Origin of the sequence: Streptomyces sp. NPDC093544 (assembly GCF_040683495.1) — a bacterium.
Lineage (GTDB): Bacteria > Actinomycetota > Actinomycetes > Streptomycetales > Streptomycetaceae > Streptomyces.
In genome coordinates, this window is record NZ_JBFBEA010000016.1 from 159448 (window position 1) to 215259 (window position 55812).

The 55812-nt window shown below is 68.8% G+C and carries 54 protein-coding genes and 1 pseudogene (1 of these 55 only partly in view); 24 read left to right on the forward strand and 31 right to left on the reverse strand.

Annotation, left to right across the window (positions count from 1 at the left end; all coding sequences use genetic code 11):
- Positions 1–654 precede the first annotated feature (654 nt).
- Both nirB and nirD read left to right on the forward strand, forming a co-directional pair.
- Positions 655–3198, forward strand: a complete 2544-nt coding sequence (gene nirB, locus AB0N66_RS24845) for a nitrite reductase large subunit NirB (protein WP_365439062.1) — start codon at positions 655–657, stop codon at positions 3196–3198.
- Positions 3195–3551, forward strand: coding sequence for a nitrite reductase small subunit NirD (nirD, locus tag AB0N66_RS24850; protein ID WP_365438897.1), 357 nt, complete (start codon positions 3195–3197; stop codon positions 3549–3551). The genes nirB and nirD overlap by 4 nt, the downstream gene beginning before the upstream one ends.
- A 24-nt stretch (positions 3552–3575) precedes the next feature.
- Here nirD and AB0N66_RS24855 read toward each other — a convergent pair whose 3' ends face one another.
- A complete protein-coding gene (locus tag AB0N66_RS24855) occupies positions 3576–4508 on the reverse strand; it encodes an oxidoreductase (RefSeq protein WP_365438899.1) in 933 nt (310 codons plus the stop codon).
- Positions 4509–4761: 253 nt separating this feature from the next.
- On the opposite strand from AB0N66_RS24855, the gene AB0N66_RS24860 reads away from it, so the two are divergent.
- The 3 genes from AB0N66_RS24860 to AB0N66_RS24870 all read left to right on the forward strand — a co-directional run bounded on the left by AB0N66_RS24860 (position 4762) and on the right by AB0N66_RS24870 (position 7701).
- On the forward strand, positions 4762–5922 hold the full coding sequence (locus AB0N66_RS24860) for an alkaline phosphatase PhoX (protein ID WP_365438901.1): 1161 nt from the start codon (positions 4762–4764) through the stop codon (positions 5920–5922).
- Between the two features lie 125 nt (positions 5923–6047).
- The gene (locus tag AB0N66_RS24865) at positions 6048–7001 is read left to right on the forward strand and encodes a twin-arginine translocation signal domain-containing protein (RefSeq protein ID WP_365438903.1); all 954 of its coding nucleotides are present in this window, start codon (positions 6048–6050) and stop codon (positions 6999–7001) included.
- A 121-nt stretch (positions 7002–7122) separates the two neighbouring features.
- On the forward strand, positions 7123–7701 hold the full coding sequence (locus tag AB0N66_RS24870) for a 1,4-alpha-glucan branching protein (protein ID WP_365438905.1): 579 nt from the start codon (positions 7123–7125) through the stop codon (positions 7699–7701).
- 60 nt (positions 7702–7761) lie between these two features.
- Here AB0N66_RS24870 and AB0N66_RS24875 read toward each other — a convergent pair whose 3' ends face one another.
- Genes AB0N66_RS24875 through AB0N66_RS24885 form a run of 3 tightly spaced genes read right to left on the reverse strand, consistent with a single transcriptional unit; the run spans position 7762 to position 10573 of the window.
- The gene (locus AB0N66_RS24875) at positions 7762–8436 is read right to left on the reverse strand and encodes a response regulator (protein WP_365438907.1); all 675 of its coding nucleotides are present in this window, start codon (positions 8434–8436) and stop codon (positions 7762–7764) included.
- A complete protein-coding gene (locus AB0N66_RS24880; RefSeq protein ID WP_365438909.1) occupies positions 8412–9533 on the reverse strand; it encodes a hypothetical protein in 1122 nt (373 codons plus the stop codon). The genes AB0N66_RS24875 and AB0N66_RS24880 overlap by 25 nt, the downstream gene beginning before the upstream one ends.
- Complete coding sequence (locus tag AB0N66_RS24885) at positions 9530–10573, reverse strand: ATP-binding protein (protein WP_365438911.1); 1044 nt, start codon at positions 10571–10573, stop codon at positions 9530–9532. The genes AB0N66_RS24880 and AB0N66_RS24885 overlap by 4 nt, the downstream gene beginning before the upstream one ends.
- A gap of 440 nt (positions 10574–11013) precedes the next feature.
- Between AB0N66_RS24885 and AB0N66_RS24890 the strand changes: the two genes are divergently transcribed.
- Positions 11014–11319, forward strand: a complete 306-nt coding sequence (locus AB0N66_RS24890) for a beta-Ig-H3/fasciclin (RefSeq protein WP_365438913.1) — start codon at positions 11014–11016, stop codon at positions 11317–11319.
- Here the strand turns inward: AB0N66_RS24890 and AB0N66_RS24895 are convergent.
- Positions 11295–11435 carry a hypothetical protein gene (locus AB0N66_RS24895; protein ID WP_365439071.1) on the reverse strand — a complete coding sequence of 47 codons (141 nt, stop codon included), beginning with the start codon at positions 11433–11435 and terminating at the stop codon, positions 11295–11297. The genes AB0N66_RS24890 and AB0N66_RS24895 overlap by 25 nt on opposite strands.
- 266 nt (positions 11436–11701) lie before the next feature.
- Here AB0N66_RS24895 and AB0N66_RS24900 point away from each other — a divergent pair, with 266 nt between their 5' ends.
- From AB0N66_RS24900 to AB0N66_RS24915, 4 genes and pseudogenes are all read left to right on the forward strand, one after another.
- Complete coding sequence (locus AB0N66_RS24900; protein ID WP_365438915.1) at positions 11702–12151, forward strand: peptidoglycan-binding domain-containing protein; 450 nt, start codon at positions 11702–11704, stop codon at positions 12149–12151.
- Positions 12152–12375: 224 nt separating this feature from the next.
- Complete coding sequence (locus AB0N66_RS24905; RefSeq protein ID WP_365438917.1) at positions 12376–12819, forward strand: peptidoglycan-binding domain-containing protein; 444 nt, start codon at positions 12376–12378, stop codon at positions 12817–12819.
- Positions 12820–12951: 132 nt separating this feature from the next.
- A protein-coding gene (locus AB0N66_RS24910; RefSeq protein ID WP_365438919.1) for an IS5 family transposase occupies positions 12952–13763 on the forward strand; the annotation gives its coding sequence in 2 pieces (ribosomal slippage) (positions 12952–13284 and positions 13287–13763; 810 coding nt in all).
- 891 nt (positions 13764–14654) lie between these two features.
- Positions 14655–15031: pseudogene (locus AB0N66_RS24915) on the forward strand (transposase family protein); the annotation flags it as partial.
- A 417-nt stretch (positions 15032–15448) separates the two neighbouring features.
- On the opposite strand, the gene AB0N66_RS24920 reads toward AB0N66_RS24915, so the two are convergent.
- Genes AB0N66_RS24920 through AB0N66_RS24930 form a run of 3 tightly spaced genes read right to left on the reverse strand, consistent with a single transcriptional unit; the run spans position 15449 to position 16404 of the window.
- Positions 15449–15883 carry an NUDIX hydrolase gene (locus AB0N66_RS24920; protein ID WP_365438921.1) on the reverse strand — a complete coding sequence of 145 codons (435 nt, stop codon included), beginning with the start codon at positions 15881–15883 and terminating at the stop codon, positions 15449–15451.
- Between the two features lie 27 nt (positions 15884–15910).
- Positions 15911–16060, reverse strand: a complete 150-nt coding sequence (locus tag AB0N66_RS24925) for a hypothetical protein (protein WP_365438923.1) — start codon at positions 16058–16060, stop codon at positions 15911–15913.
- Entirely contained in the window at positions 16057–16404 is a 348-nt protein-coding gene (locus AB0N66_RS24930; protein WP_365438925.1) for a hypothetical protein, read from the reverse strand. Before AB0N66_RS24930 ends, AB0N66_RS24925 begins: the two co-directional genes overlap by 4 nt.
- Before the next feature lie 142 nt (positions 16405–16546).
- Here AB0N66_RS24930 and AB0N66_RS24935 point away from each other — a divergent pair, with 142 nt between their 5' ends.
- Complete coding sequence (locus tag AB0N66_RS24935) at positions 16547–17818, forward strand: hypothetical protein (RefSeq protein WP_365438927.1); 1272 nt, start codon at positions 16547–16549, stop codon at positions 17816–17818.
- A 3-nt stretch (positions 17819–17821) separates the two neighbouring features.
- The gene (locus tag AB0N66_RS24940; protein WP_365438929.1) at positions 17822–18358 is read left to right on the forward strand and encodes an N-acetyltransferase; all 537 of its coding nucleotides are present in this window, start codon (positions 17822–17824) and stop codon (positions 18356–18358) included.
- Between the two features lie 167 nt (positions 18359–18525).
- Here the strand turns inward: AB0N66_RS24940 and AB0N66_RS24945 are convergent, their stop codons facing one another.
- From AB0N66_RS24945 to AB0N66_RS25005, 13 genes are all read right to left on the reverse strand, one after another.
- Positions 18526–19761: a tyrosine-type recombinase/integrase gene (locus tag AB0N66_RS24945; protein WP_365438931.1), complete on the reverse strand. Its 1236-nt coding sequence runs from the start codon at positions 19759–19761 to the stop codon at positions 18526–18528.
- A 79-nt stretch (positions 19762–19840) separates the two neighbouring features.
- The gene (locus AB0N66_RS24950) at positions 19841–20026 is read right to left on the reverse strand and encodes a helix-turn-helix domain-containing protein (RefSeq protein ID WP_365438933.1); all 186 of its coding nucleotides are present in this window, start codon (positions 20024–20026) and stop codon (positions 19841–19843) included.
- Positions 20027–20521: 495 nt separating this feature from the next.
- Positions 20522–21994, reverse strand: a complete 1473-nt coding sequence (locus tag AB0N66_RS24955) for an ATP-binding protein (RefSeq protein ID WP_365438935.1) — start codon at positions 21992–21994, stop codon at positions 20522–20524.
- Positions 21995–21996: 2 nt separating this feature from the next.
- Positions 21997–22845: a DNA primase gene (locus AB0N66_RS24960; protein ID WP_365438937.1), complete on the reverse strand. Its 849-nt coding sequence runs from the start codon at positions 22843–22845 to the stop codon at positions 21997–21999.
- A complete protein-coding gene (locus tag AB0N66_RS24965; RefSeq protein WP_365438939.1) occupies positions 22842–23726 on the reverse strand; it encodes a hypothetical protein in 885 nt (294 codons plus the stop codon). The genes AB0N66_RS24960 and AB0N66_RS24965 overlap by 4 nt, the downstream gene beginning before the upstream one ends.
- Positions 23727–23816: 90 nt before the next feature.
- On the reverse strand, positions 23817–24128 hold the full coding sequence (locus AB0N66_RS24970) for a hypothetical protein (protein ID WP_365438941.1): 312 nt from the start codon (positions 24126–24128) through the stop codon (positions 23817–23819).
- 202 nt (positions 24129–24330) lie between these two features.
- Positions 24331–26445, reverse strand: coding sequence for an FtsK/SpoIIIE domain-containing protein (locus tag AB0N66_RS24975; RefSeq protein ID WP_365438943.1), 2115 nt, complete (start codon positions 26443–26445; stop codon positions 24331–24333).
- An 86-nt stretch (positions 26446–26531) separates the two neighbouring features.
- Positions 26532–26849 carry a hypothetical protein gene (locus AB0N66_RS24980; RefSeq protein ID WP_365438945.1) on the reverse strand — a complete coding sequence of 106 codons (318 nt, stop codon included), beginning with the start codon at positions 26847–26849 and terminating at the stop codon, positions 26532–26534.
- A gap of 12 nt (positions 26850–26861) precedes the next feature.
- Positions 26862–27233, reverse strand: coding sequence for an RRQRL motif-containing zinc-binding protein (locus AB0N66_RS24985; protein ID WP_365438946.1), 372 nt, complete (start codon positions 27231–27233; stop codon positions 26862–26864).
- A complete protein-coding gene (locus AB0N66_RS24990) occupies positions 27233–28126 on the reverse strand; it encodes a DUF2637 domain-containing protein (RefSeq protein ID WP_365438947.1) in 894 nt (297 codons plus the stop codon). The genes AB0N66_RS24985 and AB0N66_RS24990 overlap by 1 nt, the downstream gene beginning before the upstream one ends.
- Complete coding sequence (locus AB0N66_RS24995) at positions 28123–28317, reverse strand: hypothetical protein (RefSeq protein ID WP_365438949.1); 195 nt, start codon at positions 28315–28317, stop codon at positions 28123–28125. The genes AB0N66_RS24990 and AB0N66_RS24995 overlap by 4 nt, the downstream gene beginning before the upstream one ends.
- Positions 28314–28580: a DUF6284 family protein gene (locus tag AB0N66_RS25000; RefSeq protein ID WP_365438951.1), complete on the reverse strand. Its 267-nt coding sequence runs from the start codon at positions 28578–28580 to the stop codon at positions 28314–28316. The genes AB0N66_RS24995 and AB0N66_RS25000 overlap by 4 nt, the downstream gene beginning before the upstream one ends.
- A gap of 600 nt (positions 28581–29180) precedes the next feature.
- Positions 29181–29897, reverse strand: a complete 717-nt coding sequence (locus AB0N66_RS25005) for a GntR family transcriptional regulator (protein ID WP_365438953.1) — start codon at positions 29895–29897, stop codon at positions 29181–29183.
- Between the two features lie 56 nt (positions 29898–29953).
- On the opposite strand from AB0N66_RS25005, the gene AB0N66_RS25010 reads away from it, so the two are divergent.
- Positions 29954–30775 (forward strand): methyltransferase domain-containing protein, encoded by an 822-nt coding sequence (locus AB0N66_RS25010; RefSeq protein ID WP_365438955.1) that lies wholly within the window; start codon positions 29954–29956, stop codon positions 30773–30775.
- A 306-nt stretch (positions 30776–31081) separates the two neighbouring features.
- Here AB0N66_RS25010 and ppdK read toward each other — a convergent pair whose 3' ends face one another.
- On the reverse strand, positions 31082–33823 hold the full coding sequence (gene ppdK / locus AB0N66_RS25015) for a pyruvate, phosphate dikinase (protein WP_365438957.1): 2742 nt from the start codon (positions 33821–33823) through the stop codon (positions 31082–31084).
- A gap of 447 nt (positions 33824–34270) precedes the next feature.
- A complete protein-coding gene (locus tag AB0N66_RS25020) occupies positions 34271–35494 on the reverse strand; it encodes an ROK family protein (RefSeq protein WP_365438959.1) in 1224 nt (407 codons plus the stop codon).
- Positions 35495–35613: 119 nt separating this feature from the next.
- Between AB0N66_RS25020 and AB0N66_RS25025 the strand changes: the two genes are divergently transcribed.
- Together AB0N66_RS25025 and AB0N66_RS25030 are read left to right on the forward strand one after the other, a co-directional pair.
- Positions 35614–37227, forward strand: a complete 1614-nt coding sequence (locus AB0N66_RS25025; RefSeq protein WP_365438961.1) for a hypothetical protein — start codon at positions 35614–35616, stop codon at positions 37225–37227.
- Positions 37224–39161 carry a glycogen debranching N-terminal domain-containing protein gene (locus tag AB0N66_RS25030; RefSeq protein ID WP_365438962.1) on the forward strand — a complete coding sequence of 646 codons (1938 nt, stop codon included), beginning with the start codon at positions 37224–37226 and terminating at the stop codon, positions 39159–39161. The genes AB0N66_RS25025 and AB0N66_RS25030 overlap by 4 nt, the downstream gene beginning before the upstream one ends.
- Before the next feature lie 77 nt (positions 39162–39238).
- On the opposite strand, the gene AB0N66_RS25035 is transcribed toward AB0N66_RS25030, so the two are convergent.
- Together AB0N66_RS25035 and dusB are read right to left on the reverse strand one after the other, a co-directional pair.
- On the reverse strand, positions 39239–39769 hold the full coding sequence (locus tag AB0N66_RS25035; protein ID WP_365438964.1) for a hypothetical protein: 531 nt from the start codon (positions 39767–39769) through the stop codon (positions 39239–39241).
- 85 nt (positions 39770–39854) lie between these two features.
- The gene (dusB, locus tag AB0N66_RS25040) at positions 39855–41030 is read right to left on the reverse strand and encodes a tRNA dihydrouridine synthase DusB (RefSeq protein ID WP_365438966.1); all 1176 of its coding nucleotides are present in this window, start codon (positions 41028–41030) and stop codon (positions 39855–39857) included.
- A gap of 81 nt (positions 41031–41111) precedes the next feature.
- Between dusB and AB0N66_RS25045 the strand changes: the two genes are divergently transcribed.
- Entirely contained in the window at positions 41112–42563 is a 1452-nt protein-coding gene (locus tag AB0N66_RS25045) for an MFS transporter (RefSeq protein ID WP_365438968.1), read from the forward strand.
- Positions 42564–42696: 133 nt separating this feature from the next.
- Here the strand turns inward: AB0N66_RS25045 and AB0N66_RS25050 are convergent, their stop codons facing one another.
- Positions 42697–43614 carry a helix-turn-helix transcriptional regulator gene (locus AB0N66_RS25050; RefSeq protein ID WP_365439064.1) on the reverse strand — a complete coding sequence of 306 codons (918 nt, stop codon included), beginning with the start codon at positions 43612–43614 and terminating at the stop codon, positions 42697–42699.
- A gap of 110 nt (positions 43615–43724) precedes the next feature.
- Between AB0N66_RS25050 and AB0N66_RS25055 the strand changes: the two genes are divergently transcribed.
- Positions 43725–45155, forward strand: coding sequence for an MFS transporter (locus tag AB0N66_RS25055; protein WP_365438970.1), 1431 nt, complete (start codon positions 43725–43727; stop codon positions 45153–45155).
- Here the strand turns inward: AB0N66_RS25055 and AB0N66_RS25060 are convergent.
- Positions 45148–46047: an LLM class flavin-dependent oxidoreductase gene (locus AB0N66_RS25060; RefSeq protein ID WP_365438972.1), complete on the reverse strand. Its 900-nt coding sequence runs from the start codon at positions 46045–46047 to the stop codon at positions 45148–45150. The genes AB0N66_RS25055 and AB0N66_RS25060 overlap by 8 nt on opposite strands.
- 144 nt (positions 46048–46191) lie before the next feature.
- On the opposite strand from AB0N66_RS25060, the gene AB0N66_RS25065 reads away from it, so the two are divergent.
- Positions 46192–46725 (forward strand): MarR family transcriptional regulator, encoded by a 534-nt coding sequence (locus AB0N66_RS25065; RefSeq protein ID WP_365438973.1) that lies wholly within the window; start codon positions 46192–46194, stop codon positions 46723–46725.
- Positions 46726–46804: 79 nt separating this feature from the next.
- Complete coding sequence (locus AB0N66_RS25070) at positions 46805–47011, forward strand: hypothetical protein (RefSeq protein WP_365438975.1); 207 nt, start codon at positions 46805–46807, stop codon at positions 47009–47011.
- Positions 47012–47218: 207 nt separating this feature from the next.
- On the opposite strand, the gene AB0N66_RS25075 is transcribed toward AB0N66_RS25070, so the two are convergent.
- From AB0N66_RS25075 to AB0N66_RS25085, 3 genes are all read right to left on the reverse strand, one after another.
- Entirely contained in the window at positions 47219–47818 is a 600-nt protein-coding gene (locus AB0N66_RS25075) for a TetR/AcrR family transcriptional regulator (protein WP_365438976.1), read from the reverse strand.
- 412 nt (positions 47819–48230) lie between these two features.
- The gene (locus AB0N66_RS25080; RefSeq protein ID WP_365438978.1) at positions 48231–48821 is read right to left on the reverse strand and encodes a TetR family transcriptional regulator; all 591 of its coding nucleotides are present in this window, start codon (positions 48819–48821) and stop codon (positions 48231–48233) included.
- 26 nt (positions 48822–48847) lie between these two features.
- Entirely contained in the window at positions 48848–49852 is a 1005-nt protein-coding gene (locus tag AB0N66_RS25085) for an aldo/keto reductase (RefSeq protein WP_365438979.1), read from the reverse strand.
- Positions 49853–50109: 257 nt separating this feature from the next.
- Here AB0N66_RS25085 and AB0N66_RS25090 point away from each other — a divergent pair, with 257 nt between their 5' ends.
- Positions 50110–51162 (forward strand): chitinase, encoded by a 1053-nt coding sequence (locus AB0N66_RS25090; RefSeq protein WP_365438981.1) that lies wholly within the window; start codon positions 50110–50112, stop codon positions 51160–51162.
- Positions 51163–51247: 85 nt separating this feature from the next.
- On the opposite strand, the gene AB0N66_RS25095 is transcribed toward AB0N66_RS25090, so the two are convergent.
- Entirely contained in the window at positions 51248–52630 is a 1383-nt protein-coding gene (locus tag AB0N66_RS25095) for a glycine--tRNA ligase (RefSeq protein ID WP_365438983.1), read from the reverse strand.
- A 131-nt stretch (positions 52631–52761) separates the two neighbouring features.
- Between AB0N66_RS25095 and AB0N66_RS25100 the strand changes: the two genes are divergently transcribed.
- The 4 genes from AB0N66_RS25100 to AB0N66_RS25115 all read left to right on the forward strand — a co-directional run.
- Positions 52762–53724 carry a zinc ABC transporter substrate-binding protein gene (locus tag AB0N66_RS25100; RefSeq protein WP_365438985.1) on the forward strand — a complete coding sequence of 321 codons (963 nt, stop codon included), beginning with the start codon at positions 52762–52764 and terminating at the stop codon, positions 53722–53724.
- Between the two features lie 46 nt (positions 53725–53770).
- Positions 53771–54541 carry a metal ABC transporter ATP-binding protein gene (locus AB0N66_RS25105; RefSeq protein WP_365438987.1) on the forward strand — a complete coding sequence of 257 codons (771 nt, stop codon included), beginning with the start codon at positions 53771–53773 and terminating at the stop codon, positions 54539–54541.
- Positions 54542–54578: 37 nt separating this feature from the next.
- A complete protein-coding gene (locus AB0N66_RS25110) occupies positions 54579–55481 on the forward strand; it encodes a metal ABC transporter permease (protein ID WP_365438989.1) in 903 nt (300 codons plus the stop codon).
- 246 nt (positions 55482–55727) lie between these two features.
- A protein-coding gene (locus tag AB0N66_RS25115) for a Fur family transcriptional regulator (protein ID WP_365438991.1) crosses the window boundary here: on the forward strand, positions 55728–55812 show its start. Its footprint extends 332 nt past the window's final position; only the first 85 of its 417 coding nucleotides appear in the window; the start codon lies at positions 55728–55730; its stop codon lies beyond the right edge, outside the window.

The following is a 55812-nucleotide window of genomic DNA, read 5'->3' on the forward strand; positions in this document are numbered from 1 at the left end:
ACCCGCCGCACGGCCCGGTCGTCCGAGGTCCGGCAGGCTGACCCCGCCATGCGACCGGATCATCCGAGGTCCGGCAGATTGAACCCGCCATGCGGCGGGACCTGCTGAGGTCCGGCGGGCTGAGCCACCCGCGCGGCCTGGTGATCCGACGGCCGGCAGGCCGAGCCACCCGCACGACCCCGTGACCTGACACTCGGCAGGTTGAACCACCCGCACGACCTGGTGATCCGAGGTCCGGCAGGCCGAGCCACCCGCACGACCCCGTGACCTGACACTCGGCAGGTTGAACCACCCGCACGGCCCGGTCATCCGAGGTCCGGCCCGCGGGTCCCCCGAATCCTCACATCCGGTCCCGGCCGCCGCTGAGCGCAGCGTTCCCCCCGGGAAACAGCCGAGATGCGGCCGGGTAACACCGGCCCCGCACGCTGCGGTCATGACCTCGAATACGCGTGTGGTGGTGATCGGCGGCGCCGTGCTCGCGAGCGCACGGCTCGCCCGGCAGCTCGTCGAGTTCGGCACCAACGACGGAGGTTCCTGATGCGCACGGACACGACGAAGGCGGCGAACACGACCGACGGGAACGGGGCCGACGGGAACGGGCCCGGCGGGAGCGGGTCCGCGTCCGCGCACACCATCGTGCTCGTCGGTCACGGCATGGTCGGTCAGCGCTTCCTCGAAGCGCTGGGCGAGCGCGGCCTGACCGCCACGCACCGGGTGGTCGTGCTGTGCGAGGAGCCCCGCCCGGCGTACGACCGGGTCCAGCTCACGTCGTACTTCTCGGGCCGGACGCCGGACGAACTCTCGCTCACAGACGGGGAGTTCATCGCTGAGCACGGCATCGAGCTGCACCTGGGCGACGCGGCCGAGACGATCGACCGGGAGGCTCGGACGGTAACAGCCCGCTCCGGCCTGGTGGTTGCGTACGACACCCTCGTACTCGCCACCGGCTCCTACCCCTTCGTCCCTCCCGTCCCGGGCAAGGACGCCGAGGGCTGCTTCGTCTACCGCACGATCGAGGACCTGCTCGCCATCGAGAAGTACGCGAAGGCGCGCGCCACCACGGGCGCCGTCGTGGGCGGCGGGCTGCTGGGACTCGAGGCCGCCGGCGCGCTCAAGGGTCTCGGACTGACCACGCACATCGTGGAGTTCGCACCGCGACTGATGCCGGTGCAGGTCGACGACGGTGGTGGCGCGGCACTGCTGCGCACCATCGAGAACATGGGCCTGGCCGTGCACACGGGCACGGGTACGCAGGAGATCGTCGTCGGCGACGACGGCGCCGTGTCCGGCATGAAGCTGTCCGACGGCTCCCAACTCGCCACGGATCTGGTGGTCTTCTCGGCTGGTGTGCGCCCACGCGACCAGCTGGCCCGCGACAACGGACTCACGGTCGGTGAGCGCGGCGGCGTCACGGTCGACGAGCAGTGCCGTACCTCGGACCCGCGCGTGTTCGCGATCGGCGAGTGCGCGCTGGCGTCGGACGGCCGGGTGTACGGGCTGGTCGCACCGGGCTACGAGATGGCCGAGACGGCCGCGGCCACCATCGCCGCGGACGAATCGAGCTTCACCGGCGCCGACCTCTCCACCAAGCTCAAGCTCCTCGGCGTCGACGTCGCATCCTTCGGCGACGCGCACGGCACCACCGCGGACTGCCTCGACGTCGTCTACTCCGACGCACGCTCCGGCACGTACAAGAAGCTGGTCATCGGGCGCGGCGGCGAGCTGCTCGGCGGGATCCTGGTCGGCGACGCCGACGCGTACGGCACCCTGCGCGCCTTCACGGGATCGGTCCCGCCGATCTCCCCCGAGCAGTTGGTCCTCCCGGCGGCCGCGGGCACCCCGGTCACGCTCGGCCCTTCCGCACTCCCCGACTCCGCGGTCATCTGCTCCTGCCACAACGTCACCAAGGGCACGATCCGCGGCGCGGTCACCGAGCACTCCTGCGTCACCGTGCCCGAGGTCAAGAAGTGCACCAAGGCCGGTACGGGCTGCGGGAGTTGCGCGACAGTCCTCAGGCAGCTCGTCGACGACGAACTCGAAGCGAACGGCGTCGAGATCGACCACGGCCTGTGCGGCTGCTTCGGGCAGACCCGCGAGCAGTTGTACGAGATCGTCCTCTCGCTCCATATCACCTCGCACCAGGTCCTGCTCGACCGCTACGGCCGCGACGGCGCCCGGGGCGGCGACGGCTGCGAGATCTGCAAGCCCGCCGTCGGCTCCATCATCGCCTCCCTCGCCCCGACGATCGGGGCCGACGGCCATGTCCTGGCGGGCGAACAGGCCGCGCTCCAGGACACCAACGACCACTTCCTCGCCAACCTCCAGAAGAACGGCTCCTATTCGATCGTGCCGCGCATCCCCGGTGGCGAGATCACCCCGGAGAAACTGATCGTGATCGGTGAAGTGGCACGGGACTTCGGCCTTTACACGAAGATCACGGGCGGTCAACGCATAGACCTGTTCGGGGCGAGGGTCGAGCAACTCCCCCTCATCTGGTCCCGGTTGGTGGACGCGGGCTTCGAGTCGGGGCACGCGTACGGGAAGTCGCTGCGCACGGTGAAGTCCTGTGTGGGCCAGACCTGGTGCCGCTACGGCGTCCAGGACTCCGTCCGCATGGCCATCGACCTGGAACTTCGCTACCGGGGGCTGCGCTCCCCGCACAAGCTCAAGTCGGCCGTCTCCGGGTGCGCCCGTGAGTGCGCCGAGGCCCAGTCCAAGGACTTCGGCATCATCGCCACCGCCGGCGGCTGGAACCTGTACGTCGGCGGCAACGGCGGCGCGACCCCGCGCCACGCGGACCTCCTCGCGCAGGACCTGTCCGACGCCGAACTCGTCCGTCTCATCGACCGGTTCCTGATGTTCTACATCCGCACCGCCGACCGGCTTGAGCGCACCTCCACCTGGCTGGAGCGGATCGCGGGCGGCCTGGAGCATGTGCGCGAGGTGGTGGTCGACGACTCGCTGGGCATCTGCGAGGAGCTGGAGTCGCTGATGGCCGCGCATGTGGCGGGCTACCGCGACGAGTGGGCCGAGACCATCAACGACCCCGAGAAACTGGCCCGGTTCGTGTCCTTCGTGAACGCCCCGGACACCCCCGACCCGGTCGTCGGCTTCGTCCCCGAGCGCGACCAGATCAAGCCCGACCTGCCGCTGCTGACCATCGGCACGCGTCCCCTGGAAGGAAGCGCCCAGCGATGACCCCGGCACCGGCCCCCGAGGCTACGGCTCTCAAGGTTCAACTCCTCCTGGACAACGGCTGGTTCACGGTCTGCGACCTGACCCTGCTGACCCCGGGCCGCGGAGTCGCCGCGCTCCTCCCCGACGGCCGCCAGGTGGCGGTGTTCCGCGACCGCGCGGGCCGCACATACGCCATCGACAACCGCGACCCGTTCACCGGCGCGGCCGTCCTCTCCCGCGGCCTCACCGGCACCCACCAGGGCCGGGCCTTCGTCGCCTCGCCTCTCCTGAAGCAGCGGTTCGACCTGGAGTCGGGGCGATGCCTGGACGATCCGGAGGTGTGGGTGGCGGCGTACGAGGTGCGCGCCGCGTGAAACCGCCGCCCCGGGGATGCCGGTTCAGACCTTCAGCGCTTCGTACGTCACCCCGGTCAGCTCCTCCGAAGCCGCCCAAAGCCGCTCCGCCGCAAGGTCGTTGAGCGTCCACCCGGCCCGCCAGGACTTCGCGGGCGAACCGCGCCACATCGCGAACGAGGGCCCGGTGAAGGAGTCGGGCAGCACGCCGGGCGCGGTGGCGGCGTACAGCGTGGGCAGCGCCCCGGCATCGGCGCTCTGCCCGAAGACCCGGTTGCCGATCTCGATGAGCCGTTCGGCGCGCTTGCGGCCCTCCAGCTTCGGCCCGGCGGTCTGAAGGTTGGTGGTGGCGTACCCGGGGTGCGCCGCGGCCGCGACGACCTCGGAGCCGATAGTGGCGAGGCGGCGGGCAAGCTCGTGCGTGAAGAGCAGGTTGGCGGTCTTGGAGCGGCCGTAGGCGATCCAACGCCGGTACTGGCGCTCGCTGTTGAGGTCCTTGATGTCGATGTTGGCGAGCGCGTGGAAACCGCTGGAGAGCGTCACGACGCGGGCACCGGGCGTGCCGAGCAGGGTGGGCAGGAGCAGTCCGGTGAGCGCGAAGTGCCCGAGGTGGTTGACGCCGAACTGCGTCTCGAACCCGTCCGCCGTACGGCCGTAAGGCAGCGCCATCACACCGGCGTTGTTGATGAGCAGGTCGAGCCGGTCGTACTCGCGCTCGTACGTGGCCGCGAACTCCCGTACGGATTGCAGGTCTCCGAGGTCCAGCCGCACGAACTCGATGTCTGCCCCCGGCACTTCGGACACGAGCCGGTCCCCCGCCTCGGCCCCCCGCGTCTCACTGCGGCAGGCCAGGACGACCCGGGCGCCCTTGCGGGCCAGTTCCCGCGCCGTGACGTATCCGATGCCGCTGTTGGCGCCGGTGACGACAGCGGTACGGCCGCTCTGGTCGGGGATGTCGCTCGCGTTCCAGCCCGTCATGACTGAGTTCCCTCCGGGTGGGTCGGCGCTTCGGACACTTCAGCGTATGCCCGCGGACGGTCCTGGCAGCCGGACCGGGAGCACCTGACGGCATCCGTTCCCGACCGACCCCGGCCGCCATCTGGCGTCCGCCATCCGCCGCCAACCCGTCACGAATTGTCCATGACACGTCAACTCTGCGCGTCTAGGATCCGTCAGCGCGCGACCCCGCCATCGACCGGCGGCGGGGCGGTCACGGCCCTCTGGAGCGAGAGTGGAACGTCGTACCCTTCTGCGTGCAGCCGTCCTCGGTGGTTCGTCCGCCGTCCTGGGCGGAACCCTGTGGCGCGGCGCCGCCTACGCCGCACCCGCCCAGCCCGGCACCGGCCCCTACGGGGCGCTCGGCGCGGCCGATGCCAACGGCATCCAGCTGCCGGCCGGATTCACCAGCCGGGTGATCGCCCGTTCCGGGCAGACGGTCCCCGGAACCTCGTACAACTGGCACAGCGCCCCGGACGGCGGTGCCTGCTACGCCGACGGCACGGGCTGGATCTACGTCTCCAACTCGGAGATCAACCCGTCGGGCGGGGTGAGCGCGGTGAAGTTCTCGTCCACCGGCGCGATCACCGCGGCGTACCGCATCCTGTCCAACACCCAGCAGAACTGCGCGGGCGGCAAGACCCCGTGGAACACCTGGCTGTCCTGCGAGGAGGTGTCCCTCGGCTCTGTCCACGAGACCGACCCGTGGGGCGTGAACGCGGCGGTGCAGCGGCCCGCGCTCGGCCGCTTCAAGCACGAGGCTGCCGCCGCCGACCCGGTGCGCCAGGTGATCTACCTGACCGAGGACGAGACCAACGGCTGCCTCTACCGCTTCGTCCCGACGACGTGGGGCAACCTGTCCTCCGGCACCCTCCAGGTCCTCGTCGCCGGCACCGCCACCTCCGGCTCCTTCACCTGGACCAACGTCCCCGACCCGGACGGCTCCCCGACGACCACCCGCACCCAGGTCTCCGCCGCCAAGAAGTTCAACGGCGGCGAGGGCTGCCACTACGCCGACAACACGGTCTGGTTCACCACCAAGGGCGACAACCGCGTCTGGCAGCTCAACCTGGCAAGCAGCACCTACGAGTTGGCGTACGACGACTCCCTCGTGACGTCCGGCACGGCCCCGCTGACCGGCGTCGACAACATCACCGGCACCGCCTCCGGCGACCTCTTCGTCGCGGAGGACGGCGGCAACATGGAGATCTGCGTGATCACGCCCAACGACGTGATCGCCCCGTTCCTGCGCATCGGCGGCCAGTCGCTCTCGGAGATCACGGGCCCGGCCTTCTCACCCGACGGCAGGCGGCTGTACTTCTCCAGCCAGCGCGGCACCAGCGGCAGTTCTTCGGGCGGGATCACCTACGAGGTGACGGGGCCGTTCCGGTCGTAACCACCCCGAGGGAGGTGCGGGTGGGACATATGACGACCTCGACCGGAATTCACGAGGCTCTCAGAGTTCACTGCTTTCCTGTGCTCGCCATGTCCCACCCGCTCTCTCCCCGGAGGCCTCGAGCCATGCCTCGGAACCACCCTGCCCCCACCCGCCGCTCGTTCCTCGGCGGTACCGCCCTCGCCACACTCGCGCTCGCGGCCGGCGCCGGAACGGCGAACGCCTCGTCCGCGAACCGGACTTCCTCGTGGCCCACCGAGATCCCGCTCCCGAACGGCTTCCTCCCCGAGGGAATCACCATCGGCGCCCAGCCGTACGCCTACTTCGGCTCCCGCGCCAACGGCGCCGTCTACCGCGCCGACCTGCGCACCGGCGAGGGCGCGATCCTCTACTCGGGCGCGACCGGCACGATCGCCAACGGACTGAAGCTGGACGACCGCGACGGCCTGCTGTACGTCTCGTCCGGATCGGCCGGGGGCGCCGCGCGGGTCGTCGATTCCCGCACCGGCAACCTGGTCGCCACCTACCAACTGACCGACCCGACGGGCCACTTCATCAACGACGTCGTCCTGCTCGGCGACCGCGCCTGGTTCACCGACTCCTACGGCGCCGTCCTCTACGGCGTGCCGCGCGGCGGAACGGGAGACGTCCGTGAGCTGTCGATCGGCGGCGCCTGGGTGCAGTCGGCCACGGGAATCAGTGCCAACGGCATCGTCGACACCGCCGACGGCAAGGCACTGATCGTCGTCAACGGCGGCAAGCTCTACAACGTGCCGCTCGCGACCGGCACAGCCACCGAGATCACGCTGAGCGGCACCACCGCCCTCACCAACGGCGACGGCCTCCTACGCCTCAACCACACCCTGTACGTCGTCCAGAACCGCCTCAACCAGGTCAGCGTCCTCACCCTCGACGCCAAGGCCACCACCGCCACCCTGACCCGCACGATCACCGACCCCCGCTTCAACATCCCCACCACCGCCGCCGCTTTCGGCAACCTCCTGTACGTCGCCAACGCCCAACTGGGCCTTCCGACGACGCCGGACACACCGTTCAACGCGGTGGCCGTGGCGATCTGACGCACACCCAGAATGCTGTACGCGGACGTACGGAGCGAGGAGGAGACGGGGTCTGATGTGCCCCGCACGGGTCCCGTACCTTCTGGAGGACGGGACCGGACCTACGCGTGAGGAAGTTCGCATGGCCTCCATCCACCGCACCACCATGAAGCCTACGAAGCTGGAACTGCTCACCGGCTGGCTGCCGAAGCAGAGTTGGTACGTGGGCGACGCGGCAACGCCGGAGCTGGTCAAGGCCGGTGGATTCCGTCTGGACGATCCGGCGGGTGCGGTCGGGATCGAGTTCATGGTCGTGGTGGACTCCAGCCCGCAGGAGCCGGTGGCGTATCTGGTGCCGATGAGCTACCGCGATGCGGCGCTCGACGGCGCCCCCGGCGAGGCGTTGATCGGCACCTCCGAGCACGGGGTGCTCGGCACCCGGTGGATCTACGACGGCGTCCACGACCCGGTGGTGATGGCGCAGTTGCGCGCCCTTCTGCGCGGTGAGGCGATTCCGCAGCAGCAGAGCGAGAGCGACACCCCTGACCCGACCGTCACCGTGCACGGAACCGGCCCCGGCGACGGGCTCGACGTTCGGATCAACCGCGTCCTGCGGCCGGCGGAGGCCGCGCAGAGGTCGTCCAGACACCTCGTCGCCGGGTGGACCTGGCCAGACGGAACGGCCGCACGGGGAGTACTCGCGGCCGTCGCGCCGCGGTAAGGGGTCACGCGGAAGCGACCTGGGGAACCAGAACCGACAGGACCTGCTGTCCTTTCATGGTCAACCCACGCCGACCGCCGCCGACTCGTAGCCCGTGATGTCGTCGGGCTTCACCAGGCCGTCCTCGATCGCCCGGGCCAGCATGTCCGCCTTCGTCGGTGCGGTCCTGCCGACCTGCGCGTATTTGACTCTCGCCCGACGGATGTACACGTCCACAGTGTGAACGGACACAGCCATGCGCAGGGCGACCGAAGCCTTCGACATGGACTGGAACCACCACAGCAGCGCGGTACGTTCCTGCGAGGACAGCTTGGGTCTGTTCGCGCCGCGATCACCTACAAGGACCCCCGCGGCCGTCGGCGTGACGTAGGGCCGGTCCCCCGCCGCCGCCAGCACCGCGTTCACCAGGTGCGCCCGTCCTTCGTTCTTCGCGACGAACTCGCATGCTCCGGCCTCCAGCGATTCGAGCACCACCCGCTGCTCGGTGAACTGCGAGAAGGCGATGACCCGTTGACCCGCCGCGGCCAGCGTGGCGATATCGCCGATGACGAGTCTGCCGTGCAGATTCAGATCGAGAATGAGGACATCCGCGACGCCGGGCTCCACATCCGCCGTTTCGCCGGTGTGCCCCACCGTGATCCGCGGCTCCTCGGACAGCCAGGTCTGGATGCCTTCGATGACGACGGGGTGATCGTCGATGATGGCAACGGTCAGGGGGCCGGTCGTACGGGCCATCGGGTCTCCCACCACAGCTGATCCTCCTCCTGGTCGTATATGGCGGATACGGTGAGGTGGCCCGGCGATTCCACAAGCGTCTCCGGCGGGGCGTCGGCCACCACGCTCACCACAACGTCCTCGGGCGTCGTCACCACGGTCACCCGCGCTCGGGTGGTGGCGGCGGCCAGGACCAGCAGGGTCCCTTCCGCCAGTTCTCGGCGGACGGATGACGGCAGGTCGGGCAGGTCGCCGTAGCTCAGCAGGGTCACGCGTACGCCACGCCGCTCAGCGACATCGGCACAGGCCCGCAGTTCGTGCAGGAGCGGGTGCGGGGTGTCGTCCGTCTCCACGAACAGCCTCCGCAGGCGTGCCGCCTCCACGGCGGCGCGCTGGCGTACGACGGTGTCCCCCGGGTCCAGTTGACGTTCCGCCAGACCACGCAGCAACGGTTCCACTCTAATGCGCAGGTACTCGTAGCGGCGCTGGCGCTCGGCGTGCACGGTCTCGTCGGCGGTGGCACGAGCGAGGTGCTCCGCCTGTCCCGCAGCGATCTCGGTGGCTTCCCTGGCACCGTCGTTGAGCTGCCGCGCCAGGTACGCGAAGGTCAACTGGATACCGGCGGTGGTGTAGACCGCAGCCAGCACACGGGAGACGGTGACGTGGTCGAGTGCGCCGTCGGCGGCCAGGAAACCCACCGAGACAGCCGTGTTGGCGACGAGCAGGGTGATCAGCTCCCACAACGGACGCTGCATCAGAAGCAGCACGCCGAACCAGCCCACGGTGTTCCACGCCCAGCTCACATCGCCGATCGCCCCGCCCGCCGGGTACGTGGCGGTGGCGACGATGCCGGTGACCAGCGCCGCCCCCGCAAGCATCCGCGCGGTGTGCGCGCTGAGCGCGGAACGCAGCAGCAGGATGGACCCGGCCGTCTGGATGACCGCGAGTGCCAGCCAGGAGCCCGCGGCCGCGGCCCGCGGCTCGTACACCGGCCAGCCCCTGAGCACCAGCATGGTGTCCAGACCCAGGTGCCAGACGCCCACTATCGCCACCAGCCCGATATTGACGGCCTTGGCAAAGCGGGTGGCGACCACGCCCTGGACGACGTCGGCGGTCATGGCTCCCACCTCAGCACGACCCGAGTGCCGGCGCCGGGGGACGATGCCGCTCGGGCGCTGCCGCCCACGGCACTCATCCGGCCGTAGACCGATTCCCGCAGGCCGCGCCGGTGAGAGGGAACAGCAGAAGGGTCGAACCCGCCTCCGCTGTCGCAGACTTCGACGGTGACGCCCTCCCCGAGGCGTCTGACCGTGATCCGGGCAGCGCCGGTGTTCGCGTGCTGGGCCACGTTGGCCAGTGCCTCGGCGGTCCCTTGCGAGAGGGCTTCCACGACCTCGTGGGGCAGGGTCAGCGGCGGCACGTCGAACTCAACGTCCAGTGGTGGGAGGCCGACGCGGTGCGTCAGTACGACGGTGCGCAGCGCGACATCCAGCCGTGCCGCGTCTTGCGCCACAGCGCGTGCCGTGTGGGGGTGTGCCCGCAGGTCTTCGATGACGGCGAGGTCGGCCGCGGCCCGTTCCGGCAGCGCGGCGGAGTCACGGGTGATGCTGCCGGTGCCCACCATGGTGAGCGTGGCGAGCACGGTGTCGTGCAACAGCCGCTGCTGGTCCAGTTCGTCGGTGCGGGCGGCGGACCGGGCCCGCGTCGACGCGCGCGCCGACGCCTCCTCGGACAGCGCGAGGTCCGCACTGCGCGCTCCATGTCGCAGAAGGATCATGACAGCGGCGGCGAGCATCCCCTGGAGCACCAGGACGACTGAGGCCTCTCGTATGCCGCCGCCCACCGCGTGGGCCGCCGCGATGGCGATCGCCGCGGCCATCGCCAGGGGCTGCCGCAGCATGAACTGGGCGATGAAGACGCCGGTGCCGGCGACCATGTCGATCCACCCGGAGCCCGCACTCGCTTCCAGGACCTCGGCCGGGACAAGGTTGCCCTGGGCCAGGCAGAGCACCACAACGACGGCGATGTCACCGGCGTAGAGCCAGGCACTGGGTTCTGGCCTGAGCGTCAGAGCGGTGAACAGGCCGCTCCACAGAAGCAGTCCGACGACCGCGACGGCCACCCAGACCGAGTGGGCGGGTGGTGCGAAGCCGACCACGGCGACCAGGGTTGCTCCGACGGCACTGATCGCCCTCAGGACAGCGGACAGGCGTGCGGACTTGCGCCGAAGCTGGAGTTGGGCGGGGCCCCGCGTCAGCGCGCCGCCTCCACTAAAGGAATTCCTGCCTCCGCCAAGAAAGGCAAGGGATTCGACCGCATTCCTCACAGTGTTTCCCCCGCACGCGATAAGGCCCGCTTCCCAACTTAGGCGAACGCAAGCGCGACCGACAGGGGGATGTGCGACATCTCGCCGCTGATGTCACGCGGCCGTGGAGCCTACCTCCGGGCAAAGACGCACACGAGCACGGGTCCGGCGGCGCTGTCACGCGTTCGCGTGACATGCCCTTCCCAAGTCCGCCACGTAAATTCGCACCAGTACTACAGCCTGTTGCGAACGACCCTCTCTGTTGCGAACAACCTCTCTGCAAGGAGTCCTTGATGCGTATGTCCCGGAGGGCGGCACAGGCCGCGGTAACCGCGGCGGCTCTCGGCGGTTCCATGCTCGCCTCGGCGACGCCGGCGGCCGCGGCGACGACGGCCCCGACCTGCATCGGCCGCATGGTCACGCAGACGACCACCGGTTTCGACGTCCTTCTCACCAACAGGTGCGGCTACACCCGTTCAGTGAAGGTCGAGGTCTCGCTCGCCCCGGACAGTTCGTGTTATGTGATGTCGGCCGGCACCAACGCCCTATACATATACAAGGGGATCTTCGGGAACTACAAGCGCACGGTCAACTGCTGACGGACCGTCCGCAAGCCCGCCGCGTACGGATCCCCACGCGCGGTGGTGCGGTAGCCCGCCGGGCGGGTCACGGTGCCGCGCTGGGCGGCGTACGCCACCGGCCACCCGTCCCGCATCCCCATCCCCTACCCCGCAGAGCATCCCGGGGTCGGTGCCCCTCCGCCACGTAATTTCGGACCAGGCCGCCCGAGGCGGGGAATCTCGGGGGCTACTCGGAGTCCGGCCTGGCGGCGTGTGAGGGCACCTGTACTGACCGGCGTTGCGGCCACCTCCTCGGAAGTTGCCACCATTTCCTATGAGTTGACGCTGCATGAGTCGCACCCGCAGTCCCGTCCTGCAGAAACTCGGGCAATCTGCCCGGCAATCGGAAGGTGGAGCAGAAATGATCAAAATCCGAAGTGGGCGCGCCAAGTCTGCTGCGGCCACGGGGGCCCTTCTGGCCGGCCTCCTCGGCGGCGCTCTCGCCGGCGCGCCGTCCGCGACCGCGGCTGACTACGCACCTTGCAGCTATGGGGCGACCATTTACAACAAGGTCACAAACCCCACCTCTTACAAGTACATTCCCTACGCCACCGGCGCTACGCCCAATTGCTGGCTGGACCGAGGGATGAGCAACACGGCAGTCCGCGCCCTTCAGAAGAACCTGAATTCCTGCTACGGATACAAGCTGGCAACGGACGGGATCTTCGGCGAACTCACGGAGTCGGCGCTCGTCTCCGTTCAGAAGAAGGTCGGTGTCGTGGCGGACGGCGACTACGGCCCCAATACGAAGAATGCGATGGTGTGGGCGAACTACAGCGTGGAAACCGGGGCGCGGATCAGCTGTAACTGACGACCCGCACTCGCCTTTCCCGGTGCACTCACCGACAAAGTTCCCTGCACGGATGACAAAATGCACCTGCATCAGACCAGCTCGGACCGAGGATGGATAAGGCTCACCGTCACACCCGGATCCAGCCGGAACTCTCCAATCCGCTCATCCGTCGTCAGGCGCAGAACCACCGATTCATGACCCGCTCGTTCGATCCGCCCACCCGGCCCCGAGGAGAGAAACTGATGAAGGCTCTGGTTAAAAAGCGTTCCGCGAGCATCCTTTCGGTCGGCGCCTTACTCACCGGACTGCTGGGCGGCGCGATTGCTGCCGCACCGTCTGCCGTAGCTGCTGCAACCTACGAATGCAACACCTCCAAGAAGCTCCCCACGGGGAGCTATTACATCCTGTTGCCGCACCAGAACTACGCCCCCGCCGACCCTTACTGGTGCTACCTCAAATACGGTAGTTCGAACAGCGGAGTGAGTGCACTTCAGTTCACGCTGAACAAGTGTTACGGGGCGGGACTGGTCGTAGACGGTGACTATGGCCCCGCAACCAGGTCTGCAGTGGTTACAGTTCAGATTCGCCTTGGCGTCTCCGCGGACGGCGAATACGGACCGGAGACCCGCAACGCAATGAAATGGTCGCACCGGACCAGCAGCGGCGCACACCATCACTGTGCATAAAGTTGGCTGAGCTGATGCGCATCGAGGCAGCTCAAGCAGCCATGACGCTTACCCCTTAGAGCTCGTAACAGGATCTTGTTGAGGTGTGCCGGTGGGGCGTAACTGGTGTGACGATTCGGCCGTTCGTGGGGTGTGGGTACTCGACCGTGGATCGTGGACGATGAGTTGTGGGCGCTGATTGAGCCGTTACTGCCTCCGTGGCCGGAGCGGTCCCCGGGGCCACGACCGGTGGCGGACCGGCTCTGCCTCCAGGGTGTCCTGTTCGTCCTCTACAACGACATAGCTTGGCAACTCCTGCCCGCAGAGCTGGGGTTCGGCTCGGGGCAGACCTGCTGGCGCCGCCTGGACCGGTGGCAGAAGGCAGGAGTCTTCGACCGGCTGCACCGGGTTCTGCTCGCGGAGCTGAACACGGCCGGCGAACTCGACTGGTCACGTGCGTGCGTGGATGGCTCTCACATCCGCTCGAAAAAGGGGGCGCCGACACCGGTCCGTCGCCGGTCGACCGGCGGAAAACGGGCAGCAAACACCACCTGATCTGCGACGGCCGCGGCACACCACTCAAGGTCATCACGACTGCGGCTAACGTCAACGACGTCACCCAGACCCTCGCCCTGGTCGACGGCATCCCACCCGTCGCAGGCCGCCCCGGTCGGCCCCGCCGCAGGCCCGAAGCTCTGCTCGGTGACAAGGGTTACGACTCCAACGCCCACCGCGACGAGTTGCGTCGCCGACGGATCCTGCCCGTCATCTCCCGCAAGAGATCGCCGAACATCAAGGGCATGGGCAAGTTCCGCTACGTCGTCGAGCAGACTTTCGCCCTGCTCCACCACTTCAAACGCCTTGCCGTGCGATGGGAACGCCGCACCGAACTTCACGACGCCTTCGTCTCCCTCGCCTGCAGCCTCATCTGCTGGCGACGGCTTCGGAAGCCCAGGAACGACTGACCGGTGTCAGGGCAGGCCAGGACACCAGCAGGCTGCTTCAGCACGTTGGTACTCTCCGCATCTACGGCGAGGAGGGGAGATGATCGTGGGAACAGAGCCGTCGAGTCCTCCGAGCCGCTGGTTCAGAGGAACCGGCTTTGGGGTCCTCTTCGGTGGACTGACCGCAGTGGTGTCCACTGCTGCCATTGGGAATGCATGGGCTGCTTGTGACATCGGCAACGGCGTAACCAATGGCATGACTTTGCTGCTTCTTGTGCCTCTCATATGGATCGCCGCTGCGGTTTCGTGGGTGATCCTTCACAGCACCCTCGGAAGACGTCATCGCAGGACAGCCCTTACTGCAGGGCTCATCTTCACCCTGTGGTTCACCTGGTTCCTTGTCACATGGCTCGGCATGCCGAACTCCTACCCCGCACCGTTGTGCCCGGGCAACGTCCCACCTTGGTGGCCGAGCTTCATCCCTGCATGACTCCGGCGAAGCCTCTGAACCTTGGCACTGGCAGCGGCACGCTACTCAACAGCGCCCCCGACCAGCCGCTGCACGCCAGCAAGATCGTGTTACGAGTTCTTAAGCTGTAGTTCAGTGATCAGGTTCGTCGGATAGTTCCCGGTCACGGACGATTGGTTCGGCGACGTTACACAAGTCGCCCGGTGGGACGCTCAGTTGGAGAACGCTTCCTCGCGCACGCTGCACACCGCAAGGCTGACCTGCAACTACCCCGCCATGACAGAGGACCTCGGCGATGCCGCCGGGGTCCTCTCACTGTTCAAGATCAATCTCAACGATACTGAGCCCTTCCCAACCTCCCACGTCAGTTGGCCTGACGGACGGATGAAGCCCCTGGTAGATGGGTTTTCGACCAAGAGAACCGTCTCCATCAGAGGCTTCGCATGCTTGTCCATTCGTCCGGCGTCGACGTGTCCAGCTCCGCCCTCCGCCTCCTCGCCGCCCGTCTGAGAGAACACCGCCGCGCCCTCGGCAACCGATGGCGGCGCCTGAGCGCGGGCCGTCAGGCCCTGCTCGCCCTCGCCCACCTCCGCAACGGCCAGTCCTATGCCCAGCTCGCGGCCGGTTTCGGGATCGGCACCACCACCGTCTACCGGTACGTTAGCGAGGCTGTCGAGCTCCTGGGCGCCCTCGCCCCCCTTCGCTCGCCCACGCACTACGGGCCGCGTCGATGAAGGCGTATCTGATCCTGGACGGGACGCTCCTGCCGATCGACCGGATCGCCGCCGACCGTCCTTTTTGCTCGGGCAAACACAAGAAGCAAAGTCCGTGTTTCCGGCTAGCGCGGATCGCCGGCCGCTCGTGGACATAGCCGTCGACGCGTTGAACTCCGCCCGGAGTTCCCGTTGCGGAAGTACGCACCTACCCCCGACCTCGCAGCACGGGGTTGAGGTCGGCGACCACCGGCCGTCCGATCTTGGAGCGTCCGGTGGCCGCGCGGAATTTGTCCCGCAGCACCCGCATGGCTCTGACCGAGGGCCAGCGCTGCAGGTAGAACTTGCCCCGCCTTCAGATCCCTTCCGGGACGCTGTTCGCCGGGCATGGCGGGATGCCGACAGAGACCTCGACTGACCCGCTAATACAAATGAGTTGGTTCAGTCAACACACACTGCTCACGCTTGCGGTGCCAGTAGGCGAGGTCGGCCCAGGAATGAGAAGCCGCCCCTGCGGGAGAGAGTCAGCGCAAGCGCTCGGCGAGCATGAGAGCCAGTGGCCCGGCCGGGAGCAGGAACCGACCGTCGGCGGCGGCGCTGATGGCGTCGCCAAGGGGCCACCAGGTCAACTTGAAGTCGGCTTCCGACGGGGTCAGGGATTGGCGGCCCAGGGTGAGGTCTCGGGCCTCGTAGAGGTGGACGCGACTGGTGGAGCCGAGGGTGATGGCGTAGGAACCGAGCGCACGCCACGTCTGCGCGGTGACGCCCGCCTCTTCGGCGAGCTCACGGCGTGCGCACTCTTCGGGACTCTCGCCGGGCTCCTTTCGTCCGCCGGGGAGAAACAGGTACTCGCCACCGTGGCGGGGAAAGTCGGCGCTGATGACAGCTACCAGGCCTTCGTTATCGATGGCGACGACCACGGAGGCGTCAGTGGCGGGGCTGTTGGCGTGTTCTCCCATGCGGGCTGAGGGTAACGGGCCGGGCGTCTAGCGCATCGCCGGCTTCAGCAAGCAGACAAGGTGATAGTTAAAGGTGGAGCCGCCGACCGAGCTGCTGAACTTGTCGTAGTTGCGGCACTGTTGGCCTGGTGTGATGGCCTTCTGGCAGTGGCAGCAGATCATCCCGCTCTCGGTCATCGCCGGCTCTCCCGCACGGCCTTGCGCAGCGCTGTGCCTGTCTCGCACTGGGACTGGTCGTCGGCGCACTGCTCGCAAGTTCCGGCATGGCCCAGCAGAGCTCGGTAGAAGCGCGCTCCAGCGCACGTGAGGCAGCCACGCGGGAACCACCTTCGGGCCTCAACTCCCTGGACATCGAAGGTCCGCTCCCCGAGGTCGACAGCCGCACGGTTGTCGAGGGTCACGCCGCACCACACACAGCCCCCGCCCCGAACCTGCGCCTCGGACAGCGTGTCCACGGACGGCACAGGATGGACCGCGAATTGGACCGTGCCTTGCTCCTGAGATCCGGCGTCTCTGCTCATGACTTGAGGAAACCGGAAGTGTCCTGTCGCCCATCAGGACAGAACCGGGGGAGTTACCGGCAGCCGACCGGACAGTTTTACCGAGCAGGCAGCGGCGGTAGGGCTACCGTCGAGGGACGCAGGTGCACGAGGGGGAACGGTCGTGGCCAGACAACGGAACGTCCAGCTTGAGGCACTGCTCACCGAGTTCGGGTTCACGCACCAGCAGCTGGCCGAAGAGGTGAACCGGACTGCCGAGGACATGTTCAGCAAGGCCAACGACTGCACCGATCGGCATGTGCGGCGGTGGATTGCCGGGGACGTGCAATGGCCGTGGGCCCGCTACCTTCTGCCCCTTCAGGAAATCTTCGGCCGCCGCCCGGAGGCCATGGGTTTCATCCCTCGCAAGTCGTCACGCGTACCGGCCCCGCCGCTACGGCCGGCGCCCGGGAAGGAGCAGCGCCCGGTGAGACGACGGGAGTTCATCGCGGTCGGCCTGGCCACCGCCCTGGGCCTGGACGCCATCCCCTCGGCCGGCCGTCTCGGCATGAGCGACGTCGAGAGGATCCGCGGCATCGTTCCCGCCTTGTACAACCACGATCACGCTCTCGGCGGGGGTGCTCTGCACGAGGTCGCCGCGCAAGCCCTGAGACACGTCCACCATGCGCTCAACCACTGCGCCTACGGGGAGCGCGTCGAGCGCGCTCTGTATGCCGCTACGGGGGATCTCGCCGCGTCCGCAGGCTGGTTCGCCTACGACGCGGGCAGCCAAGGTGAGGCGACCAGCCTCTACAACGAGGCACTGCAGCACGGCATGCTCGCCGGAGACGGCATGCTGCAGGCGCGGGTGTGGTCCAACCTCGCCATGCAGGCACGCCTCCTCGACCGGGATCAGGAGGCGCTGCGCATCGGCCGGGCCGCGGTCGAGACCCGCCAGGCCAAGGGCGATCCGTGGCTGATGGCACTGCTGCACTGCCGACAGGCCGTCGGGCATGCACGTACCGGGGACCGCAGTCGCGCAGAGCGCTCCCTCGCCCACGCCGAGACGGCCTACGACCGTACACAGGGCGAGCCCGCACCCTGGCTTTCGTTCCTGACCCCTGCGGAACTGACAGGGCTTGCCGGGGCAACCCACCAGGCCCTCGGACGCCACAAGCGGGCACAACAACTCACCGGCGCCGCCCTGGACATGCTGGAGCCGCGCTTCGAGCGCAATCGGGTGTACTACACGGCGCAGCGAGCGCAGGCACTTCTCGACAGCGGTGACATCGAGCAGGCGGTCACCGAGGCCAGACAGGCGGGCGCGATCGCAGGGCGGGTTCAGAGTGAACGGATTCAGGGGAAACTCGGCGACCTACGGCGGGAATTACGGCGCTTCGCCCACGTGCCCGCAGCGGCCGACTTCCTTGAGCAGACACGTCAGACAGGAGCGTGAGTAATGGACGGGCTGCAGCTGGAACGCAGGGATGCCACGGGCCTTGACGACGTTCGGCACGAACTTCTCGATGTGTACGCGGAGATCTACGCGGACCGGCTCGGCGAGGAGTTCCACAGCATCGAACGGTTCGACGAGCGGCTCGGCTGGAACACGGAAGTGCCCGGCTTCGCTGCGGTCGTCGGCTACCTCGGCGACACCCCGATCGGCTACGCCTACGGCTGCACGCTGCCGGCCGACACCCGCTGGTGGAACGCACTGCTCACCCCAGTGCCCGACGGTGCGACCGTCGAGACGGGCGCCCGCACGTTCGCCCTCTCCGAGCTCATGGTCGTCGACAAAGTCCGCGGCACCGGGGCCGCGCGGAAGATTCACGACGAGCTGCTGCGCGGCCGACCCGAGGTACGGGCGACGCTCCTCGTCGAGCGCGATCACCCGAAGGTCCGCGGCCTGTACGAGACATGGGGCTACGAGTGGTTCGGCGAGGTACAGCCCTTCACGGACGCGCCGCTGTACGACGCGATGAATCTGCCCTTGTAACCCTGACACCCCACAGACCTGCACTGACACCCTTCTGGCACCCCGGCTGACACCTCGTCGACGGGGAGGGCGCAGATCATGCCCGAAGGGGCGACACCCCCGCACAGGGTGGATGGCTGACTCCCTGAGCTGGGAAGTCAGCCATCTGTCATAGCTGGAGGGCACTCTCAGGGCACATCGCTGAGAGTCGCCTCCATCATGCCGGCCGTCCGATCCTCTTCCGCCTCCCACAAGTGGGTGTAGACGTTCAGCGTGATCGATGGCTTGGCGTGGCCAAGCCTTTTCTGTACCTGCTTCGGCGTCGCCCCATTCTTGATCAGGACCGAGGCATAGAAGTGCCGCAGGTCGTGGAGCGTCGTGTCCTCGGGGACACGGAACTTGCTACCGGACTTCTCCAAGTAGGCGTTCGCCCGCTTGACGTTGCGGGCCCACACCTTCGACCAACTACCGCGCCGGATCGCCCCACCGGTCTCGCTGGTGTACAGCAAACGAGCGTGGCGCCATACGGGCTTCCTGGGGTTCGTCCGATCCTCGATGTACACGACCTGCGCCGGGAACTCCCTGCGGTGCCGTGCGATCTCGTCTACGACCGAACGCCCTTGAGGAACGGGCCGGTAGCTCTGCCTGGTCTTCGGTTCCCCGAGGTACGGCACCCCCTTGTCGGGACCGATCAACTGCTGTTTGACCGTCACAGTCTCGGCAGGCTCTTCGTCCTCCAGCCCGAACAGCTCGCCTTGTCTGAGGCCCGTCGATGCGGCCTGCCTCACCAGGGCGCGGTACCGGGGAGACGCGGTCACGATGAGTGCCTTCACTGCCTCCGGATGGAGCGGGTGGATCTCCGGATAGAAGACCTCCGGTGGTTTCAGCCCCTCCCATGGGTACTTCGGAATGATCCCCTCTTGGTGGGCCATCTTCAGGATGCTCGTGCAGACATTCCAGGGCGTTGCAAAGGTCGACGGAGCGATGACCGCAGACCGCTCTTTGATCCACCTCTGTCCGTCTGCCCGCTGAATCCGGCCGATCTCCCGATTGCCAAATGTCGGGTAGATGTGCAGTCGTAGGACCCGTTCAACATTCGTCTCGGTCCGCTCGCGGTGTACCGCTGTCTCTTGCCAGCGTTCAGCGATGGCCCTGAACTTTTGCTTGCCCAACTCCCGGTTCACGAAGGTGCCGTCATCAAGTTCAGTCGTCACCTTGGCAGCCCGGGAGTCCGCAGCGATCTTCTTGTCGAAGTTCTCCTTGCACTGCTTGCCGGACAAGTCCCTGTAGCGCACCTGCCAGCGTTTCCCTGTGCCGTGATCGGTACTGGGATACACCGTCTGGGTCTTGCTGCTGTGTGCCTCGCAGGGCTTGGTGTCGGCCGGCGGGCGGGATAGGTGCCAGCGGTCGTATACCTCAGCCATCAGTTCCCCTCCCCCTCAGAGCAAGCCGAGTCAGCCATGAGGGGACATTCCTTGTGGTGGGGTTCGTTGCTGTTTCGGGTCATGCCGCGCGTCGGCCTCCGGTCTCTTCAGCGTCGTACTTGTCGAGCGCTTCGGCGTTGTACAGAACACGTCGACCGCGCCTGATGAAGCACTGCGGACCAGTTCCGGCGTAGCGCCAGTAGCGGATGGTTGCGGGCGACGTTCGATAGCGCTCGGCGACTTCCGCAGTCGTCAGGTACTTCATGACGTCCTTCCTGTGGCGAGCGACCACTCGCACAGTCACCACCCCCAAGCTGACTTCATGCTTGAGGCGCGTTGGTCTCGGGTCGGCGGGCCGCATGTGTCCGAGGTGGGGATTTCTGCGTCACCCGCGTCATCTGCGTCATGCACGCCCCTGACCTGCGGGTTTGAGGTGACGCAGAGGGGTGCGGGTGCGTCATCGGTGACGCAGGCTGTCCGTCATCGGTGACGCAGGTGACGCAGGATGACGCAGACAAAGGCCGTCTGCGTCACCCCTGTCTGCGCAGGTCATCCGCCGTTTTGTGGGGTCGGGTGACGTAGGTGACGCAGCGTTCCCCTACTTAGGAAAAAGGAGGGGCGTCTGTGGTCGTGGGGTGCATCTCAGGGAGTGAAGAAGGGGCCGCTTCGCGGCACGTCCTTGGGGCGCCGCGCGGCGGCGAACAGCAAGAGGAGCACGCCCCGCCCGGGTGCTCCTCTTGCTGTTCACGGGTGGCGCCGGTCAGAACGCCCGTTCCTGTTCGTGTGAGGGCGGGGCGAGCCGGGTCATTTCGATGTAGCGGCCTTCTTTGGTGCGGCCGGAGTCGATGATCACGCCCCGGGCAGCGAGGGTGGGCTGAAGACGCTTGAGGCGGTCGGAGAGGACCTTGCCCGTGGTCGGCCATCCCTTGGGCAGGGTGCGCAGTTCGTCGCCGGCGTAGAGGCGGCTGAGGCAGTGCAGCCACTGTGTGGACGTCATCCGCGCTTCCGTGCCCGCCTCCATGGTCGCCGCGTGCTCAATGACGGCCTGTGCCAAGAGGTCGCCCTCGATGACGTCGTCGTTCAGGTCGTCGAGGCAGGCCCGGTAGGCGTTGAGTGCTCCCAGGCCGGTGGCTGCGTCGAGTTGCGCGCACAGGTGGGCGAAGTCCGCCATCCGTAGGTCCGTGGGAGTCTCCGCTTCCACGGCGCGGACCTTGACCGTGAGGTCGAGCAGCGAGCCGAGGATGACGGGCAGTACCTGCGCGTACTCCGTCCACAGCTCATCCTCGGTTCGCCGCACCCGGGGCCGTTCGAGACGCAGGGGAAGCAACCGATCGGCGAGGTCGGGCCGGATGAGTCCCACGTCGATGCCGGTGAGGAGCAGGGGGCGGCGGTAGCCGACGCGGAAGACGTCTCCGTCGGTGAAGAGGGCGCGTTTGACGCTTTCGGCTCCGGTGACGATGCAGCACATGGCGTCGGACAGGTCCGGCGTCATGTGGGACAGGTTGTCCAGCGCGGTCACCCATCCCGCCGCCACGGCCGCGATCAGGTTCTCTTCATCCTTCGGCGCCCTGCGCAGGTCGCCGGTCATGCCCTCGATGATCCGCACGAGCATCCGCCCACCGGTGGACTTGCCCGCCCCCTGCGGTCCGGTGAGGAACGGCGCGGGGACGGGAACGGACGGTCCCAGGCAGCCGATCAGCCACGCGATGGCCAGGCATTCGGTCTCCGCGTTGGCGAAGTTGCACAGCCTCATCAGGAGATCGATGCCCTTGCCGTCGGTGTCCTTGGCCGGCAGGGGCAGTTCGCCGGTGAGCTGGGTACGGCGCCAGCACACCTCACGCGGGTCGGGGGTGAGGATGTCCCAACCCGAAGGGTGGATGCGGACGGACTTCCCGTCATCGCGGCCCAGGTCCAGCCACGTGGCCCCGTCGAATCCGGGGGCAACGCGGATGTGGACGGGCTGTACGTCCTCGGTCAGAGCGAGTGCTTCGATCAAGTCCAACGCCTCCTTGAGGGCGGATCCGTTGAATACGCCGATCCCGTCGCGGAAGAGGCCGACCATGAGTTCCTGTCGGTGGCTTCCGGTGGTGCCTTGGGAGCGGATGGGGCGGGCGACGGGGTGGGCGTTCTTCTGCGCGTAAACGGTTCCGTCGCCGGTGCGGAAGTACCGGAAGTGCGTTTGCGCGTAGTCGGTGATGACCTTGCGGGCCGGGTCCTTCTCGTCCTCAGCCATGCTCACAGCCCCAATGCGGTGCGGGCGTTCGTCCACGCGTCGGTGCAGTGCCGGACGGTTTCGCCCTTGGTCTGCGCGGCGGTGAACAGCCGCGCGGCGTGGGTGTCGGTGAGGCAGCCGCACCGGCCGTGCGTGGACAGCACCGCGAGGAACGTCCGGTAGACGGTCGCATGCACCGCACTGCCGGCGTCGGTGATGCGCTGTACGCCCATGGCGATGCCACGATCCAGGTAGGCGGGTGTGCGGTGCGGGCACGCCCCGCTTTGCCCTCTTATGGGCACTGTGAGGGCCTGTGGCGCCCTGTGGGCGGGCGACGGCTGCTTTACTGCCAGTGCGCGCACCACGGCAGGGAGAGCGGCCGTGGTGCCCGTACCGGGTCCGAGCCAACGGGCGTACGCCATAAGGGACTTGATGTCCACGCCAGGCTTGACCGCGTTCACGGACTGCATGACGCCTTGGTAGATCCAGTGCTCTCCCCGCGTCGTCGCCACGGTCCGCGTCGCGGGCAGGGTGGCGCGGGCCCACGCGATGGCCGCCGCGTCGTCCAGGTCGACCACGGTCACCCCTGCCCCGCCGGGGTGGTAGGCGACCGCCGCGGCCGTGCGCCACGCGGTCGTCCACTGGGGGGAGTTGAGGGTGTGCGGGTCGGTGGTGGCGGCGGCCCATGCGTGGCACGGGTGCGGGCAGGTGCAGGGGCCGGGGGTCTTCATGTTCGGCCGGCCACCGCATGCATTCTGCGTGCAGGCAGGGCAGTTCCCGAACGGCACCTTCCCTGCCCGCAGCGGGAGCGGTGGGACCCCACGTGAAGCGAGCGTGAGCGCGGTGTCCAGGAGGGGTGCGGCGGCGGTCATGCGGCACTCCTGTCGGTGAGCAGCATCTGCCGGTGGGTGGGGATGGACCGGATGACCCGCTCGCGCCACATCAGGGCGTAGTCGATGCAGTTCGCGCAGTTCTTGTGCGTGTGGCCGGGCAGCGGCGGACGGCGGCGCGCGTGGGAGCTCCAGGCAGCGGAGTCCGCAGAGGCGAGCAGCTGGCCGACGCGTTCGAGACCGAGGATTTTGAAGCCGAAGCCGTGCAGCTTGAAGCCGTGCGCGGCCATCGCGGTGACGATCGCGGCACCCTGCTTGGTGGACTGCAAGCGGCACACGGAGCCGAGTCCGACGACCGGTTCGGCCTGCAGGTCGACGCCGGCGTTCTCGTACAGTTCGACGCACCGCTCGTAGGCGGGGATGGTGTCGCCCTGTAGGACGGGGGCGATGCGCAGGTCGGGGGCGAGGGAGCGCAGTTCGAGGAAGTTCTCAACGGTGCGGCGCTGGTGTTCTTCGACGCTGAGGTGGGTGCCGACGAAGTACTGGCCGCCGAACCAGCCGCCGTTGATGATGGCGTTCTCGCACATCCAGTCCTGCGGTGCGGCCCAGTCGTAGGGGCCGACGTGCTCCCAGATGCGGCGCAGTTCCTGCACGTACTGGCGCGGCGGTCGGGTCCAGGTGCCCTTGTTCTTCAACTCCATGAAGCCGCCGGAGTCAACGGCGTACGGGCCTTGGGCTACGTCCCACTTGACGGCACGGTCCCAGTGCTCGGACTTCAAGAACAGCGGCACCTTGGTCCAGCGCAGCCAGTGCCGCTTGTGGGTGGTTAGGTAGAACCGCATCCGCGGCGCGGCGGGAGCTCCCGCCGCGGGGGTGCGAACGGCGGGCAGTAAAGCTCGCCGGATGTCGGTGGGTTGAGTCATGCTGGGAGACCTCCAACAGGTCTGTTGAGGACTGGTTGGCAAGGGCGGCCCCGCTTCATTGGCGTGAGTGGGGGGCCGCCCTTGGCGTAGCTACTTGCTGTTGCGGCGGGCAAGTCGGAAGGTGATGCCTCCGACGCCGATGGGTCCGGCCGCGGATGCGATGGCGGTCGCGGTGTGGATGGCGAAGTCGAGCAGGGCGAGGAACGCGGCGACGGTCGTGAAGACGCCGATCGCGCTGGCACTCGCGATGGCGAGCGGGTACAGGTAGGCACTCAGGGGGCGCCCGGTGTGGTCGGTGGTCTGGACGACGATGACGACCGGTTGCCCGGTGGCTTCGGCGCGGCGCCAGTCGTCGGCGGGGATGTGCGGGGCGATGATCCCCGGCGGGTCGCGGTGCGACATGCGGAATCCCTTCCCGTGCAGGGGTGGGGAGGCGGAACCACCCCCTTCAGGGTGGCTGTGGAGGGGTGTTTCGGGGTCTGACCTGCGGGCCTCCCCGCCTCCCCGAAACGATGTTTTCGCTGATCAACGCGGGGGAGGCAGGGTGGGGAGGGGGTTGGGGAGTTCTCCCCGCCTCCCCACCCCGGGAGGGTCCGCCTCCCCGCTACTGGGAGGCGGAAGCGGAACCGTCGGTGTCGCGGTCCGCGAGAGCGGCGGCGACGTCGTCACGACGGACGACCATGCGGCCGTGCGACTTGTACGGCTCCACCCCGGCGGCTTCCAGCACGCGCTTGAGATCCAGGAACGACCACGCGCCGTAGGCGTCCTCGTTGAAGATCGAGAGCCGCTTGACGATGTCCTGCGTGTGCGCGCGCTCCGCGTCACCGATCACGCTGAAGATGTCGGCGAGCGGGTCGCGGTCCTCGCCCCGGTCGATGGCGTGCAGGGTGGTGACTCCGTCGCGCATGGCCTTGGCGCGCTCACCGATGGCGGCTGCGTCGTCGTCGTCGATGTAGTGCGTGCGGACTGTGATGGACGACTGGCCCTTGGGCATGTCGATGCCGTCCGAGGCGACGACCAGGGTTCCCTTGTCCAGACCTTGACGGAGCTGGTGAGGGGCCGCGCCGTCGTCGACGGCCTTGTCCCCGAGCGCCATGCGGGACTGGGACTCCGTGCCCAGGACCAGCGAGGCACGGGTGTGGGCGCCCTCGCGGACCAGCTTGGGAAGGTTCTGGTCGGTGGGGTCCTGGGTGCCCTGCCACATCAGGACGTCGACCGCACGCCCCTGATTGTGGATCTTGCGGACGGCCATGAAGTAGCGGGAGGTGGCTTTGGAGCCGCCGTAGGGCCGCTTGTCCTCGTCGACGGCCGGGCACATGAACGCCACCTGCGCTTCGTCCACGATGACGATGAGCGGCGGGAACACCGCTGTCGAGTCGGCGCGGCGGACCTCGACACGGCGGTTCATCTCATCCACCGCGTCCTCGGCCATCTCGGTTGCCTGGATGACGTGTTCGTCGGTCGGCCCCTCAATGAGGACGCCGGCGATCCCGTCGATCCACTTCCAGTCACCGATGCCCTTCAGGTCGGCAAGCCAGAACTGCACCGACTTGTCCAGCGCCAGCCACAGGGCCAGCGCCCGCAGGGCAGCGGTCTTGCCCTGGTTGGATCGGCCCGTGACCAGCACGTGCCGCTGGTACAGGCTCAACTCAGCGGCGTCGCCGCGCAGGTCCTGCCCCCACGGCGCCTTGCCGGTCTTGTAGTTGGAGGTTGTCGTGTCGTCGGTGACCAGCGGAGACGGACCGATCGGCTCATCCAGCGCACCCGAGTCGGCGATCCACAGGCGGACCGTGCGGGCCGCCTCGGGGATCACGATGAACACCTCATGCTCGTGCCGGGTCAGGTTCTCAGCGAGCTTGCGCCGGCGGCTTTGAACCTCGTTCGTCGCCACCCCGGAAGGCAGGGTGACGTCGACTTCCACGCCACATCCCGCGATCCGGATCGGACCGAGCATCGACGCGCCGGCGTCACCCATGTCCTTGATGGCGTTGCGCAGGGCGGGCACTCCGAGGTCACGCAGTGCCTTGACCACGATGGACGGCGTGATCGGCTCGCCCTCGCCGTTGCGGACATTGTCGGGCAGCGCCCACGCGGGGGCGGCTTGCTGTTTGCTGCCGACGGCCCACAGGGCGAGCAGGGCGAGGAATGGGCCGATCGTGATCGCGGGTCCCCACACGACCTGAACGATCGTGATGATGAGACGAATGAACTCGATCACGGCCATGATCGGTGAGATCACGTCGGTGACGTCCGTGTTGGCGATCGCCAGCACGACCCCGAGCGCGACCAGGGCGCCGATGCCCATTCCGGTCCCGACCAGGACTCCCTTGGCCGCGTCGACGGGCGAGTGCAGGAGGTCCATGCGGCGGCGGTGGCGTTCGGCGCGGAAGCGCTGCCCGCGCTCCTCCCACTCAGCGGCGACGTCGTAGTTCCCCGCGGCTTCCGCCGCACGCAGCATGCGCTCATACCGGGAGGCGGTCCGGCCGTCCCACGTCCGCTTGGCCGCGATGCGAGCGCCGCCGGCGACGTAGAGGGTGTGCCGGGCAACGGCCCGCGCCGTGGTCTTGGTCGTCTCGTGCGTGACCACGGTCCTGACGGCACGTCCAGAGCGCACCCACAGCGGCACGGGTACGGCCGGTGCCGGTTCGGGAACCACGGTGAGCGTGGTCACGGGCGCCGGTTCGGTGCTCTTGTGCAGGTGAACGACGTTCTCGCTCATGGTTGAGGACACTCCTGACTGCCCCTGGTCGGGGTGAAGGTGAAGGGGGAGATCAGTGCAGGTGGGGCGGGTGGCGCGGGTGCGCGTCACCACCACCCCGACGACTTCTTGGCGGCCTTGGCTCGGGCGGCTTCGGTGACGAGTCGCTGCCGTTCGATCTGCAACGCGGTGAGTTCCGCGATCAGCCGCGTCTCGGCGGAGGTGGTGAGGGAGTCGAGCCGGTTGTCCGCGCGGGTGGTGCTCTTGCCGCGCAAGGTGCGGTAGGAGCCGCCGGCGAGAGCGGCGAGCATCGCGCGGCGCTCGGAACTGGTGAGCGGCCATGTCTCGCCCTGGCGGACCGCTTCGATCTTGCGGTTCGTCTCACGGATCGCACGGTCAAGCCGGCGGGTGTCAGCGTTGCCCATGGGTGGTACTCCTCACGGACTGTCGGGATAGGCGCAGGGAACGCAGGTGCCGAGCGAGGCGGGGATGACGTATCCCGCGTCGGTGCGGCACTGCGGGCAGGTGCGGCGAGCGAGGTTGGCCTTGGCCAGCGCTGCCCGTTTCGCCGGCGTCATCGGCCGAACCGGCTTCGCGCAGTCGAGGCGGTAGAGGTAGGCGACCAGCGGGCCCCGCCGGTAACGCGGGCGCAGGACCTGCCCGGCGATCGGCTGTCCGCCCGGCCGCAGGCCACGCGCCCGCAACTGCCGGCGCGTGACCATGCCGTCCGGAGCCATCCGCCACGGGAAAGTAGGGATGCCGTAGCGGGCGCCGTTGGGGTCGAAGCACTTGCCGTACGAGCGGCCCATCACGGGGTGGTGGCGGCGCGTTCGGCGAGCAGGGCGTCCCGCAGCATGCGCGCGTTGGCCGGCGAGGTGCGGACCTCACGACGGATGCCCTCAGCGGTCACCTTCGCGTCCGGCCAACCGGCAATCACCGTGCGCGCCTCATCGAGCAGTTGAGCCGGGGTCCGCTTCGGCCGCGCCGATCGGGCGACGACAGGAACGGTGCCGGTTGCCCGACGCGGTCGGGTCGACGTGGCAGCGACCGCACGCTTCGAGGTCACCTTGACCGGAGTCGGGGCGAGGGCCGGTACCGGCTTGAACGGAAGAGCCGACTTCACGAAGTCGACCGCGACCGGATCGGGCATCCGCACCGGAGCCACGGTGATCGGTGCGGGGGTCGATACCGTGAGGTCAGCCGTAGACCGATTGCTCATGGTCTCGGTCGATTCCTCCGCATTCGTGGCCGGGGTCGGAATCGGGGCGGGGCGGTGGTGCAGCACCTTGGCGACCAGGTCCGAGCCGAAGTAGATCGACCCGACCGGAAGCGATGTCGCGAGCAGGACCAACGCGTAGTTGGCGGGGTCCCAGTCGGCGAGGCGACCCCAGTCGACCGACGCGCCGTGGAGCTCCGGCACGAGTCCGTGGACGTAGTTGAGGACCAGCGAGGCGAGCGTGTAGGTGCCCAGCACCTTCAGCGCGAACCGCTTGTCCCCCTCATCCGTGAGAACCAGGGTCGCGAGCAGGGCCAGGGCCATCAGGCCGTCGACCACGAACGGGTAGAGCGTCGCGGCCGTGTTGTCCGCGCCGATCGCGCTGGCCACGTCCCGCAGCGCGTTCCAGGAGACCCGGAACGCCATGGCGACCACGGCGACCAGGGCCAGGACCAGGAGGGCTTTGCCCTTGCGGTTCAGGTTCATCGCCGACCGCCCCGAAGCTGCCGGCCGTGCAGCACCCAACCGACGAACTGCACGAGACCGCCAGCCGCGATGACGTACCGCCAGGCCTGCTCATGGGTCGCGAGAACCGCCACGGACGCCGTGATCGCGACCAACGAACCCAGCGTGATCAGCAGCAGGGCCAGGCCTTTGGGGGAAGAGGTCGCGCTCATGCGCCCACCTCCGGAAGGACCGGAGCGGCCGTGTTCGCCAGCGAGCGGCGGGCCGCCAGCACGCGACGGCGGGCCCTGCGGACACGCCGCGCGTCCAGCTCCGTCGGCGTGCGGTCCAACATGATGATCTGCGCGTCCAACAGCTCGACGTCCGCCCGGATGACGGGCATCTCGCGGTCGATCGCGTCCAGCTCAGCGGCCGGCGGCTCCATGAAGTCGGCGAACGCGGTAACAGCATCCTGAACAGTGACGATGGAGCTCATAGGGTCGTAGTTCCTCTCACACAGGAACGGCCCGAACAGCGCCCCCGGAGTTACAGCTCCGGGGGCGCGCGCCGTTGAAGTCGGAATATCCGGCTCCCCTCAACCCCGCCCGTACGACCAGCACACGAAGCGCGGTCGGACGGGCAGAGGAGGCAACCGGCGCGGCGATAGCCGCCGCGAGTCGGTAGAAGGTGACCGGTTGACCGCAGCACCCAAGTGGTGCCAGCGGACCAGGGATGGAACGGCGCCACCGTGCCGGTCGATCACGGCCGCGCCCATCGCTTTCGTCGCATCACTGCCGCTCCTTCAGTCGATGAACAGGGAAAACACACTGCAAGGGGGACCAAGTCCCCACACGCCGGCCATTGCTCGCGGTCACCGGGCCACCTCGCCAGTCGGGCCGAAGCCCTGTCCCCTGGCCTTCAGCGGGATTGCAGCGTCCCCGCCTCTTGCAGCTACAGACTGGACCGGTGGACCGGTCCAGTCAAGCGCCAAAAATGGCATCGGTCGATAATGGAAAGAGTTCTCGCAGCTCACATGGCGTGACGAGGCGGAAAAAAAGCTGGACCGGCGGACCGGTCCAGCTTGGCTTGCGGACGCCTACATGGCGTAGGTGTCCACCTGCTCGAAGAGCGAGGATGGAGTAACACCCTCCTCGCAGACCAACGGACGGCCTTCCTCGTCGTGTGCCGCATGGAGGAGCACAGCGACCGGGGTGGCCGCCGCGACGCCCAAGCGGTCCGCCTCCGCATCCGTAGCGAGGCGCACGGTGGTGATGTCCACTCCCTCAACCGGGAACCGCCCGGTCTGCCGACGGACGTAGCGTGTCGTGCCCTCGGCGATGGGCGCAGTGTCGGCGAGGCGAGGTGCTGCCTCCGCGATCTCCGGAGGGAACCACGCTTCCACGCAGCTATTAGGGGTTCCGTCGGGGAGCTGGAGGACGCGGATGCGTCGGAGTGCCAGCACTCCGGGGGAGATCCCCAGTGCGACGGCTACGCGGGCGGGAGGCTCCGCCCAGTCGGGCGTACCGATGCGAAGGAACGGCATCCCGCCCAAGATGCGCGCCGACCCAGCCCGGCGGGCGCCTGCAGGGCGCGCCACGGGCATCTCCGTGACGACGAAACCGGTGCCCTGCTTGGCCACCACCACGCCGTCGTTCCGCAGCACGTCCACGGCCTTAATGGCGGTGGCCCGTGACACGTCCCACTGATCGGCCAGGTCCCGGCCCGACGGGATGGTGTCACCAGGGACGAACTCACCAGCGGCGATGCGGGCGCGCAGAGACTCGGCGATCTCTTCGTACTTCAGAACGGCCATGGCTTCCTCTACTCTGCACGCTGGACTGGTCCACCGGTACACACGATACTGCGACCATGTCGAATCTCGAATTGGCACCCTCCGTGATGCGGTTCTACGGCGAGACAGTAAACGAGGACAGCCGCCTGCGTAGCTCGGCAGACGGACGTATGGAGTTGGTCAGAACTCAAGAGCTTCTCCGACGCTTCTTGCCCCCCGCGCCGGCGCGCGTGCTCGACGTGGGAGGGGGGACCGGGGTTCACGCTGAATGGCTTGTGAAGGACGGCTACGACGTCACGCTCGTGGACCCCGTGCCCCGTCATGTCGAGAGCGCGGCGGCCGTGTGCTCGGCGATCGTGGGAGACGCTCGCGATCTACGTGAGCCGGACGACAGTTTCGACGTTGTGCAGCTCCTTGGGCCGCTGTACCACCTGCCCGACGCCGCTGATAGGCGTGGGGCGCTGGCGGAAGCCCGCCGCGTGGTGAAGCCGGGCGGATTGGTTGCAGCGGCTGCAATCAACCGTTACGCGTCGCTCTTTGAGCACGTCGCATACGCTCACCTGCACACCGAACGGATTCGTGACTCCGTCTCCAAAATTCTTGAGACGGCCGTCTATGACGGTGTTCGAGGGTTCACCCTGTCCTACTTCCACCGTGCTGAGGAGCTTGTGACGGAGTTGGTGGCCTCAGGGTTGACGGACGTACAGGTCTTCGGGATCGAGGGGCCCGCATGGTCGCTCGTGAAAGCGACCGAGCAACAGCCGGGCGAGGGACCCACGGACGAGTTGATTGCCTCCGCAATGGAGGCGGCGCGCATGGCAGAGCCGTACCCGGAATTGCTTGCTGCCAGTTCGCACCTACTGGCTGTGGGCAGGGCTCCCGCTGACATCAACGCCTGACATCAACCGTGGCGAACGCACAGATGTGGAGGCCCCTCTGATGACGGCACGCGACGGGAACGGGCCGCACCTGCAGGGCACAACGAGGGCACAACGGCTTCACGCGGGTTCAACGGCAACCAACGCAAGCAAACGCCATTTCGCCTGCTCAGCGACGTAGCTTGACAGTCTCCGCAGACCATGCACAGAGGGGCGGCACCCCCGCACAGGGTGCCGCCCCTCCTTCGTGCACCGGAACCGCCGTCAAGTCGGTGAGGGTCGGGGTGACCCGACAACAGTCCCGGGGGTTTCAGGGGTTCAGCGGCATCAGCGGTGGTCGCTCCCCGCGGCCGACGACGCCGCGCGCCCCGCCTCCAACCGCGCCACCGGGATCCGGAACGGGGAGCAGGAGACGTAGTCGAGTCCGACCTCGTGGAAGAAGTGGACGGACTCGGGGTCGCCGCCGTGTTCGCCGCAGACGCCGAGTTTGAGGTCGGGGCGGGTTTTGCGGCCGGCGACGGCGGCGTCTCGTACGAGCTTGCCGACGCCGTCGCGGTCGATGGTCTCGAAGGGGGAGACGCCGAAGATGCCCTTCTCCAGGTAGGCGGTGAAGAAGGAGGCCTCGACGTCGTCCCGGGAGAAGCCCCAGACGGTCTGGGTGAGGTCGTTCGTGCCGAAGGAGAAGAACTCCGCGGCCTCGGCGATCTGCCCGGCGGTCAGCGCGGCGCGCGGGAGTTCGATCATCGTGCCGATGGCGAGCTTGAGGTCGGTGCCCGTCGCGGCCTGGACCTCGGCGATGACCTGGTCGGCCTCGTCGCGGACGATCTCCAGTTCCTGCACGGTGCCGACGAGCGGGATCATGATCTCGGCGCGCGGGTCGGCCTTGGCGTTCTTGCGCTCGGCGGCGGCCTCGGCGATCGCCCGTACCTGCATGGTGAAGAGGCCGGGGATGACCAGGCCGAGGCGTACGCCGCGCAGGCCCAGCATCGGGTTCTGCTCGTGCAGGCGGTGGACGGCCTGGAGGAGGCGCAGGTCGTTCTCGTTGGAGTCCTTGCGGGACTCCGCGAGGGCCACCCGGACCGACAACTCCGTGATGTCCGGCAGGAACTCGTGCAACGGCGGGTCAAGGAGCCGGACGGTCACCGGCAGGCCGTCCATCGCCTCGAACAGCTCGATGAAGTCCTGCTTCTGGAGCGGCAGCAGCTCCTTCAGCGACTCCTCGCGCTCCGCGTCGGTGTCGGCCAGGATCAGCCGCTCGACCAGTTCACGGCGGTCGCCGAGGAACATGTGCTCGGTGCGGCACAGGCCGATGCCCTGGGCGCCGAAGCGACGGGCCCGCAGCGCGTCCTCCGCGTTGTCCGCGTTGGCGCGCACCCGCAGGCGACGGACGCGGTCGGCGTACGCCATGATCCGGTGCACGGCGGCGACCAGTTCATCGGCGTCGTCGGCGCCCGCGTGCATCCGGCCCTCGAAGTACTCGACGACCGGTGACGGGACGACCGGGACCTCGCCGACGTACACCTTGCCGGTGGAGCCGTCGATGGAGACGACGTCGCCCTCCTCGATCACGGTCCCGCCCGGCGCGGTCAACCGCCGCCGCTTGGTGTCGACTTCGAGCTCCTCGGCGCCGCACACGCACGTCTTGCCCATGCCGCGCGCGACCACGGCCGCGTGTGAGGTCTTGCCGCCACGGCTGGTCAGGATGCCCTCGGCCGCGATCATGCCGTCGAGGTCGTCCGGGTTCGTCTCACGGCGGATCAGGATGACCTTCTCGCCCGAACGCGACCACTTGATCGCGGTGTACGAGTCGAAGACCGCCTTGCCGACCGCCGCACCCGGCGACGCGGCGATGCCCCGGCCCAGTTGCTCGACCTTCGCCTGGTCGTCGAAGCGCGGGAACATCAGCTGGGCGAGCTGCGCGCCCGTCACCCGCTGGAGCGCCTCCGCCTCGTCGATCAGACCCTGGTCGACGAGCTGCGTGGCGATGCGGAAGGCCGCGCCCGCCGTGCGCTTGCCGACGCGCGTCTGGAGCATCCACAGCTGGCCGCGTTCGATGGTGAACTCGATGTCGCAGAGATCCTTGTAGTGGTTCTCCAGGGTCTTCATGATCTGCATGAGCTGGTCGTACGACTTCTTGTCGATCTGCTCCAGCTCGGCGAGCGGGACCGTGTTGCGGATGCCCGCGACGACGTCCTCGCCCTGCGCGTTCTGGAGGTAGTCGCCGTACACGCCCTGGTGGCCGGAGGCCGGGTCACGGGTGAAGGCGACGCCGGTACCCGAGTCGGGGCCGAGGTTGCCGAAGACCATCGAACAGACGTTGACCGCCGTACCGAGGTCGTGCGGGATGCGCTCCTGGCGGCGGTAGAGCTTGGCGCGGTCGGTGTTCCAGGAGTCGAAGACCGCGTGGATGGCGAGGTCCATCTGCTCGCGCGGGTCCTGCGGGAAGTCCCGCCCGGCCTCGGTCTTGACGATCTTCTTGAACTTCGTGACCAGCTTCTTCAGATCGGCCGCTTCGAGGTCCGTGTCGACGGTGACCTTCTTGGCCCCCTTCGCCGCCTCCAGCGCGTCCTCGAAGAGCTCGCCGTCGACGCCGAGGACCGTCTTGCCGAACATCTGGATGAGACGGCGGTACGAGTCCCACGCGAAGCGTTCGTCACCGGACTGCTGGGCGAGGCCCTGCACCGACTTGTCGGAGAGCCCGATGTTCAGGACCGTGTCCATCATGCCGGGCATGGAGAACTTCGCCCCGGAACGGACTGATACGAGCAGTGGATTATCGGCCTGCCCGAGCGTCTTGCCCATCCGCTGCTCCAGCGCGTCGAGGTGCGCACTCACCTCGTCACGCAGTGCCGCCGGCTCGTCGCCGCTGTCGAGGTAGGTCTTGCAGGCCTCGGTGGAGATCGTGAAGCCCGGAGGGACGGGAAGACCCAGGTTGGTCATCTCGGCAAGGTTCGCCCCCTTGCCGCCGAGGAGGTCCTTGAGGTCCTTGTTGCCCTCGGTGAAGTCATAAACGAACTTCACGCCCTCGACCGCACTCTCGGCTACGTGGGGATCTTTGTTTTCCGACACGAGTCTCGACTCCTCGACGTCGCGGTGGCTGCCCTGACGACGGGGAACATACCCAGATCGAAGGCGTCTGGGTACGTCCACTTGTGCGTCATGTGCCTGTAACCACTCGTCCGCCACCAGATCGAAAGTCAAGGCTTGGCAAGCGATGGGATGGCGGTGTTTTCACTTATTGAACGGGCTGACGCCCACAGGCCCGCCCATCCACTCATCTGAGCGGCTCTCGCTACGCCTGAGTTCAGTTGCTGAACAGTCAAGGGGTGGCACTGAGTGCCACCCCTTGGAGAAGTGCAGCCGCTCATGATCCGCTCATCTGAGCCTACTCCTTATCAAGCGTGGCGAGAATCACGCTGGAACGAAGGCCGAATTTCACCATGCGGACCACGATGTGGACACGTCACACGGATGTCACACAACGTCGGTGCCGACAGGGACGGACCATGTCGTCGGTCACACCCCCAGCGCCGCCAGCCGCTCCTCGACCCGCTCCGGCGCGTACAGGTACTCCACGACCAGCGCCCCTGCCCCGACCAGACCGGCCCGCTCGCCGAGCCGCGAGGTCACCACGTCCAGATGAGCGGTGGAGCGGGGCAGCGCCCGCTGGTACAGCAGCTCTCGTACGCCCGTGAGGAAGGGGGTTCCGGCCAAATCCCCGGCGATCATCAGGACGCCGGGGTTGAGCAGCGTCACCACGGTCGCCAGTACGTCACCCACCTGGCGCCCCGCCTCCCGCGCGAGCGCCATCGCCTCCGGGTGCCCGGATGTCAGCAGGTCCCGCACATCCGATCCGGAGGCGGCCGCCACCCCGGACTCGGCGAGCCGTCGCGCCACCGCGCCGCCACTGGCCACGGCGGCCAGACAGCCGTATGAACCGCACCGGCACAGCGCGTCGGCGCCCACCCGGATGTGCCCGATGTCACCGGCGCCGCCGTCGATCCCCCGGTAGATGGTGCCGCCGACGACCATTCCCGCGCCTATGCCGGTGGAGACCTTGACCAGGGCGAACGCCGAACAGTCCGGGTAGCCGGTGCGCTGCTCCCCGTACGCCATGAGGTTGGCGTCGTTGTCGACGCGTACGGGGACGCCGGGTCCTGCACCCGTGTGCTCGGCGAACGCGCGGCCCAGGCGGCCTCTTATGTCGTAACCGTCCCAGCCCGGCATGATCGGCGGCTGCACGACCCGGCCGGTGTCGCTGTCGACAGGACCCGGCACGGCGAGTCCGATGCCGCATACGGCGTCGGCGGGTTTTCCGGCCTTCACCAGCAGGTCGGCGAACCAGCGGCCGAGTTCGCCGAGGACCGCCTCCGGGCCCTCGTCGATGACCAGGAGTCCCGACTGCTCGGCCAGGATCTCGCCGGTCAGGGTGAGGACGGCCGCCCTGCCGTGCCGGGTGTCGAGGTCGGCCGCGAGGACGATGGCGTGGGCGTCGTCGAATTCGAGGGTGATGGAGGGGCGGCCGCCCAGCGGTGAGTCCACCGGGCCGCCGGCGCCCTCGCGCAGCCAGCCCGCGCGGAAGAGCCGGTCCAGGCGCTGGCCGACCGTGGCCCGGGACAGACCGGTGGCCTGTTGCAGCGCGCCGCGTGTCGTGGCTCGCCCACTGCGCACCAGTTCGAGCAGCTCTCCGGCGGTTGCCTGATTCCCTGCCCTCACGGTCCTGTCCGCCCTTCCTGTCATGCCCACCCTCTTGCGTTCCTCAACTCTGCATTACATATTGAGTTTTGCGTGTTAAATAGACGTAACCCTACGGTAGCTACAGCCGAACTGGTCGGCAGGATGTCTTCCGGGAGACCTGAGTGGACAGCACAACCCAGCTCACCGCCTTGCGCACGGGAATCACCACCTCCGCGCGTACCTCAGGCACACCCGTGCACGCCTCAGGACCACCCTCGCCGCCCGGCCGGGATGAGGTAACCCATACCGGAGCGCTTGTATACGATCCTGCCGAGACGACGGGTTCGCTGCACCTCAGGGCGGCCCGGGTACTGAACGGCAACTGGACAGGAACGTCCACCGTGCCCTCGCGCGGTCTGTACCCGCACCAGTGGTCCTGGGACTCCGCCTTCATCTCGATCGGGCTGCGCCATCTGTCTCCCCTGCGGGCGCAGACAGAGCTGGAGACGCTGCTCGGCGCACAGTGGGGCGACGGCCGGATCCCGCACATTGTCTTCAACCCCTCCGTGCCGCTCGACGCGTACTTCCCGAGCCCCGACTTCTGGCGCTCCTCGACCGCGGGGCTCGCCGCGGGTGCCCCGCGAACCGTACAGACGTCCGGCATCGTGCAGCCACCGGTGCACGCGCTCGCCGCATGGCTGGTGCACCAGGCCGACCCGGGCCTCTCGCGGTCCCGCGGTTTCCTCTCCCGTGTCTATCCCCGCCTCGCCGCCTGGCACCGCTATCTCCTGCACCGTCGGGACCTGGGCGGCGGCGGTCTGGCCTCCGTGGTCCACCCCTGGGAGCAGGGCATGGACAACAGCCCCTGCTGGGACGCCCCGCTGAGCCGGATCACCCCGGCCCCGCCCCGCTCCTTCCGCCGCGCCGACCTCGACCACGGGGCTGCCGAGGACCGGCCGACGGACCTGGACTACGGGCGGTACGTGCGACTGGCGACGGACTACCGGGATGGGGGGTACGCGGACGGGGCGGGCGAGTTCGCGGTCGAGGACCCCGCGTTCAACGCGCTGCTGATCGCCTCCGAGCACGCCCTCGCGCACATCGCGCAGGAACTGGGTGCGGCCGGCACCGCCCGGCATGCCCGCGCGGAGCGCCTCACGGCGGCACTGGTGGAACGGCTGTGGGATCCGGCGGAGGGGATGTTCTTCTGCCGGGACGTGTACGCCCGTCGCGACGGCCTGGGGCCCGAGCGGGACGGGGGTGCCGGGGAACTGATCCCCGAGCGCAGTGTCTCGGGTCTGATCCCGCTGCTCCTCCCCGCGCTGCCCCGCGACATCGCCGCCACCCTCGTGCGCACCGCGAGCGGGCCGCACTTCGGGCTCGGTGACACCACGCGGCTCGTGCCGAGTTACGACCTGACCGGGGACGCTTTCGATCCGCACCGTTACTGGCGCGGTCCCGCCTGGTTCAACACCAACTGGCTGCTGGAGCGCGGGCTTCGGCAGCACGGCGAACAGACACGCGCGGACGGCCTGCGGACAGCGCTGCTCGACACGGCCGGGGAGTCCGGATTCGCGGAGTACGTGGACCCGTACACCGGCGAGGCCTGCGGAGCGCTCGGCTTCAGCTGGACGGCCGCGCTGACGCTGGACCTGCTGCACGCACCCACGGGGGCGGACCAGTTCGCGTCCCGCCCGGGACACCACACGTTCGACAAGGCACACACCGCGAGCGCATACGGGAACGCGCGCGCATACGCATTCGAGACGGGCGCCAAGGGAGGGGACCGGGGATGACGGACCGGCATCATCTGCTCGTGCAGGGTGGGACGTTCGCCGCCGTGGGCGACGGCGGGGACATCAGCGGTGTGCGGGGCGGCAGCTCCCCGGACGGCTTATTCGTGCGCGACGCACGGCACTTGAGCCGCTGGCAGCTGACCCTGGACGGCGCGGTGCCCGAGGCACTCACGCCGGTCGCGGACGGCGACACGGCACGCTGTGTCCTGGTACCCCGCGGCGGCCGCAACGAGCCGCCCGCGTACACGGTCTTCCGTGAACAGGCCGTTGCCGAGGGCGGGTTCGTGGAGGCGCTGCGCGTCACCAGCAACCGCCCGGCGCCCACGACGGTCCGCGTCGCGGTCACCGCGGACGCCGACTTCACGGACCAGTTCGAGCTGCGCTCGGACTACCGTACGTACGCCAAGACGGGCGTCGTCCGCTCCCGCCAAGTCCTCGACGACGGCGTGGAGTTCGGCTATCAGCGCGGTGAATGGCGGTCCTGTACGACGGTCACCGCCGAGCCCGCCCCGGACGGCGTGGAGGAGACGGGCACGGGCGCCCGTCGCCTCGTATGGACCCTGGACCTCGAACCGCACGGCAGCGCGGAGCTGTCACTCCGAGTGGCGGCGCGTCCGCACGGCGCCGCGCACGAGCCCGACGTACCGCTCTCCCCCGCCGCCGCGAACGACCAACTCATCGCACTCGAAGGGGAGTTCACGGAGGGCGTGCCCTTCCCGACCGGCTGGCCGGAGCTGGCCGCGGCCTGCGCGCGCGGCCTGTCCGACCTGGCCGCGCTCCAGGTACCGGCCCGGGGCCCGGACGGCGAGGAACTGCGCGTCCCGGCGGCCGGAGTGCCGTGGTTCCTCGCCCTCCTGGGCCGTGACGCACTCCTGACCTCCCTCTTCGCACTCCCCTACCGTCCCCAGCTCGCCGCCGCCACCTTGCCCGCGCTCGCCGCGACGCAGGCGACCGAGGTGGGCGCGGAGGCGGTGTGCCAGCCCGGCAAGATCGTGCACGAGGTGCGGCACGGGGAGCTGGCGCACTTCGGGCAGGTGCCGTACGGGCGTTACTACGGTTCGGTGGACGCGACGCCGCTGTTCCTGGTGCTGCTCGGCGCGTACACCGAGCAGACCGGCGATGTGAGTCTGGCCCGCCGCCTGGAGGCCAACGCCCGTGCGGCGATCGGCTGGATGCTGGACCACGGCGGGCTGACCTCGCGCGGCTATCTCGTCTACCGCGCGGACGGCGGCGGCCTCGCCAACCAGAACTGGAAGGACTCCCCGGGCGCCATCTGCTCGGCCGACGGCAGCCGCCCCTCCGGCCCGGTGATGGCGGCGGGCGCACAGGGGTACGCGTACGACGCGCTGCGCCGCACCGCGCATCTGTCCCGCACGGTCTGGGACGACGAGGTCTACGCGGCCCTCCTCGAACAGGCCGCCGGTGACCTCCGGGACCGCTTCCAGCGGGACTTCTGGATGCCTGAACACTCCTTCCCCGCGCTGGCGTTGGACGGAGACGGCCGTCACGTGGACGCCCTCGCCTCCGACGCGGGCCACCTGCTGTGGTCGGGCCTGCTCGACAAGGAGTACGGCGAGCTGGTCGGGCGGCGCCTCCTCGAACCCGACTTCTTCTCCGGCTGGGGCGTCCGTACCCTCGCCTCCGGGCAGGCGGCGTACCACCCGCTCTCGTACCATCGCGGCTCGGTCTGGCCCCACGACAACGCCCTGATCACCCTGGGCCTGGCGAGGTACGGCCTGCACGACGAGGCCCGCACCGTCGCCCACGCCCTTGTCGACGCCGCCACGGCTGCCGGCCACCGCCTCCCCGAGGTCCTCGCGGGCTACGCCCGCGACACCCACAACGAGCCGGTGCCCTACCCGCACGCGTGCGTACGGGAGTCGAGGTCGGCGGCGGCACCGCTGGCGCTGCTGACGGCGGTGGGGGGAGCTTAGGCGCGCAGGGCTACGGCGCCGCAGCCCTGCGACGCCGTAGCCCTGCGACGCTACGGCGCCAGTCGTCGAGCTCGCCGCTACGAGGCGACCATGGCGCTGCGGGCTTCGCCGATGAACTGCTCCAGCCGGTGGCGGAACGCCCCGTGGGTCCCGTCGAAGAGTTCGCGGGATCCCGGGTCGTCGCCCTCCGAAACCCGCGCCAGTGCGCTGTTGGCCTCCGCTGCCGCCGCCAAGAGGGCCTCGGCCGCTTCGGCGGCCGGGGCCGGCCCCTCCAGCACGATGACCCGGACGCAGCGCATGAGGGGGTCGAAGGCACTGCGCAGCTCGATGCGGAGCTCCTGAATGCGCGTCAGTCGTTCGTCGGGATCGACGAGATGGAAGAAGGCGTCGCCGACTCTCCAGTACAACTGGCCGGTGATGTGCGCCTGTTCCATGAGGTCCAGGTAGGCGGCCCGGCGGATCTCCCGGACCCGGCCGCGCTGCTGGGCCTGCGCCGACGCCTCCGCCTGGACCTTCGCGGCCCGGGCGTTGCCCACAGTGGTCACCCAGCTGGCGAGCACCGCGGTCGCACCGGTGAACACCCCGACCCACACCACGCTGTCCGCCACCCGCACATCTTCGGTGAACCGGATCACCCCTGTCGAGGCCGGGGAGAGGCCGGGCCGGGGTCGATGAGGCCGGGGACGGGTCCAACTACCCCCCGGACGTGTCCAGTTCCGCGTCCTCGCCGATCCCCGCGCAGTCGTACGGGTCCTTGAGCCAACCCTCCGGCAGGACAACCCTGTTGTTGCCGGACGTACGGCCGCGGGGCCCGTCCGCGCCGAGCGGCCAGGGCTGGTCGAGGTCCAACTCGGCGAGCCCCTCGGAGAGTTCGGCGATGGACGAGGTGGTGGCGAGGCGCCTGCGCATCTCGGAGCCGACGGCGAAGCCCTTCAGGTACCAGGCGACATGCTTGCGGAAGTCGATGACGCCACGCGCCTCGTCGCCGATCCACTCGCCCAGCAACGTCGCGTGCCGGACCATCACGGCCGCGACCTCACGGAGCGTCGGACGCGCACCGTACCCATCAGGGCCTCCGGCCCGGGCCTCACGCCCCTCGAAAGCCGCCACCAGATCCCCGAACAGCCACGGCCGCCCCAGGCACCCGCGCCCGACCACCACTCCGTCGCACCCGGTCTCCCGCACCATCCGCAGCGCGTCGTCGGCGGACCAGATGTCGCCGTTGCCGAGGACGGGAATCTCCGGCACGTGCTCCTTGAGGCGCGCGATGGCGTCCCAGTCCGCCGTGCCGCCGTAGTGCTGGGCAGCGGTCCGGCCGTGCAGGGCGATCGCGGTGACGCCCTCCTCGACCGCGATCCGTCCCGCGTCCAGGTAGGTGATGTGGTCGTCGTTGATGCCCTTGCGCATCTTCATCGTGACGGGGAGATCACCGGCCCCGCTCACGGCCTCCCGGAGGATCGCGCGCAGCAGGTTCCGCTTGTACGGGAGGGCGGACCCGCCGCCCTTGCGGGTCACTTTCGGGACCGGGCAGCCGAAGTTCAGGTCGATGTGGTCGGCGAGACCCTCCTCCGCGATCATGCGGACGGCCTTGCCTACGGTCGCCGGGTCCACCCCGTACAGCTGGATCGAACGCGGCTTCTCGGTCGCGTCGAAGTGGATCAGCTGCATGGTCTTCTCGTTGCGCTCGACGAGCGCCCGCGTGGTGATCATCTCGCTGACGAAGAGCCCCTTGCCGCCGCTGAACTCCCGGCACAGCGTGCGGAAGGGCGCGTTCGTGATGCCGGCCATGGGGGCCAGGACGACGGGCGGCTGCACGGTGTGGGGGCCGATCGACAGCGGGGGCGCGGGAGCGAGGGTGGGCGTGGCCATTCCCCCATTGTCACTTACGCCGACGACTGGGGCGACAGTCTTTAGTTAGACGCACTATAGAAGCAGTCGTACGATGGTTGAATGCACGAGCTCAGCCACCGCCACCGCATGCTGGTGCTCGCGATCTGCTGTATGAGCCTTCTGATCGTGAGCCTCGACAACACGGTTCTGAACGTCGCCCTCCCCTCCATGCAGAAGGAACTCCACGCGAGCGTGGCAGGCCTCCAGTGGACGATCGACGCGTACACGCTGGTCCTCGCCTCGCTGCTGATGCTGGCGGGCTCGACCGCCGACCGCATCGGCCGCCGGAAGGTCTTCATCGCGGGCCTGATCATCTTCACGCTCGGTTCACTCCTGTGCTCCCTCGCCCCGAACCTCGAATCGCTCGTGGCGTTCCGCATGGTGCAGGCGGTCGGCGGTTCGATGCTGAACCCGGTGGCGATGTCGATCATCACCAACACGTTCACGGAGCCGCGCGAGCGCGCCCGCGCGATCGGTGCGTGGGGCAGCGTGGTCGGCATCTCGATGGCCGCGGGGCCCTTGGTCGGCGGCCTGCTCGTGGACTCGGTCGGCTGGCGCTCGATCTTCTGGATCAACCTCCCGGTGGGCCTGGCCGCGCTCCTTCTCACGCTGCGCTTCGTCCCCGAGTCCCGCGCCCCCAAGGCCCGCCGCCCCGACCCGATCGGCCAGATCCTCGTCATCGCGCTCCTCGGCTCCCTCACCTACGCGATCATCGAGGCGCCCACCTCGGGCGCCGTCAAGATCGTGGCCTTCGGCGCGGTCGCCGTCGCCTCGCTGATCGGCCTCCTGCGGTACGAGCACCGGCGCGAGGAACCCCTCATCGACCTGCGTTTCTTCCGCTCGGCGCCGTTCAGCGGGGCCACTGTCATCGCCGTCTGCGGATTCGCGGCGCTCAGCGGCTTCCTGTTCCTCTCGACGCTCTACCTGCAGAACGTGCGCGGCCTGGACGCGCTGCACGCGGGCCTGTGGATGCTGCCGATGGCGGCCATGTGCTTCGTCTGCGCACCGATCTCGGGCCGGCTGGTCGGCAGCCGCGGCCCCCGCGTGCCCCTCCTGATCGCCGGGGTCGCGATGACCGCGAGCGGGGTGCTGTTCGCCGCCTTCGAGGGCGAGACCTCGAACACCACGCTCATCATCGGCTACGTCCTGTTCGGCCTCGGCTTCGGCTTCGTGAACGCGCCCATCACCAACACCGCCGTCTCCGGCATGCCCCGCACCCAGGCCGGCGTCGCCTCCGCCGTCGCCTCGACCAGCCGCCAGATCGGCAGCACCCTCGGCGTCGCGGTGATCGGCGCGGTGCTGGCCTCCGGGGTGAGTACGACGGCGTACAAGGACACCTTCGTGGCGGCCGCAGTCCCCGCCTGGTGGATCATCGCCGGTTGCGGCCTCGCGGTCCTGGTCCTGGGCGCCCTGACCAGCGGAGCCTGGGCACGGAAGACAGCCAGGTGCACGGCGGCACGGCTGGAGCCGGAAAGGACGGAGACACGGGGCGAGGCGAGCGTACGGACCTGAGGCCTGTGCCCTGCCGCTCAGCCCCTGAGCCCCTCAGCCCCTCAGCCCCTCAGCCCCTCAGCCCCTCAGCCCCTGAGACGTTACGACCAAAGCCAAAGCCACAGGCCCTCACCTCAGCCGTGACGCATACGACCTACGCCGTGGCCTTCAAGCCCTCGGCCCTGACGGCCCCGCGCTCCCCCGCGATCGCGTGCAGCTTCTCCAGCCGCTCGCGTGACTCCGCGTCGGCGGGCACGTACGTCACCATGCGCGGCCCGATGTCCGGGCCGAGCCACAGGTCGGTGTGATCGACGGTGATCCGGCCGACGTACGCGTTGCGGAACTCCTTGCGCTTGGTGCTCGCGCCGACCACCTCGTGCCGGTCCCAGGCCTCGCAGAAGTCCGGCGACTCCGCCCGCAGCCGCTTGAGGAGCGTCTTCCAGGCGGGTGAGGCGAGATGCCCGGCCATCGAGGCGCGGAACTTGGCCGCCATGAGGCGGGTGGTCTCGTCCAGGTGCACGATCGACGAGCGCCACTCCTCGTGCGTGTAGGCGAGGACCATGCAGTTCAGGTCCTCGGGCGGTACGGCGTCGAGGTCACAGAGCAGCAGGCCGTACGTGCGGTTGTACGCGAGGATGTCGTAACGGCTGTTCTGCACACAGGCCGGGATCGGCTCCAACTGCTCCAGGAGGGCCTGCAGAGCCGGGGAGACCGTCGGGCAGGTCATGGGGGGCGCCGGGTCGACGGCTCCGGCCAGTTGGAAGAGGTGGACGCGCTCGCTCTGGTCGAGCATCAGGGTGCGGGCGAGTGCGTCGAGCACCTGTACGGAGACCTGGATGTCCCTGGCCTGCTCCAGCCACGTGTACCAGGTGACACCTACGGAGGCGAGCTGCGCGACCTCCTCGCGGCGCAGGCCGGGAGTGCGCCGGCGGGGACCGCGGGGCAGACCGACCTGCTCGGGGGTGACATGCTCGCGGCGGTGACGCAGGAAGGCGGCCAGCTCGTGCCGCCGGATCTCCGCCTCGCGACCACCGTGCCGTTTTACGGTCGCCCCCGAATACCCCTGTGCCATCGTTGTCATGCTCCTAGCCTGCCGCACGCCTCACCCTATTGCCAGGTACTTCTTCTACCAGGATAAGAAGACTCTGGTACCAGCCTGAGACCAGGATCAAGCTGGAGCACGTGACCGAAACCGGAACCCTCACCACCCCAGTCCGTTCCCCCGCCGCCCCACCCGTGCTCGGCGGCCTCGGACTCTTCACGGTGCTGATCGGCGCGGCCCTGCCGCTGATCGACTTCTTCATCGTCAACGTCGCCCTGCCCACGATGGGCCAGGACCTGCACGCGAGCGCGTCCGTCCTCGAACTCGTCATCGCCGGGTACGGACTCTCGTACGCCGTCCTCCTCGTCCTCGGCGGCAGGCTCGGCGACCTCTTCGGCCGGCGTCGGCTCTTCCTCGTCGGCATGGCGGCCTTCGGCCTGACCTCGCTGGCGTGCGGGCTCGCGCCCAGCGCCTGGACGCTGGTGGCCGCACGGGTCGCGCAGGGTGCGGCGTCCGCGGCGATGCTGCCGCAGGTGCTCGCCACCATCCAGTCGGCGACCGCCGGGCCGCGCCGCGCCAAGGCGATGAGCCTGTACGGCGCGACAGCCGGGCTCTCCATGGTGGCCGGGCAGATCCTCGGCGGCGTGCTCATCGCCGCCGACATCGCGGGCACCGGCTGGCGCTCGGTGTTCCTCGTCAACGTGCCCGTGGTGATCCTCGGCCTGATCCTGGCCACGCGGGCCGTCCCCGAGACGCGCTCGCAGCGCCCGGAGCCGATCGACGGCCCCGGTACGGTACTGCTCGCCGTAGCGCTGCTCGCGCTGCTGGCCCCGCTGACCGAGGGCAGGGCGGCGGGCTGGCCGCTGTGGACGTGGCTGTCGCTCGCGCTGTTCCCCGTCGCGGCGGCGGCGTTCTACTTCGTCGAGCGCCGGGAGGACCGCAAGGGCCGTACGCCGCTGGTCCCGCCGAGCCTGTTCGCACTGCCGTCGTTCCGCCGGGGCCTGGTGATGATCGTGCCGTTCTCGATCGGCTTCAGCGGGTTCATGTTCGTGATCGCGGTGGCGTTGCAGGAGGGGGCGGGGCTCGGTCCGGTCCAGGCGGGGCTGGCCCTCGCGCCGATGGCGGCGGCCTTCTTCGTCGTCTCGCTGTGCGGGCCGCGGCTGATCGCGCGTTACGGCACCCGCGTCGTCACCGCGGGCGGGGTGATCCAGGCGGTGGGCGTGGCCCTCATGGCCCTGGCCGCGTCGCGGTCCTGGCCGGACCTGGGTATCTGGGAACTGGCGCCGGGCGCGGCGGTGGCGGGTGCGGGCCAGGCCCTCCAACTCCCCATCCTCTTCCGGATCATCCTCTCCGAGGTCCCGCCCGTACGAGGCGGCGTGGGCAGCGGTGTCATGATCACCACCCAGCAGTCCGCCCTCGCCCTCGGCGTGGCCACCCTGGGCTCCCTCTTCCTGTCCCTCGTCCCGGGCCACGGAATGCAGGACGCGCTGGTGACGACCCTGCTGGTCCAGCTGGCGATCGGGGTCCTGACGACGGGCCTGAGCCTGCGCCTGCCGCGCACGATCAGCTGACGCCCCGCTCCTTGGCCACCAACTCCCGCACGGCAGGCGCGACTTCCTGCGCGAACCGTTCGAGGGTGGGGGCGTCGTCGGAGGCGAGCAGATAGGCGCTCACTCCTTGGGTGAGGGTGAGTTCGGCCAGGCGCTCGGCGAGTTGTTCCGACCGGGCGAGACCGGGGAGGTCGTACCCGCCGGCCGCGGCGGCGGGGCCCGGCAGGTTGAGGAGGCGGCGCACCGACCGTGGGTCGCGTCCCGCGGCGGTCGCGGCCTCGTCCACGATCCGCTGCCCCGCGGCGAGTTCGGCGGGCGGCACCCGGGTCGCGCTGGGCAGCCAGCCGTCGGCGCTGCGTCCGATGAGCCGCAGCATCCGCGGGCCGAGGGCGCCGACCCAGATCCCGATCGGGTGAACGGCCGGAGGCCCGGGGCGGGCCCCGTCGAGCCGGTAGTGCCTGCCGTCGACTCCCTTGCTTCCCGCATCCGTCGACCACAGTGCCCGGATGACGTCGATCGCCTCACCCAACGCCTCGACGGCCTCCCCGGGCGTGCGCCGCGGCTGCCCCTCACTGGTGATGGCATCCCAGTACCCGCCGGCTCCGAGCCCCAACTCCACCCGCCCGCCGCTGAGTACGTCGAGGCTCGCCGCGGCCCGCGCGAGTCCCGCCGGTGGCCGCAGCGGCAGGTTGGCCACGTTCGGGAAGACCCGCACCCGCTCGGTCCGCGCCGCGACGACGGACAGCAGGGTCCAGGCGTCCAGGAAGTCCGGCCGGTACGGGTGATCGGCGACGCTGACGAGATCGAGCCCCGAGCGGTCGGCGAGCCGCGCCAACTCGATGACGGTGTGCGGCTGTTCGACGTCGGGGGTGAGCACCGCGCCGAAAAGGAGGTCGTGGCCGTAGTCGGGCATGGCGGGTCCTTAAGGGGGTTACTGGTGCCGAGGGTGTCGACAGAGGTGTTCGACCGTCGGGATCACGTCGCGATGCGACTCGGGATCACATCGCGGTGTAATCATTACATGCCGACACTATTACGTCGAGGGTAGGGTTACGGCATGGCAGTGACCCGCGACGACGCCCCCGCCGACAGGCCGGACGGGACCCCACGCACGACGGACTCGCCAGCCCCGCGCCCCCCGACGCTGCTGGCCCTGCCCTCCTACCTGGCGGGCCACGTCGCCCGGATCGGCCACCGCACCTTGGTCGAGGCCCTCAAGGAACACGGCCTTCGCCTCCCCCACTTCGCGATCCTCGCGGGCCTCGGCGACTTCGGCCCTCTCGCCCAGCACGAACTCGCCGACCGACTCGGCCTCAACCGCAGCCACCTCGTGGGCTATCTCGACGAGGTCGAGCAACAGGACCTCGTACGCCGCGAACGCGACCCCGGGGACCGCCGCCGCCAGCGCGTCGCCCTCACGGCGGCGGGCGAGAAACGACTGAAGGACCTCAAGAAGGTGGCCGACCGTTCGCAGACCGACTTCCTGAGCGGCCTGTCGGACGCCGAGCGTGAGACTCTCATCACGTTGATGCGGCGGATCGTGACGACGGACGACCGCGCCGCCAACTCGCCGACAAAGAATCCCCGTTGATCTTCGCCATGCTGCACACTCCTTGCTGCGTAAGGGAATGCGGTATAGGCGGCATCACGCGGTATCACCAGGAGGTGGCATGCTGCAGATCAACACGAGCAAGGTAAGCCGCTGGGACCAGCACGGCCGCGAGCACGTCGTACACGTTCAGCGGGCCGGCGTACAGCGCACGATCAAATGCGACACGTGCGGGTGGCGCAAGGCGGCACAGTTCCTGCCTTGGCTGAAGGCTGAGGAACACCTGGCGGAGGCGCATCAGGCGACGGTGGACCCGACGGAGGGGTAGCCGGTCCGGCGGTTGCGTACCGACGTACCGACCCGGGAGCCTCGCTGCGCGGATCGCCGCGGCGGCGGGGATCTCCACCGGCTCCGCCCGTGCCGCGCGCAACCGCCTGGCGCGCGGCGAGGACCCCGTGGCCAGGGCCCGGCCCGCGACGGAGCGGGGCGCGAGAACGATCCGCACCCGTCTCCGGAGCGCCTGCCGAGCGGGGCGTCAGCCTCGTACGGCGGGATCCGGGCCCAGCAGCGGGAACACCAGGTCCCACAGTCCGCGCACCCGCTGCTCCGCGTCCGTGCACTCCCTGGCATCCGCCCCGTCGCTGAACCCCACGAACAGGAACATGACCAGGCAGGCGAGGAGTTCGGGGTCGTGGTCGGGTGCGATCTCCGACTGCTCCTGGCTGTCGCGGATCAACCGGAACAGGGTGTCCAGCAACTGTTCCTGCGGCTCGGGCACGGAGTGCCGCGCATGCGCCTCGTCCCACAAGAGACGCCGGCCGGCCGCGAAGTACGCCTTGTTGAGAGTGAGTTCGGCGAGTCCGTCGACCAGCTCCCGCAGAGTGCTCAGCGGGGACTGCCGCGCCTCGTCCGCACGGGTGAGGAGTTCCTTCCAGTCGCGCAAAAAACGGTCCGCGAACTCGGCCGCGAGCAGGGGCTTGGAGGGGAAGTGGGAGTACAGGGCACCCTTGGACATGCCCGTGTGAGACACGATGTCGTGGAGACTCGTCGCCGCGTAGCCGCGGGCCGCGAACTGAGCGGCCGCGGCGTCCAGGATCAGGGTGCGGGTGTGCCGGGACTTGTCCTGCTGCTTCATCGACTGACACCTTCCGGGCGTGACCGCCCGTCGGACCGCTGGGCAAGATCATGGTCCGTGGGCGCAAGGAAGGCGCACAAGCCCGCGCAACCCTGTCCGAGGGGATCTGGCCGGGCTCAGCCCCTTCCCGGCGGAACGGCACAGTCGAAATACGGCCAAATCCGGTGGACGGGGCTGACCGACCGGGGCCGTCAGGCGTACCGGCCCCGTCCCCCACGGGCGGCGTCTACGGGCGCGTGCCGCCGCCGCACGGGTGGCCGGCCGGCGCAAACATCGCGCCAACCTGCCACTCCGCACCCTGTGTTCAGCGGTTTGTCCGAATCGGAGTGACCGATTCCCCCCATCGCCTCGCAAGCTCGGCTCGTCGGAACCCGAGGTGTTCCCGCTGAACCTGGGAGGCACGGCACACCGGTCAGGCGCGCACTCCTCGTACGACCAGGTCCACGAGTGCCTCGAACTCCCCGTCGATGCCGGGCTGTTCCCACTCCCGGGAGTAACTGGGGTCGTGGAAGCGGCTCGTGGCGTCGAAGAGGGCGCGGGCCGTGACCGCCGGGGCGTCGGACGCGAAGGCGCCGCGCCGCACGCCGTCCTCGACGATCTCGACGAGCTGGCCGGTGAGGTCGGCGATGTGGCGGTCGACCACCCCACTGTTCTCGCCGGTCAACAACACCATGTACGTGGCGAAGAGTTGGGGGTCGCCGCCGGCCTTTCGGCGCTTGGCGGCGAACAGCGCCGTGAACCAGTCACGCAGGCGGGACTCGGGGTCGCGGTCCTGGGCGACGATGCCCGCGAGGGACTCCGACGTACGGTCCAGCCAGCGCTTCGTGACCGCCTCCCGCAGCGCGGCCTTCGTAGCGAAGTGGCGGTAGACGCTGCCGTGACTGACGCCGAGCGCGCGGGCCACGTCCACCACCGTGGCCTTGGCGGGCCCGTGGCGGCGCAGCACCTCCTCGGTCGCTTCGAGGATGCGCTCGGCGGTCAGTGCTTCGGTGGTCGGTGCCATGACGAGGACGGTACCTGTCGGTACCGTCAGCGCTCCGTGCCGAGGTGCGCCATCTGCGCCTGCGGGTAGCGGTCGCCCGCGGCGGCGCCGTCCGGCACCGCCTCCTCGATGGCGGCGAGGTCATCGGTATCGAGCGTCACGTCCAGCGCGCCCAGCGCCTCCGCCAGCCGGTCACGGCGACGGGCACCCACCAGCGGCACGATGTCCTCGCCCCGCGACAGCACCCAGGCAATGGCGATCTGCGCGACGCTGACGCCCTTCTGCTCGGCGACCTTCCGCAGCGCGTCGACCAGGTCGAGGTTGTGCTGGAGGTTGTCGCCCTGGAAACGGGGGCTCATCCCGCGGAAGTCGTTCGCGGCCAGCTGCCGGTCCCGCGTGAAGTGCCCGGAGATCAACCCGCGCGACAGCACGCCGTATGCGGTGATGCCGATGCCCAGCTCACGGGTGGTCGGCAGAATCTCGTCCTCGATGCCGCGCGAGATGAGCGAGTACTCGATCTGAAGGTCGGAGATGGGGGCGGTGGCGGCGGCCCGGCGGATGGTCTCGGCGCCCACCTCGCTCAGCCCGATGTGCCGTACGTGCCCGGCCTCCACCAGCTCCGCGATCGCGCCCACCGTCTCCTCGATCGGCACATTGATGTCGGCCCGGGCGATCCGGTACACGTCGATGTGGTCCACGCCGAGCCGCCGCAGCGAGTACGCGGCGAAGTTCTTCACGGCCGCCGGACGGCCGTCGTACCCCGCCCAGCCGCCGTCCGGGTCGCGCAGCGCGCCGAACTTGACGCTCGTCAGCGCCTGCTCACGCCGAGCCGCGGGTGCACCGCGCAACGCCTCGCCGATCAGCAGCTCGTTGTGACCCATGGCGTAGAAGTCACCGGTGTCGAGCAGGGTCACGCCCGCTTCGAGCGCGGCATGGATGGTCGCGATGGACTCGGCCCGGTCCGCGTCGCCGTACAGCGCGGACATGCCCATACAGCCGAGGCCGAGGGCGGAGACCTGGGGTCCGCTGGATCCGAGGGTGCGGGTTTGCATGAGGGCTCCTTGGGGGTTCCGGGCGGGGGACGCGCTCGGGGGGTGTCGCACATCCACCATGGCATGACAACTGACAGATTTCAATATCTGTCAGTTGCCACCTGTCAGCCATCGCCGGCCTGTCGTCATCCATCAGCCGCCCACCACAAGCCACAAGCCGCCGTCACATTTGGTCCAGACCTCTTGACGACTGGTCTGGACCAAGAGCACTGTCATGCCTACGACACCTCACCGCACCCCCCACCGGGAGGCCTCGCATGATCCGTCGGAAGCTGCGTCTGCTCGCCGTCGCGCTGGCGGCAGTGGTACTCACCCCACTGTCGGTCGCCCTCGCGCCGAGCGCATCCGCTGCCGATACCTGCGCCGTGAAGTCCCGCCCGTCCGGCAAGGTGCTCCAGGGTTACTGGGAGAACTGGGACGGCTCGGCTAACGGCGTTCACCCGCCCTTCGGCTGGACCCCGATCACCGACTCCCGTATCGCGGCGCACGGCTACAACGTGATCAACGCGGCGTTCCCGGTGATCCGTTCCGACGGGACGGCGCTTTGGGCGGACGGGATGGATACCGGCGTGAAGGTCGCGACGCCCGCCGAGATGTGCGCGGCGAAGGCGTCGGGGCAGACGATCCTGCTGTCCATCGGCGGGGCGGCGGCCGGGATCGACCTCAGTTCGTCCACGGTGGCCGACAAATTCGTCGCGACGATCGTCCCGATCCTGAAGCAGTACAACTTCGACGGTATCGACATCGACATCGAGACCGGCCTGGTCGGCAGCGGCAACATCAACACGCTCTCGGCCTCGCAGGCCAACCTGATCCGCATCATCGACGGGGTGCTGGCCCAGATGCCGTCGAACTTCGGGCTCACCATGGCCCCCGAGACCGCTTATGTCACCGGCGGCAGCGTCGCGTACGGCTCGATCTGGGGCTCGTATCTGCCGATCGTGAAGAAGTACGCGGACAACGGGCGCCTGTGGTGGCTGAACATGCAGTACTACAACGGCAGCATGTACGGCTGCTCCGCCGACTCGTACTCCGCGGGCACCGTCCAGGGCTTCACCGCCCAGACCGACTGCCTGAACAAGGGACTCGTCGTCCAGGGCACCACCATCAAGGTGCCCTACGACAAGCAGGTCCCCGGCCTCCCGGCCCAGTCGGGCGCCGGCGGCGGCTACATGACCCCGAGCCTCGTCTCCCAGGCCTGGCGCAACTACGGCACCTCGCTCAAGGGCCTGATGACCTGGTCCATCAACTGGGACGGCTCGAAGAACTGGACCTTCGGCGACAACGTCAAGGCGTTGCAAGGCCGTTGAGAAGCCCCCGCGGGACCGGTTGAAAACACTGGTGCCGGGCCCCCGTCGATCCGGGGCCCGGCACCAGTGGTGTTTGTGACCCGACTCAGCAGCCGATCAGCCGGGTGGCGAGGTAGCCCTCGATCTGGTCGAGTGACACCCGCTCCTGCTTCATCGTGTCGCGCTCGCGCACGGTCACCGCGTTGTCGTCGAGCGTGTCGAAGTCGACCGTGACACAGAACGGGGTGCCGATCTCGTCCTGGCGGCGGTAGCGGCGGCCGATGGCGCCGGCGTCGTCGAAGTCGATGTTCCAGTTCTGCCGGAGCGCGGTGGCCAGGCCCTTGGCCTTCGGGGAGAGCTCCGGGTTGCGGGACAGCGGGAGGACCGCGACCTTGACGGGGGCCAGCCGCGGGTCGAGGCGCAGCACCGTGCGCTTCTCCATCTTGCCCTTGGCGTTCGGGGCCTCGTCCTCGATGTAGGCGTCGAGGAGGAAGGCGAGCATCGAGCGGCCGACACCGGCGGCGGGCTCGATGACGTACGGGGTCCAGCGCTCGCCGGCTTCCTGGTCGAAGTAGGAGAGGTCCTGGCCGGAGGCCTTGGAGTGCGCGTTCAGGTCGTAGTCGGTGCGGTTGGCGACGCCCTCCAGCTCACCCCATTCGTTGCCGCCGAACTGGAAGCGGTACTCGATGTCGGCGGTGCGCTTGGAGTAGTGCGAGAGCTTCTCGGCGGGGTGCTCGAACCAGCGCATGTTCTCCTCGCGCATGCCGAGGCCGGTGTACCAGTTCCAGCGCTCCTGCATCCAGTACTCCTGCCACTTCTCGTCCTCGCCCGGCTTGACGAAGAACTCCATCTCCATCTGCTCGAACTCGCGGGTGCGGAAGATGAAGTTGCCGGGCGTGATCTCGTTGCGGAAGGACTTGCCCATCTGCGCGATGCCGAACGGCGGCTTGCGGCGCGAAGTCTGCTGGACCTGGGCGAAGTTGGTGAAGATGCCCTGCGCGGTCTCGGGGCGCAGATAGGCGACGGAGCCGCTGTCCTGCGTCACGCCGAGGTGGGTGGAGAGCAGGCCGGAGAACTGCTTGGGCTCGGTGAACTGGCCCTTGTTACCGCAGTTGGGGCAGTTGATGTCGGCGAGGCCGTTCTCCGGGAGGCGCTTGTGCTTAGCCTCGTAGGCCTCCTCCAGGTGGTCGGCACGGTAGCGCTTGTGGCAGGAGGTGCACTCGGTGAGCGGGTCGCTGAACGTGGCGACGTGACCCGATGCGACCCAGACCTCGGTGGCCAGGATCACGGACGAGTCGATACCGACGACGTCCTCACGGGAGGTGACCATGTAACGCCACCACTGGCGCTTGAGGTTCTCCTTGAGTTCGACGCCGAGCGGGCCGTAGTCCCAGGCGGCCTTCTGTCCACCGTAGATCTCACTACAGGGATAAACGAAGCCACGGCGCTTGCTCAGGCTGACGATGGTGTCGATCTTGTCGGCGGCCACGGTGCTCTCTTCAGTACGAACGGACGGCACGAATGCTTCAGGTTACCGGCGCTGCCCACCCCGGTATCAAATCGGTTGGGTGACCAAGCCCTTGTTGACAATCGTTTCCAAATTTGTTGAAAATGACTGTCATGAACGTACGACGACGCCTCATATCCGGGACTGCTGTGACCGCAGCCACAGTCCTCGGTCTCGGTACCCTCTCCGCCTGCTCGGACTCGTCCGCCGCCGCCGGCAACAGCAGCGGGAAGCTCGACGTCGTGGCGTCGTTCTACCCCCTGCAGTATCTCGCCCAGGAGATCGGCGGGAACCACGTGAGCATCACGAACCTGACCGAGCCCGGTCAGGAGCCGCACGACCTGGAGATCAGCGCCAAACAGACCGCGCAGCTCCAGGAAGCGGACGCCGTCCTGTACCTCAAGGGCCTCCAGCCGGCCGTCGACGACGCCGTGGCGCAGTCCGAGGTCAAGACCAAGATCGACGCCACGTCGCTGACCACCCTGGAGAAGCACGGCAACGAGGTCGGCGGCCACGCGGCCGAGCACGACGACACCGAGGGCGAGGAGACCGGGGCCACCGACCCGCACATCTGGCTGGACCCGGTGAAGTACGCCGAGGTCGCCAAGGGCGTGGGCAAGGCCTTCGAGAAGGAGGACCCGGACAACGCCGGGGAATACAAGAGCAACACCGCGGCGCTGGTCAAGAAGCTCGACGCCCTCAACACCCAGTACGAGAACGGGCTCAAGAACACCACGAGCAAGGTCTTCATCACCACCCACGCCGCCTTCGGCTACCTCGCCGAGCGCTACGGCCTCACCGAGGAGGCCATCAACGGCCTGGACCCGGAATCGGAGCCCAGCGCGAACCGCGTCAAGGACCTTGAGACCATGGCCAAGGCGGACGGCGTCACAACCGTCTTCTACGAGACCCTCGTCAGCAACGACACCGCCAAGACCATCGCCAACGACGCGGGCCTGAAGACGGACGTCCTCGACCCGATCGAGGGCATCACCGACAAGTCCAAGGGCGACGACTACCTACAGGTCATGGAGTCGAACCTGAAGGCGCTGGAGACGGCCCTGGGCGCCAAGTAGCCGGGAAAGCACACCCAGTGACGCAACGAACACGGAGGACGGCGGAATGAAGAGCGAGCCCGTCATATCCCTGCGCGGAGTGACCGCGGAACTCGGCTCACGCCCCGTCCTGCGCGGTATCGACCTCACCGTGAACCGCGGTGAGGTCGTGGCCCTGCTCGGCGCCAACGGCTCGGGCAAGTCCACCGCCGTACGCAGCATCATCGGCCAAGTCCCCATCAGCGGCGGCGAGATCGAGATCTTCGGCACCCCGCGCCGCCGCTTCAGCGACTGGGCGCGGCTGGGCTACATACCGCAGCGCACCACCGCAGCGGGCGGCGTGCCCGCGACGGTGACCGAGATCGTCGCCTCCGGACGGCTGTCCCGCGCCCGCTTCGGTGTGCTGCGCAAGGCCGACCACGAGGCCGTACGGAAGGCCATCGGCCTCGTCGGCATGGCGGACCGCGCCAAGGACTCCGTGAACGCGCTGTCCGGCGGCCAGCACCAGCGGGTCCTGATCGCCCGCGCCCTCGCCTCCGAGCCCGAACTGCTGATCATGGACGAGCCGATGGCCGGCGTCGACCTGGCGAGCCAGGAGGTGCTGGCGTCGACCCTGCGCGAGCAGGTCGCCCAGGGCACCTCCGTCCTCCTCGTCCTGCACGAACTGGGCCCTCTGGAGCCGCTGATCGACCGCGCGGTCGTACTGCGCGACGGCTGCGTCCTGCACGACGGCCCGCCCCCGGCCGCGCTCGGCCAGCACGCGCTGCCCGGCCACGATCACGTACACCCGCACGCGGCTCACGACGCCGAACCGATCCGGACGGGGCTGCTGAGCTGATGGGAACGAAGAGCCGGCCGATGGGATCGAAGAGCTGATGGACATTCTCGATTACGCGTTCATGCAGCGGGCGCTGCTCGCCGCCGTTCTCGTCGGCGTCACCGCGCCCGCCGTCGGCATCTACCTCGTGCAGCGCCGCCAGGCCCTGATGGGCGACGGAATCGGCCACGTCGCGATGACCGGCGTCGGCCTCGGCTTCCTGCTCTCCTGGTCCCCGGTGTGGATGGCGACGGCCGTCTCCGTGGTCGGCGCGGTCCTCATGGAGCTGATCCGCTGGTACGGCAAGACGCGCGGCGACATCGCCCTCGCCATGCTCTTCTACGGCGGTATGGCGGGCGGCGTGATGTTCATCAACCTCGCGCCGACCGGCTCGAACGCCAACCTCACCTCGTACCTCTTCGGCTCGCTGTCCACCGTCTCGGAGTCCGACGTGACGGCGATCTGCGTACTGGCGGCCTTCGTCGTACTCGTCACGATCGGCCTGCGCCGCCAACTGTTCGCGGTCAGCCAGGACGAGGAGTTCGCGCGCGTGACCGGCCTGCCGGTGCGCGCCCTGAACCTGCTCACGGCCATCACGGCGGCGGTGACGGTGACGGTCGCGATGCGGGTCGTGGGCCTGCTCCTGGTGTCCGCCCTGATGGTCGTCCCGGTGGCCGCGGCGCAGCAGCTCAGCCGGAGCTTCGCCGCCACCTTCGCGATCGCGGTGGCGATCGGCGTGAGCGTGACGATCGGCGGCACCGTGACCTCGTACTACCAGGACGTGCCGCCGGGCGCGACAATCGTGTTGCTGACCATCGGCACGTTCATCGTGCTGACCGCGCTGGCGACACCGCTCGCACGGCGCAGGGCCCGGGCGCTGGCTGCCTCGCAGGCTGCCGGGGACCCGGCGGAATGCACGATTCCGGCCACCCGGGGGCCGAACGGGAAGGTCGGCGTCTGACCCGGGTCTGTCCGGCGGACCAGGCCGGAGGGAAGAAGCGGTATCTGATAAGTGCAGGTGAGCGGGGTGTGGTGCGTGCAGCTGCAAGGCGGAGGAGGGAGTCGACGCGGAGCGTCGGCGAGTGACGACAACGCCGCAGATGGGCGTGCCACACCCCGCGTCTCCGGCATGGTCCGCCGGGCAGGCCCTAGGAACAGCCCGGACTGGCACAATGGCCGGGCAAGTGCAGACGTGGAGGAGGCAACGGTGACAACCGCTGGATCGCCCGTACGGGGCCGTTCCACCCGGCAACGTACCGCCGTGGCGGCGGCGCTGGACGAGGTGGACGAGT

Excerpts from the sequence above, each read along its gene's own strand:
- AB0N66_RS24980 (WP_365438945.1), bottom strand. The coding sequence starts at position 26,849 with ATGGGCAACGCTGACACCCGCCGGCTTGACCGTGCGATCCGTGAGACG.
- AB0N66_RS25100 (WP_365438985.1), top strand. The coding sequence starts at position 52,762 with ATGAACGTACGACGACGCCTCATATCCGGGACTGCTGTGACCGCAGCC.
- AB0N66_RS24950 (WP_365438933.1), bottom strand. The coding sequence starts at position 20,026 with ATGAAGTACCTGACGACTGCGGAAGTCGCCGAGCGCTATCGAACGTCG.
- AB0N66_RS25020 (WP_365438959.1), bottom strand. The coding sequence starts at position 35,494 with ATGACAGGAAGGGCGGACAGGACCGTGAGGGCAGGGAATCAGGCAACC.
- AB0N66_RS24990 (WP_365438947.1), bottom strand. The coding sequence starts at position 28,126 with ATGAACCTGAACCGCAAGGGCAAAGCCCTCCTGGTCCTGGCCCTGGTC.
- AB0N66_RS25090 (WP_365438981.1), top strand. The coding sequence starts at position 50,110 with ATGATCCGTCGGAAGCTGCGTCTGCTCGCCGTCGCGCTGGCGGCAGTG.
- AB0N66_RS24880 (WP_365438909.1), bottom strand. The coding sequence starts at position 9,533 with ATGACCGCCGACGTCGTCCAGGGCGTGGTCGCCACCCGCTTTGCCAAG.
- AB0N66_RS24895 (WP_365439071.1), bottom strand. The coding sequence starts at position 11,435 with ATGCGGGACGGGTGGCCGGTGGCGTACGCCGCCCAGCGCGGCACCGTG.
- AB0N66_RS24945 (WP_365438931.1), bottom strand. The coding sequence starts at position 19,761 with ATGGCTGAGGTATACGACCGCTGGCACCTATCCCGCCCGCCGGCCGAC.
- dusB (WP_365438966.1), bottom strand. The coding sequence starts at position 41,030 with ATGGCCACGCCCACCCTCGCTCCCGCGCCCCCGCTGTCGATCGGCCCC.
- AB0N66_RS25080 (WP_365438978.1), bottom strand. The coding sequence starts at position 48,821 with ATGGCACCGACCACCGAAGCACTGACCGCCGAGCGCATCCTCGAAGCG.
- AB0N66_RS24900 (WP_365438915.1), top strand. The coding sequence starts at position 11,702 with ATGATCAAAATCCGAAGTGGGCGCGCCAAGTCTGCTGCGGCCACGGGG.
- AB0N66_RS24865 (WP_365438903.1), top strand. The coding sequence starts at position 6,048 with ATGCCTCGGAACCACCCTGCCCCCACCCGCCGCTCGTTCCTCGGCGGT.
- AB0N66_RS25010 (WP_365438955.1), top strand. The coding sequence starts at position 29,954 with ATGTCGAATCTCGAATTGGCACCCTCCGTGATGCGGTTCTACGGCGAG.
- AB0N66_RS25085 (WP_365438979.1), bottom strand. The coding sequence starts at position 49,852 with ATGCAAACCCGCACCCTCGGATCCAGCGGACCCCAGGTCTCCGCCCTC.
- AB0N66_RS24955 (WP_365438935.1), bottom strand. The coding sequence starts at position 21,994 with ATGGCTGAGGACGAGAAGGACCCGGCCCGCAAGGTCATCACCGACTAC.
- AB0N66_RS24985 (WP_365438946.1), bottom strand. The coding sequence starts at position 27,233 with ATGGGCCGCTCGTACGGCAAGTGCTTCGACCCCAACGGCGCCCGCTAC.
- AB0N66_RS24960 (WP_365438937.1), bottom strand. The coding sequence starts at position 22,845 with ATGACCGCCGCCGCACCCCTCCTGGACACCGCGCTCACGCTCGCTTCA.
- AB0N66_RS24905 (WP_365438917.1), top strand. The coding sequence starts at position 12,376 with ATGAAGGCTCTGGTTAAAAAGCGTTCCGCGAGCATCCTTTCGGTCGGC.
- AB0N66_RS25065 (WP_365438973.1), top strand. The coding sequence starts at position 46,192 with ATGGCAGTGACCCGCGACGACGCCCCCGCCGACAGGCCGGACGGGACC.
- AB0N66_RS24940 (WP_365438929.1), top strand. The coding sequence starts at position 17,822 with ATGGACGGGCTGCAGCTGGAACGCAGGGATGCCACGGGCCTTGACGAC.
- AB0N66_RS24965 (WP_365438939.1), bottom strand. The coding sequence starts at position 23,726 with ATGACTCAACCCACCGACATCCGGCGAGCTTTACTGCCCGCCGTTCGC.
- AB0N66_RS24970 (WP_365438941.1), bottom strand. The coding sequence starts at position 24,128 with ATGTCGCACCGCGACCCGCCGGGGATCATCGCCCCGCACATCCCCGCC.
- AB0N66_RS24995 (WP_365438949.1), bottom strand. The coding sequence starts at position 28,317 with ATGAGCGCGACCTCTTCCCCCAAAGGCCTGGCCCTGCTGCTGATCACG.
- AB0N66_RS25070 (WP_365438975.1), top strand. The coding sequence starts at position 46,805 with ATGCTGCAGATCAACACGAGCAAGGTAAGCCGCTGGGACCAGCACGGC.
- AB0N66_RS24875 (WP_365438907.1), bottom strand. The coding sequence starts at position 8,436 with ATGGCCCGTACGACCGGCCCCCTGACCGTTGCCATCATCGACGATCAC.
- AB0N66_RS24890 (WP_365438913.1), top strand. The coding sequence starts at position 11,014 with ATGCGTATGTCCCGGAGGGCGGCACAGGCCGCGGTAACCGCGGCGGCT.
- nirD (WP_365438897.1), top strand. The coding sequence starts at position 3,195 with ATGACCCCGGCACCGGCCCCCGAGGCTACGGCTCTCAAGGTTCAACTC.
- AB0N66_RS24870 (WP_365438905.1), top strand. The coding sequence starts at position 7,123 with ATGGCCTCCATCCACCGCACCACCATGAAGCCTACGAAGCTGGAACTG.
- nirB (WP_365439062.1), top strand. The coding sequence starts at position 655 with ATGGTCGGTCAGCGCTTCCTCGAAGCGCTGGGCGAGCGCGGCCTGACC.
- AB0N66_RS25000 (WP_365438951.1), bottom strand. The coding sequence starts at position 28,580 with ATGAGCTCCATCGTCACTGTTCAGGATGCTGTTACCGCGTTCGCCGAC.
- AB0N66_RS25105 (WP_365438987.1), top strand. The coding sequence starts at position 53,771 with ATGAAGAGCGAGCCCGTCATATCCCTGCGCGGAGTGACCGCGGAACTC.
- AB0N66_RS25045 (WP_365438968.1), top strand. The coding sequence starts at position 41,112 with ATGCACGAGCTCAGCCACCGCCACCGCATGCTGGTGCTCGCGATCTGC.
- AB0N66_RS24925 (WP_365438923.1), bottom strand. The coding sequence starts at position 16,060 with ATGACCGAGAGCGGGATGATCTGCTGCCACTGCCAGAAGGCCATCACA.
- AB0N66_RS24920 (WP_365438921.1), bottom strand. The coding sequence starts at position 15,883 with ATGGGAGAACACGCCAACAGCCCCGCCACTGACGCCTCCGTGGTCGTC.
- AB0N66_RS24855 (WP_365438899.1), bottom strand. The coding sequence starts at position 4,508 with ATGACGGGCTGGAACGCGAGCGACATCCCCGACCAGAGCGGCCGTACC.
- AB0N66_RS25005 (WP_365438953.1), bottom strand. The coding sequence starts at position 29,897 with ATGGCCGTTCTGAAGTACGAAGAGATCGCCGAGTCTCTGCGCGCCCGC.
- AB0N66_RS24930 (WP_365438925.1), bottom strand. The coding sequence starts at position 16,404 with ATGAGCAGAGACGCCGGATCTCAGGAGCAAGGCACGGTCCAATTCGCG.
- AB0N66_RS25060 (WP_365438972.1), bottom strand. The coding sequence starts at position 46,047 with ATGCCCGACTACGGCCACGACCTCCTTTTCGGCGCGGTGCTCACCCCC.
- AB0N66_RS25110 (WP_365438989.1), top strand. The coding sequence starts at position 54,579 with ATGGACATTCTCGATTACGCGTTCATGCAGCGGGCGCTGCTCGCCGCC.
- AB0N66_RS25030 (WP_365438962.1), top strand. The coding sequence starts at position 37,224 with ATGACGGACCGGCATCATCTGCTCGTGCAGGGTGGGACGTTCGCCGCC.
- AB0N66_RS24975 (WP_365438943.1), bottom strand. The coding sequence starts at position 26,445 with ATGAGCGAGAACGTCGTTCACCTGCACAAGAGCACCGAACCGGCGCCC.
- AB0N66_RS25050 (WP_365439064.1), bottom strand. The coding sequence starts at position 43,614 with ATGGCACAGGGGTATTCGGGGGCGACCGTAAAACGGCACGGTGGTCGC.
- AB0N66_RS25075 (WP_365438976.1), bottom strand. The coding sequence starts at position 47,818 with ATGAAGCAGCAGGACAAGTCCCGGCACACCCGCACCCTGATCCTGGAC.